Source organism: Dactylosporangium cerinum (genome assembly GCF_042653625.1).
GTDB classification, from domain to species: domain Bacteria; phylum Actinomycetota; class Actinomycetes; order Mycobacteriales; family Micromonosporaceae; genus Dactylosporangium; species Dactylosporangium cerinum.
Map to the genome: position 1 here is coordinate 112,776 of NZ_JBHSIU010000068.1, position 56,210 is coordinate 168,985.

Below are 56,210 nucleotides of genomic sequence, written 5' to 3' on the forward strand. Positions count from 1 at the left end.
CTGCTCGTACAGGTTCAGCGGGTAGGCGGACGTCGCCTGGTTGAACGTGCTACCGATGATCGAACCGGGTATCGCGGTGAACGCGACGAGTTGATTGGTGTTCTGCACGAAAGAGTACGAAGGAATCATCCAGTAACCGCCGCAAACAGCTGCGGTTGCCTTCGCCGGTTGCAGCAGTACTCCCAACAGCACCGCCATCGACAGTATCGAGATCCTCGCCGGCCTCCGGCGAGCGCGAAGCCATTTCATCGGACCACCCGAATCTAGAGAATGAAGACGACGAGATTGCGGCAACCATTGATGCCGACATCCGAGAACGTGAGCGGGACTCTCAGCCAACGCGTGCCGTTCTCGGCGAAGACGGCCGGGCCGTGGCCCGGGACCGGCGTGACCTTGCCCTGGAAGTCCGGTGGCCAGCCAAGGGAGACTCCGGTGGGACTCTTCGGGTAGTCGAACTCGGCGTCGAGGGGGCCGAACACGACGTCATACTCGCCGGGGCCGCTCAGGTTGAGCGGTCTGGACTCGTAGATCCAGCCACCGCCGTTCTCCGCAGTGCCGTCCTTGAGCTCGGTGAGCCCTTTCGCCTTTCCCGTCTGCAATTCCTGCCGCCGCTTCCCGACGTCGACAGAGGTGCACATGCCCGCACTCGGTGACGGGCGGGCCTCGGCGCCAGCATGTTGCGCGGTGGTTCTGTCCACCTTGGCACAACCCGCGACAGCCGCCAGAACTGTGCACAGAAGAACTGTGAGCGATGCTCTTCGCATTGATTCCTCCCCGTGTGGAAGAAGGCTATCAGCGCGACCAGCACATGAGACTTTATGTCCCATCGCCGACGGAGCGTCAACCTTGTGATATTGGCGGCTTAGAATACGGCGCCGACCTGCTTGACGTGGCGCAGGGCCGGGGCGGTCTCAACGCGTTCGACGCCCGGGAGCGGGCCGATGCGGTGGGTGAGGTAGTCGTAGAGGCCGGCCATGTCGGGGCAGATGATGGTGGCGACGAGGTTGGTCGCGCCGGTCGTCGCCGCCGCGAACACGACCTCCGGGTGGGTGCACAGGGCCCGGCCGACGGTCTCCAGATGTGCTGGGGCGACGGACATCCACAGGATGATGCGGGCGTTGAAGCCGAACAGGACCGGGTTCACCTCGACGTCGAAGAAGATCGCGCCGGTGCGCAGCAGGTGCTCGAGGCGGCGGCGGACGGTCGACTCGGACCAGCCGGTAGCGGTGGCGAGCTCGGGCAGCCCGGTGCGGCCGTCGCGGGCGAGAGCGGCGATGAGCGGCTGGTCGGAGTCGAGCAGCACGGCCAGCCCCTCGGCGGCCGGCGGCCGCACCGCGGCGGCCTGCTCCGGGGTGAGCGCGTTCGGGCCGGCGGCGTCCACGGCGCCACCGGCGAAGTAGTGGATCAGGCAGTGCGCCCGCACCGACACGAGCCGTGGGGTGTTCGGCAGCTTCTGCAGCAGCAGCGCGTCGCGGTCGGCGGTGCCGGGGTTCTGCACGATGCAGGTGACCTCGGCGCCGCCGGACGCGATGGTCACCCATGTCGTGTCGGGGCGACGGGCGAACGCCTCGGCGATGGCTGACGCGCCGCCGGGGGTGCTCTGCACCCGGATCATCCACTTGTCGTAGCCGAGGCGGACGCCGTTGGGCAGGCCCACGACCCGGACGCCCGCCTCGGTGCGCAGCCGGCGGAACCGGCGGGCGACCGTCTGGTCGGAGACGCCGAGGAGCTCGGCGATCCGGCTGAACCCGGCCCGGCCGTCGACCCGCAGCGCGTCCACGATCTGCCGGTCCAGCATGTCGATTTCCACCAGCGAAGCCTAGCCCAATGTCGGAATCCACCGGCTCGCCGTGGATGGCTTCGCCAGGCGGTCAGCGGTGCCCCATGCTCGTCGGCATGCGCAAATGGTCCCCGCTGATCGCCGTGTCGATCGGCACGTTCATGCTCCTCGTCGACGTCACGATCGTGACGGTGGCGCTGCCGGCGATCGCCGGCGACCTGCACGCCTCGCTCGACGGGCTGCAGTGGGTCCTCGACGGCTACGCCCTGGCGCTCGCGGCGCTGCTGCTCGGCGCGGGTGCCCTCGCCGACCGGCACGGCCGGCGCCGGATGTACCTGGCCGGGACCGTGGTGTTCGCCGCGGCGTCGTTGCTGTGCGCGGTCGCGAACGACGCCGGGGTGCTGGTCGCGGCACGCTTCCTGCAGGGTTTCGGCGGGGCCGCGATGTTCGCCACGACGGTGGCACTGCTGAACGTCACGTACAGCGGCAAGGACCGCGGCGTCGCGTTCGGCGTGTGGGGTGCGGTCAACGGCGCCGCCGCGGCGGCCGGGCCGATCGTCGGCGGGCTGCTCACCGAGCACCTCGGCTGGCGCTGGATCTTCCTGGTGAACCTGCCGGTCAGTCTCCTCGCGGTGTGGTTCACGGTCCGTGGGGTCACCGAGTCGAAGGGGCACGACACGAAGACCCGCTTCGACCTCCCCGGCACCGTCGCGTTCACGATCAGCGCGGCCGCGGTCACCTACGCTCTCATCCGCGGCGGTGAGGCCGGCTGGACCGCGGCGTCGACCCTGGCCGCGTTCGGGATCTCCGCGGCGGCGCTGCTGGTGTTCGTGCTCGTCGAACGGGCCACCGACCACCCGATGCTGGACCTGCGACTGTTCCGGAGCACGTCGTTCAGCACCCTGATGGTGGCGGCGGTGCTCGCGCAGGCGGCGGCGTTCGCGTACCTGCCGTTCGTCACCGTCTGGCTGCAGCAGTTCCTCGGCAAGGGCCCGGTCGACGCGGGCCTGCTCGGCGCGCTGCCGATGAGCGTCGCGGCGTTCGTCGTCGCCGCGTTCGGCGGGCGGCTGCTGCAGCGGGTCGCCCCACGGTGGACGATCGGGCTGGGGCTGCTGCTCGTCGGCGCCGGCGACCTGCTGCAGGCCCGGCTCACCGCGACCAGCCCCGGCACGGCGCTCATCCCGGGCCTGATCGTGGCCGGTGTCGGGGTGGCCATGGTGCTGCCGGTCCTCGCCTCGGCGGCCCTCGCCTCGGCGCCGCCGGAGCGCAGCGGCATGGCCAGCGGCGCGGTCAACACGTTCCGCCAGCTCGGGTTCGCGCTCGGCGTCGCCGTGTTCGGGGCGGTGTTCAGCCACCGTCTCGCCGCGCACCGGGACCCGCGCGCCGGGGTCGCCGACGCGCTGGACCAGACGTTGCTCGTGGCCGGAGTTGTCGCATTGGCGGCAGGTGTACTGGTGCTGCTGTTCGTCCGCCGTCCGGCCGGACAGAATCCGGCCTCAGCCGGGGATCGGGCGCAGGTCGGGCTCGACCCAGCCGTTTCTGGCGGCCACTGAGGCGAGCGTGCCGCTGCGGTAGAAGTGGGTCAGCAGCCGCTTGTCGAGCAGGTCCGGGTAGCGGGCGAGGAGGGCGTCGAAGTCGTCCTCCTCGCCCGCGTGGCAGGCGACGAGCTCGACCCAGGCCCGGCTGATCGTGGCGTGGTACTTCTGCGGTGCGCCGGCATACCGGGCGGTGCGGCGGATGCCGTCGCTGATCACCTCGACGGCCTCGGCGGTGCCGTAGCGCCGCACGGCCAGCCAGGTGACGTGGACGTGCTCGCGGTGCCCGAACCGGCCGGTGTCGCCGACCACCTCGGCGAAGAGCGTCTCGAAGGTCATCGCGTCAGCGCCCGCAGGACCGCGAGGGCGCCCTCGACGGCGGAGGCGGGCAGCCCGGCGAGGGTCTCCGCCTCGAGGTCGGCGATGGCGCGGGTGATGACGGCGGCGGTGGCCACACCGTCATCGGTGAGCGTGATGAGGACGGCCCGCCGGTCGCCGGGGCGGGCGCCGCGGGTGATGAGGCCGCGGCGTTCGAGCCGGTCGAGGACGCCGGTGAGGGTGGTGGGCCGGCTGCCGACGGCGGCGCCGAGCTCGGAGACGGTGCGCCCGGTGCCGTCGGCGAGGTTGCCGAGGGCGTTGAGCTCCGACGGGGTCAGGTCCAGGTCGACCAGCCGGGCCGAGAGGACCTGCAGGGTGGCGTGCGTGGCACGCTGCAGCTCAAGTATCACGATTTCGGATTATACGGATCCGTAGTATCACGGCAAGGCGGTAATCCAGGCGTCGTCGACGTGGGCGGCGTACGGGCCGCCCGGCGGGTCCACCACCCACACGTGGATCATCTCCGGCAGCGTCGTGGCGAACGTGAGCCCCGGGCACGAGCCGAACGGCGACACCACGCCGAACCCGAGCGGCAGCAGGCTGACGCACACGTCGTGGGCGTGCCACCGGGTGTCGGCGCCGCCGATCGCGGGCCCCCGGTCGCCGGCGACCGGCACCTGGAACACCACACCGAGCAGGCGGGTGCGGTCGCCGCGGACGGCGTAGACGAGCTGCTCCGGCGCCTCCGGGTCGAGGATCCGGTCGTCGTTCTGGTGCCCCTTGTGCTCGAAGTGCACCTGCAGGCCGGTCCGCGGGCCGGTGGCACGGTACCCGTCGGCCTCCGCCGCCGCCAGGGTCGCGTAGCGGGCGGTGGACGCGCGGACCTGCGCGGCGAGGTCCCGGGCCGCGGCCCGCTGGACCGCGGTCGAGTCCGGCCCGGCCGGGCGCTGCACGGTGCCGGCCTGGATGCGGTCGACACCGTCGTGATCGTGCCCGGCGATCGACACGACCCACATCGCGGTGCCGAACACGACCACGAGCGCCACCGTCCCGACCCGGGCGAGGGCCCGCCGGCACGACACGGACAGCAGCGCCAGTTCCAGGGCCGCGACGGTCAGGCCGACCTGGTCGGGAGTCACCGCCCGTACACCGGCCGCGGCGACGAACAGCAGCAGCTGCGCCGTCACGAGGAACCCGGCCTGGACCCGCCACGACCGGCCGGCGACGCACCGCACGGCCAGCCATCCGAACAGACCCGCCGACAGCACCGACCCGAACCACACCGGCAGTCCCAGGTGGACCACGGCGAGGGTGCCGAGCAGGCCCGAGCACCACCGGACCTCGGCGGCCGCGGCCCGCCAGGCGCGGAGCTGCACGAGCAGCAGCGGCGCCGCGAGGAGGCACAGCAGGCCGACGCGGTGCTCGGGGGCGATGCCGAGCCAGAAGTCACGCACGCGCGGTCACCCGGCTCGCGCACAGGACCAGCACCGTCACCGGCAACGCCAGGGTGGTGAGCAGGCCGGTGAGGTTGACGGTGAAGTCCAGCTGCGGCAGCAGCCCGAGCAGCAGCTGCAGCTCCCAGCCGGCGACGGCGAGGACCTCGACGACGATGACGGTGACGAGCGCCCACCGGTGCCGCCGCAGCAGCGCGCCGAGCGTCATGAGCAGCGCGGCGTGCACGACCGGCACGACCGCGTAGAGGGGGTTGAACCCCATCAGCGTGAGCACGCCGAGGGTGCCGGTGAGCCCGAACGCACCCTGCAGCACGAGCAGTCCCCGCACCACGGCCATGCCGACCAGCGTCGCCCCGCCCGATGAGCGGTCGATGAGCGCAGGTTAAGAAGACGATGAGAGCGGCAGGTCCGCGACGAACGACGCGCCGCCGGTGGCGTTGTTGGCCGCGACGATCGTGCCGCCATGTTCGTCCACGATGGACAGTGCAATGGCCAGGCCGAGCCCGGCGCCGGGGCCGGTGCGGGCCTCGTCGCCGCGGTGGAACCGCTCGAAGATCCGCCGTTCGGCGCCGGGAGGGATGCCGGTGCCGTCGTCGGTGACGTTGAGCTGGGCGCGGTCGCCGCGCTGCGTCACGGTCACCCACACGTTGCCGCCGGCCGCGGAGTACTTCACGGCGTTGTCGAGCAGGATCCACACCAGCTGGGTGAGCGCGTCGACCGACCCGTGCACCGGCGGCGCGGGCGTGATCGCCCGGTGGAACGTCCGGTCGGGGTGCTGCGCCTCCGCCTGCCGGCACACGTCGGCGACGAGCGCACCCAGGTCGACCGGGGCCAGCTCGAGCCGCGACGCGTCGGACCGGGCGAGGGTCAGCAGGTGCTCGACGAGCCGGCTCATCCGGGCGCTCTCCCCGGCGATGTCCCGCACTGCGGCGGCCACGTCCTCGGGCGCCGCGTCCGGATGCCGTTGCAGGAACCCGGCGTTGTTGCGGATCGTGGTCAGCGGCGTGCGCAGCTCGTGCGACGCGTCGGCGACGAACCGCCGCTGCGCGGCGTAGCTGCCCTGCAGGCGTTCCATCATCGCGTTGAATGCGGCGGTGAGCCTGCCCACGTCGTCGCGGACCGGCACCGGCGGCAGCCGCCGGCTGAAGTCCTGCTCCCGCCCGATCTGCTCCACGTGCCCGGTCAGCTGCCGCAGCGGTCGCAGCGCCCGGCCGGTGACGAGCCAGGTCGCGCCGGCGGCCGCGGCGAGCGCGAGCACCGCGTAGACGCAGACCAGCACGAACAACCCACGCCGGTCGTCGGTGACCTTCCGGGTCGGCTGCGCCGCGATCACGTGCCCGCCGGCGGCCTGCCGCACCGCGACCCGCACCGGCACCCCGATGTCCACAGTGGACTTGGGATCGGTCAGCGCCGCCGCCGGTACCGACGGGAAACCGCCATCGAGAGTGCCGGTGCTGAACAGGACGCGCCCCTGCGGGTCGACGAGCAGCACGAAGATGTCGGCACTGGTCCGCACGTCGACCGCCGCCGGGGCCGGGCTCTGCGCGGCGGCCGGCAGGACGGTCAGGGACGCCGCGACCGCGTCGGCGCGGGCCGCGAGGGCGGTGTCCTGGCCGGCGGCGGCACCGGCGGCCAGCAGCAGATACACGGCGGCGCAGAACAGCCCGAGGACGGCCCCGGCGACGCCGAGCCCGAACAGCGTGATCCGCAGCCTGATCGACATCACGGCCCCTTGAGGACGTAGCCGACGCCGCGGATCGTGTGCAGCAGCCGCGGCTCGCCGAGCTTCGCCCGCAGATAGCCGACGTACACGTCGACGACGTTGCTGGCGGTGGCGAAGTCGATGCCCCACACCGCGTCGAGCAGCTGCGCCCGGCTCAGCACCTGCCGCGGGTGGGTGAGGAAGTGTTCGAGGAGCCGGAACTCCAGGGCGGTCAGGTCGAGCGTGACGTCGCCGCGGCGGCACTCGTGCGCGGCCGGGTCCAGCCACACGTCCTGGAACTCGAGCCGCGCCGGGCGGGTCCGCCGCAGCAGCGCCCGCACCCGGGCCAGGAGCTCGTCGTAGTCGAACGGCTTGACGAGGTAGTCGTCGGCGCCGGCGTCGAGGCCCTCGACCCGGTCGGCGGTGGCGTCGCGGGCGGTGAGCATGAGCACCGGCAGGTCCCGGTCGGCCGCCCGCAGCCGCCGGCACACCCCGACCCCGTCGAGCCCCGGCAGCATCCGGTCGAGCACGACCAGGTCGGGCCGCTCCGCCGCGACGGCGTCCAGCGCCGCGGGACCGGTCGCGGCGACGGTGACCCGGTAGCCGCCGTAGACGAGCGCACGGCGCAGCGAGTCCGCGAGGGGCGGATCGTCGTCGACCACCAGCACGTGCACCACGGCACGCATCGTAAGGCCTGTTTCACGATTCGGGCACCGGCTGGTACTGGCCGCCGGCGCGCAGGTGCCTGAGCCGGGTGTGGTCGAGTGCCACGGTGGCGGGGTGTCGCGGCAGGCCGGCGCAGTGTTCGTGAAGCAGGTTGGGGCGGTCCGGGAAGTAGTTGACGATGGCCACCACGAACCCGAAGGCGAGCAGGGTCCCGAGGGTGACGGTCAGGAACAGGTTGCCGAGGATCCCGTCCCGCACGGAGAACGCGAACAGGGCGGCATAGAAGTAGCCGAGCAGCACCGCGGTCAGATAGGCGGAGCAACCGATGCTGTTGGACCGGGTCCGGTTCCAGTGCTCCAGCGGGGCGCCCTGCTCCTCGAGGAACGTCGCCAGCGCCTGGCGCAGCTCGGGGTCCTGGTGCAGCTCCGACCAGGCGGCCGGGCGTTCGGCACGCTGGAGGCACTCCAGCCACGCGACGACGGCCGGGTGGAGGTGCGGCGGGTCGGCGGCGAGCGCCGTCACCGTCATCATGCCGTCGCTGTCGATGGTGATCAGGCCGTCGACCAGGAGCGCACTGAGCGCGGCCTGGTCCAGGGCGGAGAGCGCCAGCGCCTTCGTGCCGGTCGCGGCGTACCCGGTCGTGCCGGGCCAGCCGGATTGCACGGCGTGCGCGTGATACGGGTCGAACTCGACCCCGGGCAGGTACGCGGCCGCGGCCCTGCGGTCGGCGTCGATGGTGCGGCGCAGCCGGACGGCGAGCACCGTCCACAGCACCACGGCAGCCACCGCCACCACGCCCGCCACCGCAAGGCTCGACATGCCTCGATGATTGCAGAGCGAAGCGAGCGGTCAGGACGGCGGCGTCTGACGGGTGGTCGCCGCGATCAGGCATCCGAACGCGAGCACGGCCGCGCCGGTCCGCACGGCATGGGCGAGCTGCCAGCGGTCGCGGACGCCCGCCCAGTCCGCCGGGGGTGCCTGCACGTTCCAGGCCAGCTGATCGGTGTTGATCGGGACGTTGAACACGAGCGTCGTCGCCACGACGCTCATCAGCAGGACGAGGGCCAGCGCCGGCCAGAGCACGCGCCGCCGGTTGCGGACCGCGGACGCGACGAGGACCGCCGCGGCGATCAGGGCCGGGATGAGGGTGGCGGAGGCGAGGTTGTCCAGCCGGTCCAGCTCGACCTGGCGGACCTGGGTGTACACCGGGCCGTCGGCGCTTCGCAGCGTCGACTCGAGGACGAGGACCGTGACGAGGAAGCCGGTGAAGAGCCCACCGAAGAGCAGGCCCGCAAAGCGCGCGATGGTGCCGGTCGGACTGTTCGTCATGCTGGTTCCCGTCCGCTAGTGGGCGATGCCGACGATCTGCTTGATCGTCCCGGGTTGATCGAGCATGCGGAGCATGTGGTGGGCGACGTCGGCGCGCGAGACGGAGAAGCCGCCGCGGATGTTCTGCCCGAACGCCGTCCGGTACACGCCGGTCATGGGCTTGTCGGTCAGCTTCGGCGGTCGTGAGACGGTCCAGTCCAGGCCGCTGCCGGCGAGGGCGTCCTCCATCAGCGCAAGGTCGGCGTAGTGCGCGCGGAACAGGGTGTTGGCGATCCGGGCGCCCAGGTGCCGCATGAAGAACCCGTCGCCGGGATCGTGTTTCGGCGGGTTCGGGCGGCCGGGTGACGCCACGGTGCCGACCGGTGCGGCGCTGACCACGACGATGCGCCGGACGTGGCCCGCCTGCATCGCCGCCACGATGGCACGGGTGCCGCGCGAGGTGATGCCCGCGTCGGACCTCGGGTTGCGCGGGCCGAGGCCGGACAGGACCGCGTCAGCGCCCTCGACCGCGGCCGCGAGCGCCGCCGGGTCCGGATCGGCGAGGTCGGCGGTGACGGTCCGCACCCCGGCCGGCAGGCTCCTCGGGTTCCGGGCCACGGCGGTGACGTCGTGACCCGCGGCGAGGGCCTGTTCGAGCAGATGCCGGCCGATGCCCCCGGTCGCGGCGAAGATGACGAGTCTCATGCCCTGCTCCTGCCTGTCCACGTTCCGTACGATACGAGTTCCATATTAAATGAGTTCGAGACTCTGACAATATGAGTTACGTAACATGCGAGCAGCCGGATACGATCCGCGCGTGGGTGTTGAGCGGGCGCAGCTGGTGCGGGAGCGATGGCCGACGTTCTCGGCCGAGCTCTACGCGGCGCTGCGACGGGCCGGTGAGAAGCGGCTGCGGCGGTCGTCCAAGCGGCTGCGCGTCGTGCAGATGTGCCCGTGCGGGGACGACTTCTGCCAGAGCTTCCACACCGCGCCGCGGACGGGAAAACCGTACGGCCCCGGGCACCGCAACGTGTGGCTCGGGCCGCCGTGGGCCGGGTACCTCGTCCTCGACGTCGTCGACGGCAGGATCGTGTACGTCGAGGTGCTCTACCGGGCGCCGCTGTCCTGACCGCGGCCGTGCTGAACGCGGCCGTGCTGAACGCCGCCGTCCTGAACGCGCAGGACAGCGGCGGGACGGGTCAGGCCTTGCGGAGCCAGAACGTCAGGCCGAGTGACTCGTCGGTGAAGGCGGTGGCGTCCGGCCAGGTCGGCTCGCCCTCTGCGTAGGCGGTGGCGAGGACGTCGTCGGTGACCAGGTCGCGGTGCTCGGTCAGGGCGAGCGCGGTGTCGTCACGGGTCGTGGTGAACCGCAGCTCGATCCGGTCGACGACGTCGAGGCCGCTGGACTTGCGGGCCTCCTGGATCTGCCGGACGGCGTCGCGGGCCAGGCCGGCCCGCTCCAGCTCCGGGGTGAGCCGCAGGTCCAGGGCGAGGGTCGCGCCCGAGTCGGCGGCGACCGTCCAGCCCTCCCGCGGGGTCTCGGTGATGAAGACCTCGTCCGGGGTCAGTTCGACCGGTTCGCCGGCCACGACGACCGTCGCGGTGCCGGTGTCGCGCAGCGCGTCGCGCAGGGCCAGGGCGTCGGCGGCGGCGATGACCTTGGCGACGTCCTGGACGCCCTTGCCGAACCGCTTGCCGAGGGCCCGGAAGTTGGCCTTCGCGGTCGCGTCGACCAGTGACGACCCGGCGGCGTCGACGGGGACGACCGAGCCGACGTTGAGCTCCGACGCGATCTCCGCCAGCAGGTCGGCGGGCAGCTTGTCGAACCCGGCCGCCGAGGCGAGGGCCCGCGACAGCGGCTGCCGGACGCGGATGCCGGAGTCGGCGCGGGCGGCCCGGCCGAGCTCCACGAGGCGGCGGGCGACGGCCATCTGCGCCGACAGCGCCGGGTCGACCAGCGCGGCGTCGACGGCCGGATAGGTCGCCAGGTGCACCGACGCCGGCGCGTCCGGCGAAACGGGCACGATGATGTCCTGCCAGACCCGTTCGGTGATGAACGGGACGATCGGGGCGAGCAGCAGCGTCACCGTCGACACGACCTCGTGCAGGGTGGCGAGGGCGGCCGGGTCGCCGCGCCAGAAGCGGCGGCGGCTGCGGCGCACGTACCAGTTGGACAGGTCGTCGACGAACGCGGCGAGGAGCTTGCCGGTCTCGTGGGTGTCGAACGCGTCCATCGCGGCGTCGACCTTGCCGACCAGCGTGTGCAGCTCGGACAGCACCCAACGGTCCATGACGGGCCGGTCGGCCGGCAAAGGGTCCGACGGGGACGGGGTCCAGCCGGCGGTGCGGCCGTACAGGGCCTGGAACGCGACCGTGTTCCAGTAGGTCAGGAGGGTCTTGCGGACGACCTCCTGCAGCGTGGTGTGCCCGACCCGGCGCGCCGACCAGGGTGAGCCGACGGCGGCCATGAACCAGCGGACGGCGTCGGCGCCGTGCAGGTCGAGCAGCGGGATCGGTTCGAGGATGTTGCCGAGGTGCTTGGACATCTTGCGGCCGTCCTCGGCGAGGATGTGGCCGAGGCAGACCACGTTCTCATACGAGTTGCGGCCGAAGACGAGGGTGCTGACGGCCATCAGCGTGTAGAACCAGCCGCGGGTCTGGTCGATCGCCTCGGAGATGAACTGCGCCGGGAAGCGCTTCGCGAACAGATCGGCGTTGCGGTACGGGTACCCGAACTGCGCGAACGGCATCGCGCCTGAGTCGTACCAGGCGTCGATGACGTCGGGGACCCGGGTCGCGGTCGCGCCGCAGTGGCAGGCGAAGGTGATCTCGTCGATGAACGGCCGGTGCGGGTCGAGGTCCGTCAGGTCCCGGCCGGCCCGCTCGCCGAGCTCGGCCAGCGAGCCGATGCAGGTGAGGTGATCCTCGGGGCAGCGCCAGATCGGCAGCGGGGTGCCCCAGTAGCGTTGCCGGGACAGCGCCCAGTCGACGTTGTTGACCAGCCAGTCACCGTACCGGCCGTGCTTGACGCTCTCCGGCTGCCAGTTGGTGCGCTCGTTCTCGCGGAGCAGGTCGTCCCGGATCGCGGTGGTCCGCACGTACCACGACGGCTGCGCGTAGTAGATCAGCGCGGTGTGGCAGCGCCAGCAGTGCGGGTAGCTGTGCTCGTAGGGCACGTGCCGGAACAGCAGGCCACGCTGCCGGAGGTCATCGACGAGCGGGGTGTTCGCGGTGCGGAAGAACAACCCGCCGACCAGCGGGATCCCGGCCTCGAACGTGCCGTCGCGGCGCACCGGGTTGATCATCGGCAGGCCGTACGCCCGGCAGCTGGCGAGGTCGTCGGCGCCGAACGCCGGCGACTGGTGGACCAGGCCCGTGCCGCTGTCGGTGGTGACGTAGGAGGCGAGGATGACGATGTGCGCGTCGGGGACCTCGACCAGGTCGAACGGCGGCCGGTAGGTCCAGCGTTCCAGCTCCTTGCCGGTGAACGACTCACCCGTGAGCGTCCACCCCTCCCCCAGCACCGGCGCGACCAGGGGCTCGGCGAGCAGCAGCTGCTCGGTGCCGTCGGTGGCGACCACATAGGTGACGTCGGGGTTCACGGCGACGGCCGTGTTGGACACCAGGGTCCACGGCGTGGTCGTCCACACCAGCAGCGCGACCCGGCCGGCGAGGGGGCCGGAGGTGAGCGGGAACCGGACGAACACCGACGGGTCCACGTCGGTCTCGTAGCCCTGGGCGAGCTCGTGGTCGGACAGCGCGGTCTGGTCCCGCGGGCACCACGGCGCGACCCGGAAGTCCTCGACCAGCAGGCCCTTGTCGAAGATCTGCTTGAGCGACCACCAGACGGACTCGATGTAGGGCGCGTCCATCGTGCGGTACGCGTCGTCCATGTCGACCCAGTAGCCCATGCGGTGGGTGAGCTCGGCGAACGCGTCGGTGTGCCGGGTCACCGACTCGCGGCACTTCGCGTTGAACGCGGCGATGCCGTAGTCCTCGATGTCCTGCTTGCCGGTGAAGCCGAGCTCCTTCTCCACCGCCAGCTCCACCGGCAGGCCGTGGCAGTCCCAGCCGGCCTTGCGCTCGACGTGGAAGCCCTTCATCGTCCGGTACCGCGGGAACACGTCCTTGAACACCCGCGCCTCGATGTGGTGCGCGCCGGGCATGCCGTTCGCGGTCGGCGGCCCCTCGTAGAAGACCCACTCCGGCCGGCCACGGGACTGCTCGAGGCTGCGGGTGAAGACGTCGCCGCTCTCCCAGAAGCGCAGCACGTCATGGTCGAGAGCGGCCAGGTCCACCTGGGCGGGCACGGGGCGGTACATGTCCGGCAATGCTACCCGGCACCTCCGCTCACTTCCGGGCGGGCGTTGCCGATGAGCTACCGGAAGATCACAGGAGGAGGTACGGGTGCCGGCTGCGTTGCGCCTGCCGTCGTCGCGGCGGCTCGTCGGTGCGGTCGCCGGGTGCCTGCTCACCGAGGCCGCCTGGGCGAGCGCGTACGCGGTGGGGGTGCCGGTGCCGAAGGTGCTGGCGTTGCTGCTGGTGCCGGCGGCAATGGGGCTGGCCGCGCTGACGGCGCTGGCCGCGGCCCGCACGCCGGGACTGGGCCCGGGCGGGGCCCGGTTCTGGCGGCAGCTGACCGTGTGCATCCTGCTGACCGGGATCGGCGCGACGATCATGGGCCAGGCGAGGCTCAACCCGGACACGCCGAACGCCCTGCGGATCATCCAGGTGTCGGCGCCGGCGCTCGTGCTGGGCATCGGGCTGGCGATGTACGCACTGCTGCGGCTGCCCGTGCGGGCCCAGTCCCGGGGCGAATGGGTCCGGCTCGGGCTGGACGGGCTGACGGTGCTCATCACCACCGCCCTGTTCCTCTGGCACCTGGCGCTGCGGCCGATGGTCGAGCGGCACACCGACGTGCGGCTCGCGCTGGGCCTGCTGATGCTGGCCACGACCTGCCTGGTCGCCCTGGTCGCGGTGATGAAGGTGGTCCTGCTCGGCAGCGGCCCGATCAGCCCCCGCTCGATGCGGCTGCTCGCCTCGGCGATCCTCGCCGGCGGGCTCGGCTCGGCCGTGTCGCCGCTGATCGCCTCGCCGCGGCTGGTGGGCCTCCAGCCGATGATCACGCTGTTCGAGGCGCTGCTGGTGGCGTGCGCCGCGCACGCGCAGACCCGGCCGGTTCCGGAGCCGGCCGCCGCTGCGCGCACCCGCGCCTACAGCAAGCTGCCGTACTTCGCCGTCGCCGCCACGTCGCTGCTGCTCGCCGCCGTCGCCTACGGTGACCACGCCGGCGTCGGACCCGTCGCCACCGGCGCGATCGCGGTCAGCGCCGTCGTCGGGCTGCGCCAGCTGGTCGCGCTGCGCGACAACGCGCAGCTGCTCACCTCGGTCCGCCGGCACGAGCAGCGGCTGCGCTACCAGGCCAGCCATGACGCGCTCACCACGCTGGTGAACCGGGCGCACTTCACCGAGCTGCTCGACGCGGCCCTCACCACCGCCACCCGGCCGGTCGCGGTGCTGCTCATCGACCTCGACGACTTCAAACTCATCAACGACACGCTCGGCCACGCCGTCGGCGACGAGGTCCTCATCACCGTCGCCGAGCGGCTGCGGCGGGCGGTGCGCCACGACGACGTGGTCGCCCGGCTCGGTGGCGACGAGTTCGCGATGCTGCTGCACGACGTCGACGACGCGCACGCCGTCGACGTGGCCGGGCGCATCCGCGACACCCTCGGCACCCCCATCCACACCGCCGGCCACGACCTGCTCGTGCACGCCTCGGTCGGCGTCGCCACCTCCGCCTCCGGCGACCGGCTCGACACGCTGCTGCGCAACGCCGACCTCGCCATGTACGCGGCGAAGGAACGCGGCAAGGGCGGCCACTTCGTCTACGTGCCCGGCATGACGACCCGGATCGTCGCGCACGCCGAACTCGGCGCCCAGCTGCGCGACGCGATCGAACTGGGCCAGCTGTTCCTGCTGTACCAGCCGATCGTGCGCCTCGACGACGGGCGGACCACCGCCACCGAGGCCCTCGTGCGGTGGCGACACCCGGAGCGCGGGGTGGTGCCGCCGTGCGACTTCATCCCGGCCGCGGAGCAGACCGGCCTGATCGTGGCGCTCGGCCGCTGGGTGCTGCGGGAGGCGTGCCGGCAGCAGGCACGGTGGCTGCGCGACCTCGGCGACGACGCACCGCAGTCGGTCAGCGTCAACGTCGCCGGCCGGCAGCTGACCGACCCGCAGTTCGTCGCCGACGTCGTCGCCGCCCTCGACGACGCCGGCCTCGACGCGCGGCGGCTCACCCTGGAGGTGACCGAGACCGCCGTCCTGGACCGGGCCGAGGCGATCGCGGCCCTCCACGCGCTGCGCGGGCTGCGGGTCAAGCTCGCCCTGGACGACTTCGGCACCGCTGCGTCGTCGCTGGGGCTGCTGCTGACGTGCCCGGTGACATCGCTGAAACTGGACCGCACGTTCGTCGACGGAATCACCACCGTCGCCCGGCAGGAGGCCGTCGCGACCGCCGTCATCCGCATGGCGCAGGCGCTGGAGCTGTCCGCGGTCGCCGAGGGCATCGAGACCGAGGCGCAGGCGCGGATGCTGCGCGGCCTCGGGTACCGCTTCGGGCAGGGCTACCTGTACGCACGACCGTTGGCGCCACACGACGTCGCGGCACTGTCCGCACCGGTACTCATAGGCCGCCGTTCGTCGATATGATCACCGTCGATTTCTGTGCGACGATCCACGCGTCCTGGCGCGCGGCGTGTGGAGGTCGGTCATGGTGGAGCGGATCGTCGTGTCTTTCGAGGGTGACGGCGCCGGAGTCGGCGGCCTCACCTGGGGCCAGCAGCAGGTCTGGCGGGCGATGGTCGAGGTCGACACCTCCATGAGCATGGGCGGGGTCGTGCCCGTCACCGACGGCCGCACCCTGCCGGACTTCGTCGGCGAGCTGCGGTTCCTGATGAGCCGGTACGCGGCGCTGCGCTCCCGCCTGGTGTTCGACGAGCCGTGGCACGCCACCTCGCTCGACGTGTGCCACCTGGTGCGGCAGGAGATCGTCGCCCGCGGCGAGACGGTCCTGGAGGTCCACGACGCCGGCCCCGGAGAGGACCCGGCCGCCGTCGCCGACGCCGTCCACGCGGAGTGGAAGGCCCGCAAGTTCGACTACACCACCGAGTGGCCGATCCGCGAGGCCGTCGTCCGGCAGGACGGCACGATCACCCATGTCGTCGTGATCATCTGCCACGTCGCCACCGACGGCAGTGGCCTCGGCACGATGCTCCGCGAGATGGGCGAACGGGACCCCGTGACGAAGGCGCCGCTCCAGCCCTACACGGCGATGCAGCCGCTCGAACTCGTCGCCGCGCAGCGCACCACCCAGCGGCAGACCGACACCGCGATGCGCTACTGGGAGGCGCAACTGCGCTCGATCCGGCCGCGCCGCTTCCCGCCGGGTTTTGGTTCTGGTTCTGGTTCTGGTTCGCGGTGGTGGCGGGTCACGTGGCGCTCCACGGCGCTCATGCTGGCCGCGGAGCGGGTCGCGACCGCGCTCGGCATCGACACCGCGCCGGTGCTGCTCGCGGCGTACGGTTCCGCGTTCAACACCGTGACCGGGCAGACGGCACCGTTCGCCACGCAGGTCATCGTCGGCAACCGGTTCCGGCCCGGCCTCGCCGACATCGTCAGTCCCATGGCGCAGAACGGCATCGTCGTCTTCGACGTGAGCGGTGACGGTGTCACCGCTCAGGAGGCCATCGGCCGGGCCCGCCGGGCGTCGATGAACGCATCGAAGCACGCCTACTACGAGCCGGAAGTCCGGCTCGCCCTGATCGACCGGATCGGCCGCGAGCACAGCGAGCCGTTCGACCTCTCCGTGTTCTACAACGACCGGCGGGTCGGCGTGATCCAGACCCAGGACACCCTGGAGACGGTGCCGAGCATGGACGAGATCCGCTCAGCGATGCCGCTGACCGGGATGGTCTCCGAGACGCCGGTGGTCTTCTTCAACGAGAAGCTGATGGTGAACATCGACGACGCCGTCGGCACCGCGCAGATCACCGTCGACTTCGACGCGCACCACATGCCGCTGGCAGACCTGCGCCGGCTGCTCACGGCGATGGAGACCTTCACGGTCGACGCGGCCGCGTCGCTGGATCAGGCGGTCGCCTCGATGTAGATGCTCTCGTCGTTGCGCAGGACCTGGTCGAGGTCGGCCACGTCCTGCCGGGCGCCGTCGCGGTACGCGCGCACCGCGATCCCCTCCGGGTCGAATCCGGCCGCGGTCAGGACATGCTGCAACTCTTCGAGGTCGTAGATCCAGCGGTGCCCGTACACGTAGAACAGCTGATTGAACATGAACGCGCCGCGCGGCGGCATCTTCGGTGCCACCCCCGTCAACGCACGGTCGACCCGGCGGCGGTGCTTGCCGAAGAAGCCGTCGCCGTTCACATAGCTCTGCGCGTAGATCTTCAGGTCGGGCGTGGTGATCCGGACGAACCCGCCCGGCTTGAGCACCCGCTTGACCTCCTTCAGCCACCCGATGCCGATCTTCATCGACACGTGCTCGATGAGATGCTCCGCGTAGACCCAGTCCACGGCGTCGTCGACGACCGGCAGCGGCTGCGAGATGTCCATCTCGGCGAAGTACGCCGACCCGTCGACCCGGTAGATGTTGCCCCGTTCGGAGGTGAGCTCCGGGCTGCTGACGGACACCAGGTCGGTGCCGAGCGCCTGCGGGTGGTCGGTCTTGAACGCCGCGAACTCGATGCCGGTGATGCCCAGCTGGTCGAGCTGCTCACGGGTGATGAGATCCGTGCTGACCAGGAGTTCGAGCTTCTCGCATTTGCCGAGGTCAGCGGTGAACGAATCGACCACCGCCTCGATCCCCTGCGGGTCTTCCCAGTCCCAGGCTAAGCCCGCTGCATCGGTGGACATCGTTGGGGATTCCTTCCACGCAAAAGTTGATTGATCTAAACATGTCGTGCAGTGGCCCACAAGCAGCGGAGCGTGACAGCCGGTCGGGCAGTATTGGTGCATGAACATCACCTGGTGGGGACACGCCACGGTGGCGGTCGCCGACCGCGGCACCACGATCCTGACCGACCCGGTGCTGCGAAACCGCCTGGCACACCTGCACCGCCGCCGCGGCCCCCGCCCGGCCCTGGCCGCGGCGCCGGACGCGGTCGTCATCTCCCACCTGCACGGCGACCACTGTGACCTGCCGTCGCTGCGGTCCCTGCCACCCTCGACCCGGCTGGTGGTGCCGCGCGGCGCCGGCGCGTTCCTGCGCTCCCGGCTCGGCCCCGGCCGCGACATCGTCGAGGTCACCGCCGGCGAGTCCGTCGACGTCGGCGAACTCCACGTCCGCGCGGTGCCCGCCAACCACTCCGGCGAACGCACCCCGAAGTCCCGCATCCGCGCCGTGGCACTCGGCTACGTGATCGAAGGCACCCGCTCCGCGTGGTTCGGCGGCGACACCGGGCTCTTCGACGAGATGAGCGCCCTCGGCCCGCTGGACCTGGCGCTGGTGCCGGTGTGGGGCTGGGGCTGGACCCTCGGCGCCGGGCACCTCGACCCGGCCGGCGCCGCCGAGGCGATGCGCATCATCAACCCCGCCCAGGCCGTGCCGATCCACTGGGGCACCCTGTGGCCCGTGGGCTGCAAACGGGTCCGTCCGGACCGCTTCCACCGCCCCGGCGACGAGTTCGCGGAGCTGAGCGCCGCCGCCGCCCCGAAGACCGACGTGCGGGTCCTCGCACCCGGCGAGTCGCTCACGGTGGCTGCGTGACGACCTTCGCCAGCCTGCTCGCGGCGCTCGGCGGCCTCTTCGCGGTCGTCGCCATCGGCTCCAGCGTGCCGATCCTGCCGACCGGCGCCGCGGTCAGCGCGACCGCGGTCGTGGCCGCACACCGTAGCCCGTTCGCCCTGCTCGCCGTCGTGCTGGCCGGCGCCGTCGGGGCATACTGCGGCGACGCCGTCACCTACGCCATCTGCCGGGCCGGCGGTGAGGCACTCACCCGCCGCCTGCGGATCCTGCGCCAGCCGGTGCGGCTCGAATTCGCCGAGTCGGTGAAGCGACGGCTGACGGCGAGCCCGGTGAGCGCGCTGCTCGTGTCCCGCCTGGTCCCCGGCGGCCGCATCCCGGTGCTGCTGACCGCCGCGATCGTCGGCCTGTCGTGGCGCCGATTCGCGGCGGCGAACGTGGCCGCGTGCCTGCTGTGGTCCTCGACGTACGCGGCGATCGGACTGCTCGGCCGGTCGGTCTTCCCGCAGCCGTGGCAGGGCGTGGTGGCGGCGCTCGTCATCGCCCTGGGCGCCACGCAACTGGCAAGCTGGCTCCGCCACCGCCGCGACCGCCGCGCGCCGGCTCCAACACCGGCAGAGCCCGACAGCCATTCACGTCCAGCAGGGTAGACTACGGACAGCGACGACACCGGAGATCGATTAGGACGGTGGGAGTAGCGTGATGAAGACGGCCGCTCAGCACCGCCCGGCGCGATCCGTCCGAGCCGTGACGTGAGCTGTCCCTGAGCTGTTCTGAGCTGTTTCTGAGCTGTTTCTGAGCGGGGCCGCGGCGGGTGCTGGCGGTCGGCAGGTTGCAGCGGGCGGTCGGGGCCCGTGGAGCTCGGAGAGCGTTCGCGTGGAGCTCGGAGAGCGTTCGCGTGACGTCCCGAGCCGGGCCGGGCCGGGCCGGGCCAGCGAAGCGGCTGCGCGGAACCACCGAGCCCCGAGGACCGACACCAGCGAGGCTCAACGCCGATTGCCCTGACCAGGATCCTCGACCGGCAGCTGTCACAGGCTCTTGGGGGCAGCTGTCACAGGCTCTCGGGGGGCAGTTGTCACAGGCTCTTGGGGGAGGAAGCGACCTCAGCAGACTGCAGCTCCCCGCGGGGCTCGGGCAGCGTCCGTGTGGCGTCCGGGTCGGCGGAATCCTGGTCGGCGGCGCGTAGGCCGAGGTCGTCCAGCCACTGGACCAGCTGCCGGTGCACCGCGGCAGGGCCGACCGGTGCGCGGTTCAGGCACGACCAGGCCGCCGGGTACACCAGGACCGCCTCGGTCTGCCAGCCGCCGATGCCACCGTGCGAGCCGACCAGTTCCTCGAACGCGGCGACCTCCTCGGTGCCCTGGTCGACGCGGCTGACCAGGACCAGGTCGCCGACGTTTGCCATCGCCTGGTGGGCGAGCAGGTCCCGGACGGCGTGCGGGCCGTAGGGCAGCAGCGGGTCCTCGCCGTCGACGTGGCCGTCGCGGAGGCGGTGCCGGCCGGCCGGGCCGAACACGACCGGGCCGTCGACGCCGGACAGGCCGACGACGAGGCCGATCCCCGGGTGTTCGGCGAGGCCCTGGATGAGGGAGGGCCGGGCGGCGCCGATCTCCTCGACGGTGGCGCGGCCGGGGTGTTCGGTGAGGTACAGCATTGCGAGGTTGCCCGAGGCGACGGTGACCACGGGTGCGGGCGGGGCGGGCGGGGTCGAGCGGTCCGGGCGGCCCGCCACGGCCAGCAGCAGGTTGTGGGCGCGGGCGCGCTCGTCGTCGTTCGGGTCTGGGATCGCGGCGGCGACCTGCCCGGCCATCGAGGCGACGACCTCCTCGAGGGTCTGGCCGTAGCGCTGGGAGAACGTGGCGCCCTGGCTCTGGCCGTGGTCGGACAGCACGACGATCTCGTAGCGGCGGTGGGCGACCTGCGCGAGGCGGTGCAGGGCGCCGAGGACCCGGTCGAGGCCTTCGAGGGTCTGCATGGCCTCCGGGCGCAGCGGACCGGCGTGGTGGGCGACCTCGTCGTAGTCGACGAAGTCGCAGAAGATGGCCGGGGCGCCGCGGGTCATCTGCTCCGCGATGAGCGATACGTTGAGGTCGCGCAGCAGCACGTTGGTGACGGCTCGCAGGGCCACGTACGCACCGGTGCGGGGCACCCGCGGGTACACGTTGCGAAACCGCTGCCGGCGCGCCTGCTGGATCTCCTTGAGCATCTCGCCGACCGACAGCACGATGGCCCGCGCGAAGCCGTAGGGGCTGGCGACGAACGCCAGGTAGCCGCGGGCGGTGCGGCCCGGCAGGCCGGCGTTGCTGAAGGTGAGCAGGCTGGTCGGGGCGTCGCCGGAGAAGACGTTGCTGATGCTGGCGCCGCCGTCGGCGAGCAGCCCGCGCCCGGTGGAGATCCGGGCCTCGACCTCGGCGGCGTCCCTGGGGCGGTTGGTGACGACGAGCCTGCCGGTGGTCTTCTCGTACCAGCGGAACGCCGGCACCTCGGACTCGCTGCCGTGCAGGATCCCGGCCTGGCTCGCCGGGGTCGTCGCCGGCATGCCGGTGTGCCACGGGATCAGCGAGTGGGTGCCGGTGCGCAGCCACTTGCCGAGGTTGGGCAGGTTGCCGGCCTTGACCGCCCACGACAGCAGCGGCGCGGACAGCCCGTCGAGCTGCACGAAGAGCACGCCGGGATCGGTGGCGGGCCGGTCGTGGTTGCGCCGCACCATCTGCCGCAGGGTCTGGCCGAGGAACACGTCGTCGCTGCCGGCGTCGGCGAGCCAGTTGACCAGCGCGGTGAGGACGGCCGCGGTCCAGCTGGCCACCCAGGCGTCCAGCACGCTGCCGACCGAGACACCCTCGGCGACCCGCAGGGCGGTGAACATGACGCCGGTCTGCAGCAGGACCCCGACGAGCAGCACTCCGAGCCCGCCGACGACGACGGCGACGCCGAACAGGACGAGCCGCATGAGGGTGCCGATGAGGGCGAGCAGGACGGCCAGCTCCACCAGTGCGGCCGGTCCCCCGGTCGCGGTGACGCCGGGCAGCAGCCAGAACGTGGCCGCGAGGACCACGACGGAGGTGATGCCGCTGCGCAGCAGCGACTTGCCCCAGGCGATGGTGAGCCGCCAGTCCCGCAGCATGCGCACGGCGAAGCGGACCCGCTGCCCGATCACGGAGGACGTCAGGACACGCATCAGCCAGCTCACCCGACCAAGGTTACGTCTCGCCGATCACGCGCATTTCCGAACGAAACACCCTGGAAACGGTACGCTCATCCGAGAGGGTGACTGAGGTCCGGACCGGACCAACCAGGGCCCGAACGCACTGCCGCCCCCGCACCGATGACGGAGCGGGGGCGACACAGGGCGGGCAGAACTACTTCTTCTTGCCCTTCTTGCCCTTCTTGTCCTTCTTCGACTTCTTCGCCATGACGCTCTCCTCTCCCCAGTGAACACGCGCCGTCCGGGGTCTTGATCGACCTCAAATCCTTGCGCTGTCAACACCGTAGCGGCAGTTGGCGGAAATCGACAGGGTCTTCGGTCACCTTTTCTTGGCCTCCTGTTTACCTTTTCGCGACGAGGCGTTCGCTCGGTAGGCTGTCGATATGGCCGAAAAGCTTGAGGTAGAACGGAAGTACGAGCTGCCCGAGGACTTCGCGATGCCCTCGATGATCGGAATCGCTGATGTGGTCAGGGTTACAGCTCCCGATGACCAACGTCTGGATGCGACCTACTACGACACGGTGGGACTGCGCCTCACCTCCGGCAGGGTGACATTGCGCCGTCGCAGCGGCGGCAACGACGCGGGCTGGCACCTCAAACGGCCGTCCGGCGGGGAGCGCAGCGAGCTGCAGGTGCCCGCGAAGGCCAAGCAGCGCACCGCGCCGCCCGAGATCACCACCCAGGTCCGGGCCCTCACCCGCGGCGAGCCGCTGCACCCGATCGCGCGCGTGCGCACCCACCGCATCGAGCGGGGCCTGCAGAACGCCGCCGGCGCGACGATCGCGCTCGTCGCCGACGACACCGTCGACACCGAGTCGCTGATCGGCGCCGGCGTCGTGCAGCACTGGCGGGAGCTGGAGGTCGAGCTGGTCGACGGCTCCCCCGCCGATCTCGCCCGCATCGACAAGGCGTTGCGTGCCGCGGGCGCCCGGCCGTCGGCGTCGCCGTCGAAGCTGTCCCTCGCGCTCGGCCCCGACCATCCGCGCCCGGCCACCGCCGCCACACCACGCTCCGCGGGCCGGCGCGCCCTCGCCGACTACGTGGCAGCAGCTCGCGACGCCGTCGTCGGCCACGACCCCGAGGTGCGCGGCGGCGACGCCGAGGCGGTGCACAGGATGCGGGTCGCGACCCGGCGGCTGCGCTCCACGCTGCGCACGTTCGCGCCACTGCTGGACGCGTCCGAGGGCGACCTGGACCGGCTGCACGACGAGGTCAAGTGGCTCACCGGACTGCTCGGCGAGGTGCGCGACGGCGACGTCATGGCCCAGCGCCTCGCGGACCTGCTCGCCGCCGAGCCGGTGGAGCTCGTGATCGGCCCGGTGCCGGCCCGCATCGCGCAGCGGCTCGCCGCGAGCACCGAGGACGCCCGGCGGCGGCTCATCGCGGAGCTGGACGGCCAGCGGTACATCACCCTGCTCAACGACCTCGACGCGCTGGTCGCGACGGTCGGCGGGGCCGGCCGGGTCGGCAAGCGCGAGGTGCGCCACCTCGCCCGCCGCGCGGTCCGCCGCGCCGACCGCCGCCTCACCGCCGCAGCGGGCGCGGGCGCGCAGACCGACGAACGGTTGCACGAGGCGCGCAAGGCCTACAAGCGCGCGCGGTACGCCGCCGAGCTGGCCACCCCGATCGCCGGGCCGCCCGCGGCGAAGCTCGCCGACCGGATCACCGACCTGCAGGACGTGCTGGGGGCACACCAGGACGCGATCGTCACCGCCGAACTGCTGCGGACCTACGGACTGCGGGCGTTCGCCGAGGGGGAGAACGCGTTCACCTACGGGCTGCTGCACGCCCGCCAGGCCGAGCACGGGCGGGCCGCCCTGGCAGCGCTGCCGCGGGCCCGGCGCCGCGCCGGCCGCGCGAAGGTCCGCCGCTGGCTGTCCTGAGGCGCGACAGACACAGCGCCGCGCCGGCCCCGCGCAAAGGTCCGCCGCCGGCTCACCTCAGGGGCCATATGCTCGGGTACATGATCGGGAAGCTGGACGTGGTCGTCCTCGACGCCGCCGACTACCGGGGCCTGGCCGCGTTCTACTGCGAGCTGACCGGCTGGGAGCAGACCTACGCCGACGACGACTGGGTCTCGGTGCGCGCCAACGACGGCTGGAAGGTCGGCTTCCAGCTGGCCCCCGACCACCGCCCGCCGCACTGGCCCGGCCAGGACCACCCGCAGCAGGCGCACCTGGACCTCCGCGTCCCCGAGCTGGAGCCGGCCCTGGAGCGGGTCCTGGCCCTGGGCGGCACCCTGCTGCGCCGCAACGAGCGCTGGCTCACCGTCGCCGACCCGGCCGGGCACCCCTTCGACCTGAACTGGCAGCCGGGCGGCGCCGGGTTCGAGCTGCTCGCCCCGGTCCTGGACTGCCCGGACCCGCTGACGCTGAGCTTCTTCTACACCGGTCTGCTGGGCAAGCCGCTGACCCACAACGACGACGACGGGTTCACCATGATCGGGGAGGTGGGCGCGCAACCGATGCTGTTCCAGCAGGTCGCCGACTACAACCCGCCCCGCTGGCCCGACCCGGCCCACCCGCAGCAGCTCCACCTCGACGTCCTGGTCGACGACCTCGACGCGGCCGAGGCGGCGGCCGTGGCGCTGGGCGCCACCAGGGTCCCGAGCACCGGCACGACCTTCCGCGTCTTCCTGGACCCGGTGGGCAAGCCGTTCTGCCTGTGCTCCGAACCGGGCTGAGCCGCCAGGTCGCCGATTGCCACCGCCGCCGCGGGGAACGGAGACGGCCTGCGGCTGCGGCGTCCTATGTGGACCCGCGGGTGGTGGACCTGCACCTGGACGGCGTCATGATCCCGGAACCGTCCGCACGCACCCGGGAGCGGTCCGGGGCGGCGGTCCTGGAGCTGCTTGCCGACGCATCGGGTCGATGACAGTATCTGCGGGTGCGGCTCGATCTTGCAGAACTTCGCAGCGCGTTCCACGGCACCCTGGTGACCCCTTACGACCCCGGTTACGAGGCGGCGCGGGTGCTGTTCAACACCCGGGTGCGGACCCGGCCGGCGCTGATCGCGCAGTGCGCGGACGCCGCCGACGTCGCCGCCGCGATCGGGTTCGCCCGGGAGGCGGGGCTGCCCCTGGCCGTCCGCGGTGGCGGGCATCACGCGGCCGGGCTGTCGCTGGTCGAGGGTGGCGTCGTCGTCGACGTCGGCGGCCTGCGGTCGGTCAGCCTGGACGCCGAGGCGCGCACGGTCACGGTCGGGCCCGGCGTCGGGTGGCGCGACATCGACAAGGTCACCTACGTGGAGCACTCGTTCACCGGCGACGACGGCCTGGAGTACGGTCTGGCCGGCCCCGGCGGTGAGTGCCCGACGGTGAGCAACGCCGGCTACAGCCTCGGCGGTGGCTACGGCCCGCTCGGCCGCACATTCGGGCTGGGCTGCGACCACATCGTCGCCGCGGAGGTCGTCGACGCGACCGGGACCGTGCTGCGGGTCACGCCGGACGAGCACCCGGAGCTGTTCTGGGCGCTGCGCGGCGCCGGTGGCGCCGGGTTCGGGGTGGTGACGTCGCTGACGTACCGGCTGAACCCGCTGCCGAAAACCGTCGTCGGCGGGGTCGTGGCGTGGCCGCTGGCGAAGGCCGGGGAGGTCTTCGCCGCCTACCGCGACCTGTACGAGGGGCGCACCGACGAACGGCTCGCGTTCTGCCTGCTGCTGACCACCGAGCCGTATCCGGACGGCGAGCCGGTCGTCGTCATGTACGGCCTGTACGTCGGTCCGCCCGGCGAGGCGGCGGAGGCGCTCAAACCGATCGAGGCGCTCGGGGAGCCGCTGTTCAGCTCGATCGGGGAGACGTCGTACTTCGACCTCATGCAGGGCATGGGCGAGGAGATCATGTACGGGCTGCAGTCGAAGTGGCTCGGCGGCTGGTTCAGCCCGGCCGGGTTCGACGAGCCCGCGTTCGCCACGATCCTGGACAACTTCCGGCGGCTGCCGTCGGGCTACTCCATGGTCCGGTTCGACCTGCTCGGCGGCGGTGCGATCGGCCGGGTCGCGCCCGACGCGACGGCGTTCGTGCACCGGGCGCCGCTGCACTACATCTCCGTCATCGCGCAGTGGCAGGGCGACGAGGAGACCGACGCCAACGTGACGTGGATCGACGACTTCGTCGAGCAGCTCGCCCCGCACCTGACCGGCGAGGTGTACCAGAACTACGCCAGCCGCGACCTGACGGACTGGGCCGGGGCGTACTACGGCGCGAACTACCCCCGCCTGCAGCAGGTGAAGCTGCGCTACGACCCTGACGACGTGTTCTCGACCCCGCAGTCGATCCGGCTGCCGTAGCGGGCGGCGAGCCGGGCGGCGGTCGCCGCCAGCCGGGCCCGCAGCTCCGGCGGGGCGAGGACCTCCAGGTCGGCGCCGAAGCGGAGCAGCTCGCCGTGCGCGTGGTCGACCGACTCGGTCGGCAGCGTCAGCTCGACCCAGCCGTCGGCGTCCGGCGGCCCCACGGAGCTGAGCGCCGCCCGCGTGACCGCCGGTGCGCACAGGTCCGGCAGCCGTCGCAGGCCCTCCGCGGACAGCCGGACCGTGGCGGTGCCGGTGTGCCGCCGTTCGGCGAAGTCGTCGAGGTACCGCCGCCAGTGCGCGGCGAGGTCGAACCCGTCCGGCCGGTCGAACCGCTCCCCGGTGGCGACGACGCTGAGCAGGTTCGCGACCTTGTAGGTGCGCACCTGCCCGTCGGCGCGGGCCACCACATACCAGCGGCCGCCCTTGAGCACCAGGCCGAACGGTTCCAGGACGCGGGTGACCTCCTGGGGTGCCTCCCAGCGGCGGTACCCGACCCGCAGCCGCCGCTGCCGCCACAGGGCGTCGGCGACCGGAGCGAGCAGCGGGTGATCGTGCTGCTCGTCGTACCAGTTGGGCAGGTCGATGTGCAGCCGGTGCTGGACGTGGTCGGCGCGGGCCCGCAGGTCGTCGGTGAGGGCGGCGCGCAGTTTCGTCGCCGCGCCGGCGGCGGCCGGGCCGAGGCCGAGGTCCGCGGCGGCGGCCGGGAGCATGCTCAGCGCGAGCGCCGCGGCCTCGTCGCCGGTGAGGCCGGTCAGCTGGGTGCGGTAGCCGGGCAGCAGCCGGTAGCCGCCGTCGTGGCCGGGCTCCCCGTGCAGCGGGACGCCTGCACCGTGCAGGGCCTCGATGTCGCGGTACACCGTGCGCACCGACACCTCGAGCTCCGCGGCGAGGGCCTCGGCGGTCATCCGGCCGCGTGCCTGCAGCAGCAGGATCAGGGAGACCAGCCGACCGGCGCGCACCTGATCATTTTCCACTGACAGCAGGTGTCAGGGAACCCTGATTAGCGTCCTGGTCATGAACAACTCCTTCGACTTCCTCGTCGGCACGTGGACCTCGACGCAACGACGGCTGCGCAAGGTCCTGGCCGGGTCCGACGACTGGTACGAGTTCACCGGCACCTCCCGCTGCTGGAACCTGATGGGCGGGGCCGGCAACGTCGACGAGATCGACTTCCCGAGCCAGGGCTTCAGCGGTGTGACGCTGCGCCTGTACGACCCGGGGACGCAGTTGTGGTCGCTGTACTGGGCGAGCAGCCGCAGCGGGCTGACGCTGCCGCCGATGGTCGGCCGGTTCGGCGCTGACGGGCGCGGCGTGTTCAGCGGCGACGACGTGCACGACGGCGCACCCATCACCTGCAACTACATCTGGTCGCGGATCACACCGGAGTCGGCCCGGTGGGAGCAGGAGTTCTCCGCCGACGGCGGGCGGACGTGGGAGACGAACTGGGTCATGGACTTCACGCGGGCGGGTTGAGCGCGGCGGTGACGGCGGCGGACTCGATGCCACGGGCGCACGCCTCGACCTGCGCCGGGGTGAGCCGGTGGGTGTCCGCCCAGACGGCCAGCCCGACCGCGTCGTCCACGGCGTCGACCTGCAGGTAGAAGGTGCCGTCGTAGGTCGGCAGGGTCCGGTCCCAGCGCAGCGTGGTGCGGGGCAGCGCGGCGCGGATCTGCTCGGCGGTGGGCGGCACCGCGGGCAGCGCCGCCGCCGGACCCCGCCGGTCGTTGACGAAGCACGAGATGTCGATCGGCTCGCCGCGGTCGGCGGCGAGGCGGTCCAGCATCGCCCGGTGGTCGGCGGGGTCGAAGTAGCCGTGCAGGTAGGCGCTCGTCGCGGCCCGCCACACCCGTTTCGCGACGGCGTCCAAGTCGCCACCGCCGCCATCGTCGTCGCCGCCGGAGACGTCGATGACGCAGATGCCGGGCTGGGTCAGGTGGCATACCGCATCGGCGAAGCCGGGGCGGAACCGGTTGCTCACCAGGACCTGCGCGACGCTCGGGGTGCGGCCGGTGACCCGGGACAGGGCGACGCCGTAGGCGGCGAGCAGCACGTGCCCGGTCTCCACGCCGGCCCGCGCGGCGACGACCTGCAGGGCGAGGTGCAGCGCCGGCGAGTGGCAGACGAGTTCCCAGAAGCGCGGGGTGCGCGGGTCGTCGGAGGTGCCGAACCGGGCCGCCGGCAGGTCCCGCAGCGCCGCCTCCCAGTGCCGCAGCGACTTCGCGCTGTGCCGGCGTTCGGCGGGCAGCGCCTGGCGGTGGGCGAGCTCCAGGGGATGGACGCCGCCGGCCGGTGCGTCGTCGGCCAGGTGCGGGAGATCCCGCACGAGGGCCTCGATGCCGAAGCCGTCGACGGCGAGGTGGGAGTACTGCACGACGAGGTGGCTCGGCGTGTCGTCGACGGTGACCACGCCCCACCGGACCGGAAACTCGGTCTCCAGGTCGAACGGGGTGAACTCGTAGCGGCTGCGCATCGCCTCGGCTGCCGCCGCGGCACCGTCCGATGTGGACGCGACGACGTCGAGCTCGACGGCGCCCGACGCGGACAGGATCTGTCGCGGTGGTTCCCCGGCGAGGCTGAAGCGGGTGCGCAGCGCCTGGTGCCGGCTCACCAGCCGGCCGAGCGTGGCGGCGAGCTCGGCGACGGACGCGTCCGGGCCGAGGGCCACGGTGCCGCCGATGTTCAAGGTCCGGCCGGTGCGCCGCATCGTCTGCCAGATCTCCCACTGGCCCCAGGTGAGCGGCGCGGTGCCGACGCCGTCGCCGTGGAACGGCACGGCCAGGCGGGACGTGGCAACGTGCATCGGCTACTCCTGCAGCGCGGCGGCGACCACCAGTTCCTCGATTCCACGCAGAATCGCCACCAGATCGTCCGGTGCCACCCGCTGGGTGTCAACGCGCAGGCTGATGTCGACCGTGTCCGGCACCGGATTGATCAGGAAGAACACCGTGGCGTACGGGTCGTCGGAGTTCGTGCCCCACCGCAGCCGGCTTTCCGGCAACGCGTCGGTGATGTCGTTCGCGCTCGCATGCGGCAGGACCTCCGCCGTCGCCATGGTCCGGCGCCGGTCGTTGAAGTAGGACTGCAGGTCGAGGGCGGCACCGCGCTCCTCGCCCACCCGGGCGATCATGTCCCACAGGTCGCGAGGGTCGTAGTAGGCGTGCATGCCGGCGGTCAGCTGGGTCTTCCAGACGCGGGCGACGACCTCGTCGAAACTTACATCCGCGGTGTCCACCACGCACAGGGCGCTCTGCGCCAGACCGGCGACCGATTCCTTGAAGCCGGGCCGGAAGCGGTTGCTCACCAGCATCCGCACCACGGTGGTGGGGTCGCCGGAGATCCGCGCCAGCATGAGCACGTACGCGGCGAGCAGGATCGTGCTGCTGTGCGCCTTGGTCCGCTCGGCGATCCGGCCGAGGGCGAGGTAGGCGGCGGGTGAGGAGTAGCTCGCCTCCCAGTACCGCGGCGACGGCGGGTCCGGCACCGGCGGGAAGCGCTCCGGCGAGATCTCGCGCAGCTGCTTCTCCCAGTGCCGCAGCGACGTGTTGTGCTGCCGCCGCCCCGCACCCCCGCGCTGCCGGCGGGCCAGCTCGGCGGGCTGGATGCCGGCGACCGGGGCGAGGTGCTCGCCGGTGGCCCGGTCCAGGTTGGCCATGTCGGCGATGAGCGCCTCGATGCCGTAGGCGTCGATCGCCATGTGGGAGTACAGCACGACGAACCATGCCGGGGTCCCGTCGCGGCACACGACCGCGGCGCGCACCGGCCAGTCCTCGGCGTTGTCGAACGGCGCGTCCTGCAGCGCGGCGTCGAGGGCCGCGGCGACCTCGGCCGGGTCGTCCTCGCCCGCCTCGACGATCTCGATGAGGAGCTCGCCCTCGCCGGACAGAACCTGCCGGGGCAGGCCGTCCTCGCCGAGCCGGTAGCGGGTCCGCAGTGATTGGTGCCGGCCGATGAGAAACGCGAGCTCCATGACGATCTGGTCGATCGTCTGACCGTCGAGCAGTGGCATCGTGCCGCCGGCCCAGTCGACCCGGCCACCGCCGAGTTCCATGGATCGCCAAGCAGCCCATTGACCCCAGGTCAATTCCTCGACACCCGATCCATCACCCTTGAAGTGGACCGGGATGCGCTGCGCCGTTGCAGTCTCCGCCATGACCTCTCGCCTCGTAATCGTCGGTGCATACGCAAGCCGAAGGGACTGCGGGGCGGCCGGCCGGCGCCGCCTGCGCCGTGCCGGCCGGCCGCCACGACAGGTTAGAGCCGGGCGTTACGGAGCTGAGCGTTGCTACCACGCAGCTGAGCAGCCTTCATTTCGCACCTCCCTTGCCTGGTCACTGGAAAGTGCTCGAAAGGGACCACTCGCGTGTTGTCCGGTTCCAGACCTGTTCGGACCCGGACGATCGCGCGGGCCCACCCTGCAAGCACTGCACCGGAGCCTATCGGCTGTCTTCTACCTGACGAAAGGGGTGAATATTGATCTCATCCAATCAATGCCTGAAGGTCCGAATTTTAACGATCGTTATGTCCGATTTCCACGGAAGCGTCGGTGAAATGCGAAAGGCATTGAAAGTTTACGAAGTGGGAACACCAGCGGTTGACACACTGCAAACCCCGGGCGATGCTTCTGTCGGTCATAGACTTCGGTCGTTCAAAATGACCGCAGGGGGCTTCTGCAGATTCGTCGTGAAGTCGACGGATGAGGTGTGCCCTGCCATTCCATATCGCACTGTGATGTGCCAAACGATATGAGGAGGTGAGCATCATGCGCGTTGTCTCCAGCCGGGTTGTGTCCAGCCGGGTCGTGTCGGGCGGCTGATTCCAGCCCCGTGAACACACCATCGAATGAGTAGGGAGCCCGTGCCGGCACGGCGCGGGGCGGCACCCGACGGGCATGGGTGTCATCCGCACCCGGCCGGGCTCCCCACCACCGGAAACCAGCACGGCAGCCGAGCGCCGCAAGCCGGCACCGAACGCCATACGGGGGCACCGAAGGACATCATCGAGCAGCATCCTGGAGGCGCACCTTGTCCGGCGACGAGACGTATCCGGCCACCGTCGGGCAGTTGTCCGTCTGGCGCGACATCGAGCGGTTCCCGCCCGACCGGCTGTGGGAGGCCAACCTCTCCTTCACCTGGGACCTGCCGGAGGGCACCTGGAGCGAGGAGCAGATCTGGTCCGCGCTCGGCAAGGTCGCCCTGCGGCACGCCTCGATGCGCACCACGTACGTCATCGACGACGAGGGCTTCCCCCGCCAGCGCATCGCCGCGGCCACCGCCGAGGAGGTCCTCGCCCAGGTCAGGCAGGGCACCGCCGAGGTCGCCGACCGCGAGGCGAAGGACGCCGCCGAGATCCGCCGCGGCATCGACGCCCTCACCGAACTGCCCTGGCGGGCGTGGATCCTGCTCGACGCCGGCGTCCCCCGGCAGGTGCTCGTCGTGGTCAACCACATGGCCGCCGACGGCGTCGCCTCGGTCGTGCTCCGCGAGGACTTCGAGACCATCCTCGGCGGCACCGACCTGCCGCCCGCGCCGGGCCCCCTCGAGCTCGCCCTCAACCAGCAGGGCGAGGGCAGCGGCCGGCTGCGCAACGCCGAGCGGTACTGGCGGCGCACCCTCGCCGCGGCGCCCCGCCGGCACGAACCCGAGGACGTCAGCACGCTCGGCGCGGTGCTGAGCAGCGGCATCCCGATGCCCCTGGCGCACGAGGCGATGGGCAAGTACGACGTCACCCTGGCCAGCCTGATCCTCGCCGCCTACTACCGCGGCATCCAGGCGGCCACCGGCGAGCGCGAGGTGCTGCTGTTCCCGATGTCGGCCAACCGGTTCGACGAGCAGCACGCCCGGGTCGTGACCAGCCTGAACCAGTGGGCGCCGCTGCTGCTGGACCTGGAGGCGGACGAACCGTTCCCGGCGATCCTGCCGAAGGTGCACTGGAAGGCGTTCAACGCGTTGAAGAACGGCGTCTGCTCACCCGACGCGATCTGGCAGATCCGCGACGAGCACAGCCGCCTCGACCCGCCCGTCGACCGCGGGTTCTACTACAACCCGATGCTCGCGCCGCCCGGGTTCCCGTCCGAGGACCGCCTCGAGGCACCCAAGGTCGACTGGTTCGAGCACGGGCGCACCACCGGCCCCGGCTTCTACCTGATCGTGCGCGGTCTGACCTCGCTCAACCTGATGTTCCGGGTCAACCGGGCCGGCTTCGACCGCGAGGCGCTGAGCACCGTCATGACCACGATGCAGGCCTGCCTGGCGGAGACCCTCGGCGGGCAGCCCCTGTAGGCACTGCAGGGCGCGACCCGTCCGGGTCGCGCCCTGCAGTTCGTGCGGCGGCCGGTCAGTCGCGCAGCGAGCGTCCGGTCTTGGTGAGGAAGACGTCGTCCAGCGTCGGGCGGTGCAGCTCGATCGTCGCCAGCTTGATCCCGGCCCCCTCGAGGGTGCGCATGATCTGCGGGATCGCCGAGTCCCCGGCGTCGACGTTGAGTCGCAGCTCGTTGTCCTCGCGGACCTCGACGCCGTTGGCGAACGACTCCTTGCCCAGCAGCTCACCGGCCCGCTCGGCCTCCTCGGCGACCACGACGGTGACGACGTCGCCGGAGATCTCCCGCTTCAGGTCGGCGGGGGTACCCTCGGCGACGATCTCGCCGTGGTCGATGATCGCGATCCGGTCGCAGAGCGCGTCGGCCTCGTCGAGGTAGTGCGTGGTGATGAAGACCGTCATACCCTCGGCGCGCAGCCGGCGGATCTCGTCCCACATGTGGGCGCGGCTCTGCGGGTCCAGGCCGGAGGTCGGCTCGTCCAGGAACAGCACCTGCGGCTGGTGGATGACGCCCATCGCGATGTCGACGCGGCGGCGCTGGCCACCGGAGTACGTCTTGCACTTGCGGTCGGCGTACTCGGTGAGGTCGAACGCCGCCAGGGCCGCCTCGGCGCGCTGCTCCGCCTCGGCCTTGCCGATGCCGTACATGCGCGCCTGCAGCACGATCTCCTCGCGGCCGGTCACGTCGTCGGTGGTGCCGCCGCCCTGCGCCACGAAGCCGATGACCCGCCGCACCGCCTCGGGCTCGGTGCGAAGGTTCGCCCCGGCGATCGTCGCCTCGCCGTCGTCGGCGGACAGCAGGGTCGCGAGCATCCGCAGCGTGGTGGTCTTGCCGGCGCCGTTCGGGCCGAGGAAGCCGAAGATCTCGCCCTGCGCGACGTCCAGGTCGATGCCCTTGACCGCCTCGACGCTGGTCGCCTTCTTGCCACGGCCGGACTTGTAGACCTTCTTCAGGCCCTTGATCTTGATCATGACAGTGCTCCTATACCGACCGGACTACCGGACCGAACGCGAGAATGTGCGGGCCGACCAGATCACGGCGACCACCATGAGGGCCGCGGCGATGACGATGCTCTGCCAGATCGCCGGGTTGCCGGTGTCCCCGATGAACAGCGCACGCAGGCCCTTGGCGGCCCAGTTGAACGGGTTGAAGTCGGCGACCGTGCGCAGCCACAGCGGCGCGAGGGCGAGCGGCAGCAGGGTGCCGGACAGCAGCATCAGCGGCTGGGCGATGTTGTTGACGACCTGCCCGAGCACGCTGGGGTTGGCGACGCGGATCGCGATGCCGTAGGAGATCGACGCCGACGACAGCGCGCACAGGGCCAGGATCGCGTAGCCGAGCAGCAGGCTGCCGATGTTGACGAACACGCCGAACGGCAGCGACAGGACGGTGATGATGATGCACTGCACGACGACGGTGACGACGTCGCGCAGCGACCGGCCCAGCAGCAGCGCGACCCGGCTGACCGTGGTCACCCGGGACCGTTCGATGACGCCGTTGGCGAGGTCGCCGAGCAGGCCGAAGCCGACGTAGAGACCGCCGGCGAGCGCCAGTGCGATGAGCATGCCGGGCACGTAGATCTTGTACGCGTCGCTCATCGTATTCGCGCCGACCGAGGCGAGCGCCGGCTTGAGCAGCGGCGCGAAGAGGATCAGGTAGACCGCCGGCTGGGCCACGCCGAGGACCACCCACAGCGGCGAGCGGAGCATCAGCAGCATGTGCCGCTGGAAGATCAACCAGGTGTCACGCAGGAGTTTCACGCGCTTGCTCGCTTTCAGACGTCGTGCGTTGGGGGAGAATCGAGGAGCTGCCGGACCGGCGTGACAGCTGGATCAATGCCGTCGCGGCGGCCTCCGCGCCGCCGCCCGCGAGCAGTCGCTTGCCGGTCCCCCGCGCCGCCTCGGCGTAGCGGGGGTCGTCGAGGAGGACGAGCAGCGCGGCGCGCAGCGCCTCGGGCCGGCTGTGGTCGATCGAGACCCGCAGCCCGGCGCCGGCCCGCGCCACCGCCGAGGCCATGAGCGCCTGATCGCCCTTGATCGGGGCGACGAGCAGCGGCACGCCGTGCACCAGGGACTCGTTGACGGTGTTGGCGCCGCCGTGGCTGACCACCGCGTGCAGGTGCGGCAGCAGGTCGAGCACGGGCACGGGCCGGCGCACGAGCACGTGGCCCGGCTCGCCGGTGATGGTGCCCTGCGGCGCGACCACGACCGCCTGCAGCTGGTCGCCGAGCGGTTCGAGGGCGGCCAGGACCCGCGGGTAGAAATGCGCGGCCTGGTCCATGTTCAGCGTGCCCATGGTGACCAGGACGTGCTTGCGGGCCGGGTCGAGCCAGTCGAACGGGAAGTCCGGATCCGGGGCGCGCGGGGCGATCGACGGGCCGACGGTGAACGTGTTCGGCGGCAGCTGCGCCGGGTCGTCCAGGAGGTCCTCGCCGAGGAAGCTGATCACCAGGTCCGGTGAGAACCGCAGGTCCCACGGTGGTTCCCCGGGATGCCCCGCGGTGGTCCACGCGGTGCGCATCTGCTGCTGGATCCACTCCTCCACGCGGGGCAGGCCACGGGCGAACGGCCTGGTCAGCTCCATCGCGCTGGACGCGACGGTGGCCCACGGCAGCCCGAAGCGGTGCGCCACGATCGGGCCCGCGATCGCGTGCTGGTCGACGACGAGCAGGTCCGGCCGGAACGCCTCGACCGCCGCCTCGACCCCTTTGCGGGTGTACTTCGTGTGCGGCAGGATGTAGCCCTCCCACCGCGAGCGGGTCGCGTCGAGGCCGCGTTCGGCCTGGCCACGGTGGGCGCGCAGCGGGATCGGGTGGATCGCCGCGTCCGGGCCCGCGAGGGGGCGCAGAAACGACTCCGACCCGGCCCACAGGACCTCGTGGCCGCGCGCCAGGAGCACCTTGGCCACGGACACCATCGGGTTGACGTGGCCCGTCAACGGCAGGGACAAGAACAGGAACCGGCTCATGCCGTCGCCTCCGCTGCGCTCCGGCGCCTGCCTGAGCTGGCCCTGAGCTGCTGATTCGCGGCTCCTCCGCTCCGCTGCGGCCCGCTCATGCACGGGCTCCGGCAAGCTCGGCCAGGTCTGCGACCGTGAGCTCGATGAGCTCGGGCAGCTCCAGTCCGGCCACGTACGTGGCGAGGTCGACGCCCGGCCCGTACCGCTGCCGCATCGCCTCGCTGAGCGCGACCAGCTCGAGGCTGTCCACGAACAGGTCGGTGTCGACCCGGGTGGCGGGCGTGACCGCCGCCGCCCAGGCCTCGTCCTCGCCGGTGACCTGGCGCAGCAGCTCCACGATCTCCTGGTGGGGCGGCGCGGCCATGACGATCAGTCCCCTGCCGCCGGCTTCGTGGCGCGCACGGCGCCGTAGGTCACCGCACCGGTCTGGAAACCCTTGAGCATCAGCGGGCCGGCGTAGAAGAAGCCGAGCACGTCGACGCCCCGGTCGCGGGCCAGGTCACGCATCATCGACCGGCCGTTGTCGAGCTCCTTGACCTGGGCGAACCCGGGCTCCCAGGAGTTGGCGACGTTGGCGCTCCAGTCGACGAAGGCGATCCCGGTGAACCCGGCCGCGGCGGCGAGCCGCTCGTGCTCCTCCAGGGAGGAGAAGCTGGGCATGACCTGGTGGCGCAGGATCTGGTCGACGGTGCGGGTCTCCTCGGCAGTGAGCTCGCCGTCGCGGACGGACCAGGTGGCGATCGCGACCAGGCCGCCGGGTCTGAGCACCCGCAGGACCTCGGCGAAGAACGCCTCCCGGTCCGCGATGTGCATGAGGCTCTCGACGGCCCAGACCACGTCGAACGACCCGTCCGGGTAGTCGTTGGCCATGAAGTCGCACTGGCGGAAGTTGGTGCGCTCGCCGAGGCCGAGCTCCGCGGCCTTCTCGTTGGCCCGGGCGGCCTGCGCGGCGCTGAGGGTGACGCCCTCGACGGTGCAGCCGAGGGGGCCGGCGAGGTGCATCGCCGGTCCGCCGATGCCGCAGCCGACGTCGAGGACCCGGGCACCGGCCGGGATACCGGCGAAGTCGACCAGCTCGCGCACAAGGCGGTCGGTCGCGGCGTGCCGGTCGTCGTCGTTGCCGGGGCGCTCGCCGATGTCCCAGAAGCCGTGGTGCACGTGCTGGCCCCACAGGTCCTCGTACAGGTCCAGGGTCGTGTCGTAATACCGTTCGACGGCGGCGTTCAGCCCCGGCCCGGCCGGTGCGGACGGGTATGCGGAACCGGCATTTGCTTTCACAGTCGCAAATCTCCGAATGGGATCACCAGCTTTGGGCGCGTTCCCGGATTAGGGACGCACGGAGCCCGGCCATTGTATGGGCGACGCGCCGACGCTTGTCAATGCACGTTACATGGCCGGCAACCGCCCCCGGCCTGCACTGTCGCTGATCGCGCAGGCGGACGCTCATCACGCCGCCATACATGGGGAAACGGTATATCAACCCGGGCGGACGTTCACGGGTGTCAATCGTGACGGTTGCGCACCGTACCGTATGAGCTTGGGCGTGAGGAGAGTGTTCTCAGGTTAGATACCGGTTCTATCCGGTGCGCCGGTTAGCGTCACATATTGCCCCATTTGGCTGTCACAACAAGTTCCGGAACCGTCCTGACCTCGGGGTTTTGTAAAACGATCCCACGACCGAAGACGGCGTAGAACGTATCGATGCAAACGATTTTTAGCGGGCGTAGGCGTGGCAGAACGGACATACGGCTGCACGGTCGGGTTGTGCACTCTTGTAAAACCGCTTTGATTGCGTAAGGTCTATGGCTAGTCGAGCCGACTAATTCCTGCGCATTGTGTCCGGGCGTGATTCACACCGGCGGCAGCAGGCTCGCTCGACGTTCGCAGTGTGTCATTCGGGGGTTGCACACGCTGATCGCCGGCCAACGTGGGCCGTCCGGTCAGCGGGGCAGCCGTGTGCGCAGAAAGGGGTTCCGGGTGACCGACGACGCCCAACCGACCCCGGGCATCGACCCCTCGTGGGTCGACGAGGTGCTGCTGGCCGGCCCCGCGGACCAGGTCGCCCTGGTCTTCGAGGCCCCCGTCACTCGTGCTGAGCTGCGCAGATTGATATCCGCCAAACAGTCCGTCCTCGCCGCCGCCGGGCTCGGCCGCGGCGGGTCCGTCGCGCTCTGCCTTGCCCCGTCGCTCGCGTTCGTCACCAACCTGCTCGCCGCCTGGCGGCTCGGCGCCCGCGCGGCGCTGCTCGACCACCGCCTCACCGCCTACGAGGTCGACAACGCCCTGCAACGGCTGGCGCCGCAGGTCGTGGTCACCGCCAAGCACGTCACGGGCGGGCCGCTGCGCGGTTTCGTCGAGATCGAGGAGCGCATCGCCACCTACCCGGGGCGGCCCGCCGACACCGCGCACGCGCTCATCCAGCTCAGCTCCGGCTCGACCGGCCCGTCGAAGGTCATCGCCCGCACCGCGGCGAACCTCGTCGAGGAGGTCGAGCGCTACGTGAAGATCGGCGCCGGGGTGCCGCAGGGCGGCGAGCGGATCGTCTCGCTCGCGTCGATGGTGCACGTGCTCGGTCTGGTCGGCGGCCTGCTCTACGGCCTGCACGCCGGCGCTCAGTTCGTGGTGCCGGCGCGGATGACCGCCGACGGCATCCTCTCCACGGTCGCCGCCGGGCCGGAGCCCACCACCCTGCTCGGCGTCCCCTTCCACATCGAGCTGCTCTCGTCGGTGCAGACCCCGATGAAACTTCCACAGCTGACCGGCATGACCACCGGCGGGGAACTGGTCCGCGCCGAGGTCTACGGAGGCTTCGTCGACCGCTACGGCATCCGGCTCGGCAACATGTACGGGATGACCGAGGTCGGCGTCATCGCCACCGACCTGTTCGGCGAACACCGCCCTTCCCTCACCCCCGCACCCGGTCTCACCGTCCGCGAGGAAGCCGGCGAACTGCTCGTGTCGCTGCCCGCGTCGCCGTACCTCGGCCTCGTCGACCCGGCCCGCTGGGCCGACGGCTGGCTGCACACCAAGGACGCCGGCAGCGTCGAGGAGTCCACCGGCCGCATGCGCATCCACGGCCGGCGCGACTCGCAGGTCTCCGTCGGCGGCCTCAAGGTCGACCTGACCGAGGTCGAGCACACGCTTGCCGCGCTGCCCGGTGTCGCCAGCGCCGTCGTGACGTTCGACAAGGCCATCGAGGCGTACGTGATGCTGCGCGACGGCGCCACCTCGGCGCAGGTCCAGGAGCGGCTGGCCGAGCGCCTCGCCGGCTTCAAGCGGCCACGCGTGCTGAAGGTCGTGGAACAGCTGCCGCGCACCGCCACCGGCAAGCTCGTCCGGGACCGCGCCGCGCTGCTCGCCGCTGCCGCCACCGATGCCGCGCCCGCGATCCCAGCGGCGATCTCAGCCGCGATCCCCGGGCAGCGTGCGGGACAAGACGTGACCGATGGCGCGACCGACCTGGTCGCGCCGGCACCCGTGAAGGAAGGGAACCGTTGATGAACGACACCACGAATCAGGAAATTCGCCAGTTCCTGATCGACTCGTTGACCGAGATGAACTACAGCGTCGAGGACATCGACGACGACACCGCGCTCGGCCCGGCCGGCGCCGACCTCGAGTCGCTGTCGCTCGCCGAGCTCGCCGTGCGCGTCGAGGACCGCTTCGGCGTCCGCTTCGACGACGACGAGGCGGAGAAGCTGGCCGGGATGACCGTCGGCGAGTTCATCGCCGCCGTCGCCGAGCGCCGGTCCGCCGCTGCCACGGCGGGCAGCTGAGCGTGGCCACTGCACCAACCCGCGACGACGTCCTGGCCATGCTCGCCACCTACGGCGACCGCTCGCCGGCTGACATCGCCGAGGGGATCGACTCCCTGGAGCTTGCCTGGCTCGTCCACCAGCTCGAACAGCACTACGGCGGGCCGCTCGACCTCGACGACGACGCTCTCGCCCGGATGTCGACGGTGAGCGGCACGCTCGAAGTCCTCCAGGAACTGAAGGTCGAGACGGGTTCGCGATGACCACCACCATGACCGCTCGGCGCGGTCCGGGTGAGGTGGTGCTGACCGGAGCGGCCGTGCTGAGCGCGTTCGGCCGGGGCATGACCGCCCTGGCCGACGGCCTCGACGCGGGGACGCCGGCGTTCCAGCCGGTCGACCGGTTCGACGTGACGGGACGGCGGGTCGGGGTGGCCGCGGCCGTGCCCGGCTCCCCCGCCCTCACCGACGAGCTCGTGCGCGTGGTGGACGAGGCCTGTGACGAGGCCAAGCTCAGCACCGCCGAACGGGCCGGCGCGCCACTCTTCCTCGCCCTGCACGGCGACCCCGCCCTGGCCCGCGTGGCCGAGGCCGACCGCCGCCGGCACAGCAGCACCGCGTTCACCGTGGCGATCGCCACCGCGACCGGACTCGCCGATCTCCCGATCGGCACGGGCATCCGGGCGTACACCACGGCGTGCGTCGCGGCGAGCACCGCAGTCGCCGACGCGGCGGCGGCGATCGCCCGCGGCGAACTCGACCGGGTCGTCGTGGCCGGTGGGTACCTGGTGGACGCTGATCAGTTCTCCTTGTTCGACGCGGGCCGTGCACTGTCCACTGACGGACAGGTCCGGCCGTTCAGCGAGGGACGGCGCGGGCTGCTGCTCGGCGACGGCGTCGGCGCGGTCGTCGTGGAGTCCGCCGCGGCGGCCCGCGAGCGTGGCGTCCCGGCGCTGGCCCGGCTCGCCGGCTGGGGTCGCGCCGGCGACGCGCACCACCCGTGCCAGCCGCACCCGGAGGGGCACGGGCTCGCCCGCGCCATCACCGCCGCCCTGCAGCGCGCGGGCATCGGCCCGGCGGACCTCGGCTACGTCAACGCGCACGGCTCCGGCACCGCGCAGAGCGACGTCGCGGAGTCCGCGGCGCTGCACACCGCCCTCGGCGAGCACGCCGGCACCGTGCCGGTCTCCTCGACGAAGTCGTTGCACGGCCAGGCACTCGAAGCGTCCGGTGTACTGGAACTGATCGTCACCCTGCACGCGCTGCGCACCGGGCGGCTGCCGGTCAACGCCGGGTTCCTGGCCGCGGACGAGCACTGCGCGCTGAACCTGGTCCTCGACGGTCGCACCGCGGCGACGCCCACCTACGCCCTGTCGTTGAACGCGGCCTTCGGCGGCGCCAACACCGCCCTGCTGGTGGGATCAGCATGAGCGGATTACTGGTCGGTCCTGAAGAGCAGGAGCAGGGTCTCGGCACGGCGGAACTGTTCGTCGAGGACATCCCGCCGCTGACCGCGCTCGCCGCGCGGGCCGGTCTCGACGTCGTCGCCGCCGCCGACTGGCCGGAGCCGGGTGACGAGGAGCTGCCGAAGCTGGCCGGTTTCGTGCACTCGACGTTCAACCCGCTCGTCGCCGCCGCCGCCGGACGCTGCCTCCAGCGCCGCCCGGAGAGCGCTCCACCGCCGGTCACCGCGATCGTGCTCGTCACGTCCCTCGGCGACGTGGCCAGCGCGGCGCACGTCGCCGAGGCCGTCGACACCGGCGGCCGGGTCGGGCCGCTGTTCTTCTTCCAGTCGGTGCCCAACGCCGTCGCCGGTCACGTCGCCTCCCGCTGGCGGCTGACCGGCCCGGTCGTGTGCGTCGACAGCACCGACGCCGGGCTCACCGTGGCCCGGCTCCTGCTCGCCGACGGCGACGCCGGCGAGGTCCTCGTCGTCCTCCTCGAACAGGCCGCCGCGCCCGAGGCCATCACCGGAACCAGCCACGACACCGCCGCAGTGGTGCTCCTCGCTGAAAGAACCGTCGAAAGAGGTGCGTCATGAGCAGATCCATCGCTGTCACGGGGATCGGGCTCGTCACCCCCGTCGGCACCACGGGCGCCGAGGTGTTCGACGCGATGTGCGACGGGCGCTCCGGCCTGACCCGGCCCGCCGCCGACCATCCCCTCTTCGGATCGACCGACGTGGCCGCGTTCTCCCCGCCGATCGACCCGACGTCGGTGCTGCCGGCGCCGGAGACGCGGGTCGTCGACCGGTACATCATCATGGCGATGGCCGCCGCCGAACGGGCCCTCGCCGACGCCGGCATCGAGGTCGGCCGCGACGTCGACCCCTACCGCATCGCCATCATCCTGTCCGGCACCGGCGGTCTCGCGACCCTCGACGCGCAGGCGGTGCTGCGCTCGCAGAAGGGCCGCCTCGGCGTCAGCCCCTACCTGCTGCCCGGCATGCTGCCGAACATGGGCGCGGCCCGGGTCGCGATGCGCCACGGGATCCAGGGGTACAGCTCCTCCATCGGCACCGCCTGCGCGGCCGGCGCCCAGTCGATCGGCGAGGCCATGCGGCTGCTGCGGGCCGGCGAGGCGGACGTCGTCGTCGCCGGGTGCAGCGAGGCCCCGCTGTTCCCGACCCTCGCCGACACGTTCGGCAACGCCCGGGCGCTGGCCCGGGGCTGGGACGACCCGACCGCGGCGAGCCGCCCCTTCGACCGCCGGCGCAACGGGCTCGTCCTCGGTGAGGGCGCCGGGGTGTTCGTCGTCGAACGCGCCGAGCACGCCGAGGCCCGCCGGGCCCGCCGCTACGCCGACCTCGTCGGCTGGGGCGCCACCAACGACGCCCACCACCCGACCACCCCGCGCCCCGACGGGTCGGCCGCCGCCGCCTGCATGAGCCGGGCCATCGCCGACGCCGGCATCACGCCCGCAGACGTCGGCTACGTCAACGCGCACGGCACCAGCACCAAACTCGGCGACGTGGCCGAGTCCACCGCGATCCGTGCGGTGTTCGGTGCCGGTACCCCACCGGTCAGCTCGACCAAGGGCGTGACCGGCCACATGCTCGGCGCCTCCGGGGTGGTGGAAGCCGCGGTGTCGGTGCACGCCATGCTCCGCGGGCTGCTCCCGCCGACACACAACCTGGACGAGCCAGATCCCGCCTGCGACGTGGACCACCTCATCAAGCCCCGCCCCGCCGAGGTGACCCACGTGCTGTCCAACTCCTTCGGCTTCGGCGGCCACAACGTGAGCCTGATCTTCGGCCGGCCGGAGTCCGCCTGGACGCGCTCAGACACAGGCCCAGAGACACGCACGGCGTGACGCCCGCTCGTCGCAGCCACCTGGGAACGACCGATCAGAACCCGAAAGGGAAGCAGGCCATGCAGATCCTCGACACCGACCACATCGAAATGTTCGTCGGCGACGCGCGCCAGGCGGCGCACCAGCTGTGCGCCACGTACGGCTTCCACGTCTACGGGCACGGCGGCCCGGAGACCGGCCTCACGGGTCAGCGCAGCGTGCTGCTCGGGCAGCGCGACATCCGGATCCTGCTCACCTCGGGGCTCAACGGCGACCACCGCGCGAGCCGTTACGTCGCGCAGCACGGCGACGGCGTGTCCGTCATCGCGTTCGGCTGCACCGATGTGGAGGCGGCGTTCGCGGAGGCCGTCGCGGCCGGCGCCACCGCGATCCAGCCGCCGCAGCGCCTGTCGCACGGCGGGTCGACGGTCGTGACCGCGGAGGTGTCCGGGTTCGGTGACGTGACCCACCGCCTGGTGCAGCGCACCGCCGGCGACGGCGAGTTCCTGCCCGGGGCGATCGACATGTCGGGCGCGCCGGCCGCACCGACGGACGCGGACCTGCTGCACACCATCGACCACGCCGCGATCTGCCTGCAGGCCGGCGAGCTCGACCCGACGGTGCAGTACTACGAGCGGGTCTTCGGCTTCAGCATGATCTTCCAGGAGTACATCGAGGTCGGCGAGCAGGGCATGCAGTCCAAGGTGGTGCAGAGCCCGTCGGGTGGCGTGACGTTCACGCTGATCCAGCCGGACCTGAGCCGCCGTGCCGGCCAGATCGACGACTTCCTGTCCTGGCACGAGGGCGCCGGCGTGCAGCACATCGCCTACAGCACCCACGACATCGTGACCGCGGTGCGCACCTACAGCGGCCGGGGCGTCGAGTTCGCGCAGACCCCGGCGAGCTACTACGACATGCTCGAGCCGCGGCTCGGCGCGGTCGACGTCCCCGTCGAACAGCTGCGGCCGCTGGGCATCCTCGTCGACCGGGACCACTGGGGCCAGATGTACCAGATCTTCGCGAAGTCGACGCACATCCGCCGGACGTACTTCCTGGAGCTCATCGACCGGCACGGCGCCCGGACCTTCGGCACGAGCAACATCCCGGCGCTGTACGCCGCGAAGGAGCGCGAGCTCGCCGCGGTGCGCGACACCACAGACGGCCTGCGCAGCTGAACCCCGCACGACGACTTCGAAGGGACATGGACGTTGACCATTTCAGTGACCCAGGCGTTCTCGCTGTCCGACGACGAGCTGGCGCTGCTGCCGTCGGACGACGACGTGGAGCACTACGCCCGGCACGGCTGGTACCTGTCGCAGAAGCTGTTCACCGACGACGAGGTCGACCAGCTCGTCGAGGCCAGCGAGCGCTTCTACGCCGGTGAGCGCTCCCGCACGCTGCCGTTACGCCCGCCCCGGCTGGCGTACTGGGAGCCGTCGCACGGCGACGTGCAGCGCCACCACGACTACGTGCACTACGAGAGCGACCCGATCGCAAGGATCCTGCGCAAACCGATCATCGGCGCGGTCGCGGCGCGGCTGGCGAAGGCCGACGAGATCCGGGTCTTCCAGTCGACGCTGATCTACAAGCCGCCGATCGTCGGCGAGCCCAGCAACGTGGTCCCGTGGCACTTCGACCGGCACTACTGGTCGTCGTGCACGTCGGAGAACATGCTGACCGCGTTCATCCCCTTCCACGACTGCGGTGAGGAGATGGGCACCATCACGATGGTCGACGGGTCGCACCGGTGGGAGGAGATCCTCGCCGACGACACCACGACGAAGCACTTCGCCGAGCGGGACCGGGCGGACCTGGAGGTCATGCTCGCCGAGAACGCCGCGTACAACAACGTCGACGTCGTGAAGGTCCCGATGATCATCCCCAAGGGACACATGAGCTTCCACCACTGCCGCACGTATCACGGCAGCGGCGCGAACCGCAGTGCCAACCCCCGCCGCGCGGTCTCCTTCCACCTGCAGGACGGTGCGAACGAGTACCGCCGGTTCGAGCTCAGCACGGGCGACGTCGTGACCTACAACCACGACGTGCTGGTGCGGCGCACCGAAGACGGCCGTCCCGACTACTCCGATCCCGAGTACTGCCCCGTGTTGTGGCGTACGCCCTAACTCTTCAGGAGGCTCACATGTCCCGTTACGACTGGGGTCAGCGACACCCGGGCATCGACCGGCTGGAGGCGCTGATCGCCGATGCCCGCAACGACGTCGTGTCCCACCCGATCTACGCCCGCCTGGACAGCCTGCCGGCGATCCAGACCTTCCTGGAGCACCACGTCTTCGCGGTGTGGGACTTCATGTCGCTGCTGAAGTCGTTGCAGCGCAACCTGACCTGCGTCGAGGTGCCGTGGATCCCGACCGGGCCGACCGGCAGCCGGCGGCTCATCAACGACATCGTGCTGGTCGAGGAGAGCGACGAACTGCGCGGCGGCTTCATCAGCCACTTCGAGCTGTACCTGCTCGGCATGCGGGAGGCCGGCGCCGACACGACCGTCATCGACACGTTCATCGGGCTGCTGCGCGACAAGACCCCGGTGCCGGCCGCGATGGCCGCCGCGGGCGTGCCCGAGGCGTCCGCCGAGTTCGTCGGGCTCACCTGGCACCTCATCGACACCGCGCCGATCCACTGCCAGGCGGCGGCGTTCGCGTTCGGCCGGGAGGACCTGATCCCGGACATGTTCACCCAGGTCGTGAAGGTCAACGAGCAGGGCGGGCAGCTCGACACGTTCGTCGACTACCTGGAGCGGCACATCGAGGTCGACGGCGAGTTCCACACGCCGATGGCCATGCAGATGGTCACCGACCTGTGCGGCGACGACGAGAACAAGTGGAACGAGTGCGTGGAAACCATCAACCTCGCGCTCGTCGCCCGCGCCAAGCTGTGGAGCGGCATCCTCGCCAAGATCGACGAGAAGGTCCTCGCAGTTTCCTAGCTCCGTCGGCTTCGCCAGCGGTTCCGTGGGGGGTTCCCACCCCACACCCCCCATGCTCCGCTGCGCTACGCACTCAAGCACTATCGAAGGGGCACGATGTGACTGACGCCGCCGGGCTGTACCGCATGGTCCGCCTGATCCGCCGGTTCGAGGAACGCGCGATCGAACTGGTCAAGGACGGCACGATCGTCGGCGGGATCCACCCGTACCTCGGGCAGGAGGCGATCGCGGCCGGGACCTGCGCCGCGCTGCGCCCCGGCGACGTCATCACCAGCACCCACCGCGGCCACGGGCACGTCCTGGCCAAGGGCGCCGACCCGGCCCGCATGCTCGCCGAGCTCGCGGGCCGGGCGACCGGCCTGAACGCCGGCCGTGGGGGCTCGATGCACGCCGCGGACTTCGGCCTCGGCATCTACGGCGCCAACGCGATCGTCGGCGCCTCGGTGCCGATCGCCGCCGGCGCCGCGTGGGCGTCCCGGCGGGTCGGCAAGGACTCCGTCGCCGTCACCTACTTCGGCGACGGCGCGGTCAGCCAGGGCGTGGTCCTGGAGGCGATGAACCTGGCGTCGCTGTGGAACGTGCCGGTGGTGCTCGTCTGCGAGAACAACGGCTTCGCCACCACCACCCGGGTCGAGCAGGCGGTGGCCGGCTCGATCACCGGCCGCGCCGAGGCGTTCGGCATCCCGGCGTCCACAGTGGACGGCAGCGACCCGGAGGTGGTGCTCGCCGCGACGCAGGAGGCCGTTGCCCGGGCCCGCTCCGGCGGCGGCCCGTCGTTCATCGAGTGCCTCGCCTACCGCTTCGACGCCCACCACACGTGGGAGCACAGCGCCCGGCCCCGGTACCGCACCGACGACGAGGTCGCGCTCGGCATGCAACGCGACCCGGTCGCCCTGCAGGGGTCCCGGATCCCCGCGGAGGACCGGGAGCGCATCGACGCGGAGATCGAGGCGCTGCTCGACGAGGCGGTCCGCTTCGCCGTCGACAGCCCGCTGCCCGACCCGGCCGGCGCGCTGGATCATCTGTACGCGGACGGCCTGCGGGCCAGGGCGGGGGTCTCCTGATGCCGATCCTGTCGTATCTCAAGGCGCTGAACCGGGCGCTGAGCACGGAGATGGACGCCGACCCGAGCGTCGTGGTGTTCGGCGAGGACGTCGGCGTCGCGGTCAGCAACGTCACCACCGGCCTGCTCAAGAAGTTCGGCCCCGAACGGGTCGTCGACATGCCGATCTCGGAGCAGGCGTTCACCAGCTTCGCGACCGGCGCCGCGATGGCCGGGCAGCGCCCCGTGATCGAGTTCCAGATCCCGGCGCTGCTGTTCCTGGCGTTCGAGCAGATCGCCAACCAGGCCCACAAGTTCTCCCTGATGACCGGCGGGCAGGTCAACGTCCCGGTCACCTACCTGCTGCCGAGCTCCGGCTCCCGCGGCGGCTGGGCCGGGCAGCACTCCGACCACCCGTACAGCCTCTTCGCCCACGTCGGCGTGAAGACGGTCGTGCCCGCGACCCCCGCCGACGCCTACGGGCTGCTGCTGACCGCGATCCGCGACGACGACCCGGTCATCGTGTTCGCCCCGGCCGGCGCGATCGGGGTCCGCGACAACGTCGACTTCGCCGCCCTGGCCCCGGTGCCGCTCGGGTCGGGGCGCATCCACCGGCCCGGCGACGACGTGACGGTCGTCGCGATCGGCCACCTGGTCCACGACGCCCTCGCCGTCGCCGAGGAGCTCGCCGGCACGGTGTCGGTGGAGGTGTTCGACCCGCGGACGCTGCACCCCTTCGACTGGTCCGGGCTGGCCGAGTCCCTGGAACGCACCGGCCGGCTCGTCGTCGTCGACGACTCCAACCGCTCCTGCGGCATCGGCGGGGAGATCCTGGCGACCGCCGCGGAACAGATGCGCCTCGTCGCGCCGCCGAAACGGATCACCCGGCCCGACGGGGCGGTGCTGCCCTTCGCCCGCGAGCTGGACCTGGCGCTGCAGCCGACCCGCGCGCAGATCCGCACCGCGATCGAACAGGTCGCGAAGACCTCATTTTCAGCTTCTACCGAGGAGTAGACCCATGGCGTCCACGAGCATCCGGGCGGCGCTCGCCGCCGACCCCGACGTCGGTGCCGGCAACGTGCTGCACAAGCTCATCGAGCACGGCGCGGCACTGGACGGGCCGGGCATCGCCTTCGACGTCGACGTCGACGGCTTCCCCGCCTGGCAGGGCCTCACCCTCGGCGACCTGCGGGAGCGGGCCGCGGCCCGGGCGGCGTGGCTGAGCGCCTACGGCATCACCCGCCGCGACCCGGTCGCGATCTACGTGACCAGCTCCGCGGACTGCTTCCTCAACTGGATGGGCCTGGTCTGGCTCGGCGCGATCCCGGCGCTGATGAACCCGAACATCCCCGGCGACATCGCCGCGGCGTACATCGGCAAACTCCGGGCGACGGCGCTCATCACCGACGCTGCGCACATCGCCCGCCTGGACGGGCACGACGTCGGCATTCCCGTGCTGGACGCGGCCGACACCGGCACCGGCGACCCGGCACAGGCACCGGCGCCGTTCCGGCACCACGCCGACGACCCGATCGCGATCACCCATTCCTCCGGCACCACCCGCATGCCGACCGCCGTCGTGCACTCGCACGCCAGCCTGTTCCACGCCACCCGCAAGATCCGGCTGAGCGGCCCGAGGGCCCAGGGCACCGAGCGGATCCTCAGTGCCCTGCCAGCCCCGCACGCGGCCGGCATCATGACCATCAACCACGCCCTGAGCAACCGCTCCGAGCTGCTGTTCCTGTCGCAGCAGAGCGACGGCGGCGCGGTGCTCGACGCGATCGAGAAGTGGAAGCCGACCGGCGTGTTCGGCTTCGCCGTCACCTGGTCCGAGCTGGCCCGCTTCGACCTGTCGCAGCACGAGATGGACTCGGTCGCGCTGTGGTTCAACACCGGCGACTGCGCGCACGAGCCGCACATCCGCAACCTGGTCAACGTGGGCAGCCGCAACACGGTCACCCGGGCGGGGGTCTCCCGGGTGAAGGGCTCGATGTTCGTGGACGGGCTCGGCTCGACCGAGATGGGGCACTCCGCGTTCCACATCACCCACCGGCCCGACACCGAACGCTACGGCCGCTGCGTCGGCGTCCCGCACGTCTTCGCCGACGTGGCGCTGCTGGACACCGAGACCGGCGAGGAGGTCCCCGTCGGCGCGGTCGGCCACTTCGGGCTCAAGTCGCCGACGCTCGCGCCGGGGTACTGGAACGACCACGTCAACACGTACAAGAACCGCCTCAACGGCTACTACCTCACCGGCGACCTGATGTTCCGCGACGAGGAGGGCTACTACTACCACGTCGACCGGGCCGTGGACTCCGTCGACCTCGGCGGCGGCAACTGGCTCTACACCGCCATGTCGGAGGAGCAGATCCTGCGGGCCGTGCCCGACGTGCGGGACTGCACCATCGTGTCGGTCCAGACCGACGCCGGCGTCGTCTCCGACGTGCTGCTGTCGCTGCACGAGAGCGCCGACCCGACCGTCGACCACACGGCCGCCGTCACCGCGGCGTTGACCCCGGCGGCCGCGGCGACGCTGCGCAAGGTCGTCGTCTTCCCCGACGAGAACATCGTCACCGGCCCCACCGGCAAGGTCCGCAAGTTCCTGATGCGGCAACGGCACCTCGCCGAGATGGCGAATGCCTGACACGATCCTGCCGGCCCTTGAGCTCGTCGCCACTGCCCGGATTCCGGTGCGGTTCGACGGCGAGGGGGCCGGGATCGGCCCGCTGTCGTGGGGACAGCGATCCATCTGGCAGGACATGGTCCGCCAGCGTTCCTGGCTGCCCATCGGCGGTTGGGCGGCGGTCCCGGACGGGACCACCGTCCGGGACGTCGTGGCCGATCTGCGGTGGGCGATGCGGCGGTACCCCACGTTCCGCACCCGGCTGTGCTTCGACACCGACGGCGTGCCGCTGCAGTCCGTCGCCGGCTCGGGCACGATCTGGCTCGACGTGTTCGACGTGCCGGCCGGCGCCGACCCCGCGTCGTTCACGGCCGCGGTCGACGCCCACTACCGGTCCGAGCCCTACGACTTCGCGTCGGAGTGGCCGGTGCGGATGGGGATCGTCCGGGTCGGCGGGGTGCCCGCCTACCTGTCGACGGTCACCTGCCACCTCGTCACCGACGGCTTCGGCGGGCTGCTGATGCTCCGCGAGGTCGCCGCCCGCCGCGCCGCCGAACCCGGGCCGACCACGGGGATGCAGCCCCTGGACCAGGTCCGCTGGCAGCAGTCCCCGGAGGGGCAGAAGCAGCGCGAGAAGGCGCTGCGGCACTGGGACAGGATGCTGCGGCAGCTGCCTCCCGTCGCACCTCTCGTGCCCGGGACCGGTCCGCGGTACCACCGGGGCGAGTTCACGTCGGCTGCGCTCTACACCGCCACCCACGCCACGTCGGTCGTCTTCGACATCGACACCTCGCAGGTGCTGATGACCTGCCTGGCGCTCGCCCTCGCCGGCGAAGGACGGCCCGCGATCATCCGGCCCATGGTGGACAACCGGTTCCGGCGCGGGCTCGGCGACGTCGTGGCGATGGTGGCCCAGCACGGGATCTGCGTGGCGGACGTGGCCGGCCTGTCGTTCGAGGACGCGATGCGCAAGACCGGGATCGCGGCGATGCTGGCCTACAAGTGGGCGTATCACGACCCCGCGACCGTGTCGTCGTTGTCGGCCACGCTCGACGTCGACCTCGAGGCCGGGATCTGGCTCAACGACCGGCGGACCGTCAGCCGGCAGATGTTCCCCGGGCCCCGCCCGGACGCGGATCAGGTCCGCGCCGCCGGGCCCGGCGAGTTCCGCTGGACCGTCGCGCAGGACGACCCGTACGACCCGCTGAACGTCGACGTCGACGACGAACCGGGCCGGTTCCGGCTGACCTGGTTCACGGACACGTGGCGGACCCCTCCTGCCCGGGTGGAGGCCCTGGCACGGGAGATCGAGGCGCTGGCCGTACACCATGCGCTTGAGGCTCTTGAAAGGCAGGCGCCGTGACCGCGCTCGTCGCCATCGGCACCTACGTGCCCCCGGACCGCGTCCCGATCGAGTCGCTCGCCGACGAGTTCGAGCTGACCCCGATGCAGCTGCGCGTGTTCCGGCGCTATCACAAGCTCGGCTCCGCCGCGCACGCCCCGTCGCTGTCACTCACCGAACTGCTCGGCCTGGCGGTCGCCGACCTGCGGCTCAGCGTCTCGCAGACAGCGCGGATCCGGTATGTGCTCTACGCGCGGACATTTCCCGGCGTCGTGCCGTATCCGCTGAACCCGCTGCACGAGGTGTGCCGATCGTTCGGGTTGCAGCACGCTTCCGCGTTCGCGGTCGGGCACCACGCGTGCGCGTCCGGGCTGCTCGCCGTCGATCTCGCCGGCCGGCTCCTTGCCTCCGCGCCGCCCGACGCCCTCGCCCTGGTGCTCACCGGGGAGAAGGCGTTCACCGGCGAGGCCCGCTTCGTGCCAGAGACGTCGATGTTCGGCGAGGGGGCCGCCGCGTGCCTCGTCGCCGCTTCGGGCCCGCGGGACCGCCAGCTGTCCTATGTGGCTTCGCTGCGCGGCGAGTTCGACGGGGAGCTGGAGGAGGTCGCCGGGGAGTTCCAGCGCATCTACCACGACGCGCTCGGCGCGGCCGTCACGTCCGCCGTCTCCTCGGCTGGGCTTTCGCTGTCGGACATCGCCCTGATCCTGCCGCACAACGTCAACGTGGTGGCGTGGCAGCGGGTGTGCAAGCGGATCGGCTATCCCCTCGACCGGGTCCTGCTCGACCACGTCGCCGACTACGGCCACGTCTTCTGCGCCGACGCGTTCCTCAACCACCGCACCGCCGTCGCGCGCGGGCTGCTGCAACCCGGGGACCACTATGTCATCGCCGCCGCGGGCGCCGGCCGCGGCGCGACGTTCTCCGCCATGGTCTTCTCGCATTAGGTTCTCTTGAAAGGGTTTCTGACGATGAGCGACACCACGACGATCGACCCGGACCTGCGCCAGCAGGTCGTCGACACGATCTGCGAGCTGCTGCCGCGCGTGCTGAAGCGGGAGGTGTCCGGCGCCTCGGAGACCACCACGCTCATGGACGACCTGGGGATGAGCTCCACCACCGGCCTGGAACTGGTCCTCGAACTGGAGGACAAGCTGGAGCGGGAGATCAGCGTCGAGGACATGGGCCGCGACAACTTCGAGACGGTCGGCAGCCTCGCCGACTACGTCGCCGGAAACCTGCTCCCGGAGGAGTGACGGTGTTCGCCCTTGGTCTCCGGCGCGCGGTGTCGCGCCGGTACCCCTCCCCGGCGCTGCTTGCCGCCGACGCCGGGCACGCCGCCCGGCTGTCGACGTATCTCACGGATCTCGTCGCGCCGCACGGGTTGGCGCTCGCCCCGGACGCGCTCACCCCGGTCCGGGGCCAGTCCTACGGTGAGATGGCGGTTCCGTTGCTGCCCGTGGATCCGGTCGACCTGCTGGTGCTCGCCTACGACGTGCCGGACATCTCGCCGGGGCGGGCGGTCAGCACCTATCTGACGCACGTCTGCCCGGGGTCGCCGATGTCGTTCGCGGTGTCGGACCAGGGCCGGGCGGCGGCGTTCATGGCGCTGTCCCTGATGCAGACCTACGCGGCGACACACCCGCGGGCGGTCCTCATCGCCGTCGAGCAGGCCGACCTGCCCTACGACCCGGGCGTGCCGGTGACGCTGCCGGCCGCCCACGCCGGCATCGCCCTGCACCTGGCCGCGGACGCGCCGCCGTCGTCGGTCACCGTCACCCCGGACTCCGACGCCGTCCTCGACAGCCTCGACGGCCTCGACGCCGCGACGGTCGTGCTCGGTGGCGGGCTGGCCGGGCTCGCCGACGACGTGAAGGCCGACCGGGTGGTCCTGGCGGATCCGGCGCAGCCGATGACCGGCGTGTGGGAGGCGCTCGCGGGCCTCGACCTGGCCACGGCCGGGCGGATCGCGGTCGCCGACCACGACCCGGCGCTGCGCTACCTCTGCGTGGCCGTCTTCGGCTGACGTCTCACTCCGCTACGACCCGGCGCTGCGCTACCTCTGCGTGGCCGTCTTCGGCCGATGCCTCACTCCGCTACGACCCGGAGCTGCGCTACCTGTGCGTGGCCACCTCGGCTGACGCCTCACTCCGAAGTTGCCGGACTGCTTTGCCAACCGTACCAAGGCCCGCCTAATTGATCTCCGACGGCGTAGCCGGTCGCCGTCGCTCCGTAGTTTACCGCAGCTGGCACGTGCCGGGTGACGGTGAACGGGCGTGGCCGTCCTCGGCTGAGGCGCGGACCTTGCCCGCGCTACACGCGTGCTGGATGACGGTGAACGGGGCGTCGCCCGCCAGGGCCACCGCGGCGCGGAACCCCTCCGGCGCGTCGAGGTCCACGATCCGGAACGGGCCGTCGTGGTCGACCACCACCGGCGCGGGACCCGCGACCGGGGTGGCCAGGCCGCGGGTCAGCCGGGCACCGGCCGCCTTCACCAGGGACTCCTTGCGCGCCCACAGCTCCGCGAAACGCTCGTGCCCGCCGCCGGCGGCGATCTCGGCGGCCTCGGCGGGTGGGTAGAAGCGGCGGGCCATCGCCGCGCAGTCGAGGGTCGGCACGACCCGTTGCAGGTCCACGCCGACGGGGCGGCGGGGCGAGACGGCCACCATGATGAGGTCGCCGGAGTGCGACAGGTTCACCTCGACGCCGGTGTGCGCCCCGGCGAGAGATGGTTTGCCGTTCGGGTTGTACGCCCAGCTCAGCGACTGCGGCGGCGCGTCGAGGGCGGCGCCGGTGATGCGGCGGGTGACCGCGTGCGCCACCACGAACCGCCGCCGGTCGATCGGGTGGACGATCGACGCGTGCCGGCGCCGCTCCTCGTCGTCCAGCAGCGTGAACATGGCCGGCAGCGCGGTCTCCGGCACCCGCGCGTCGGCGAGCCAGACCTGCACGACGTCGGTGCTCATGCGGCCGCGATGAGACGCGCGAAGCGGCGGACGCCCTCCTCGATCTGGGCCGGCTCCAGGGCGCTGCACGACAGCCGGATCTGGTGGCTGCCGCCGCCACCGAGGTAGAAGAACCGCATCGGGGTCCACAGCACCCCGAACTCCTGGGCGGAGACCTCGAGGAGCTCCTCCGACGCGTCGACCGGCACGTCGACGACGACGAAGAACCCGCCGCTGGGACTGTTCCAGCGCACCGGCGTGCCGCTGAACTGCTGCTCCAGCGCGGCCAGGAGGGTCTGCAGGTTCTGCCGGTAGAAGCGGATCTTCGCCTGGTTGGCGCCGCGCAGGCTGAACCCGCTGTCCAGCAGCATTCCGCCGACCACCGCCTGCGACAGCGCGGAGGTGTTGACGGTGATCATGCTCTTCACCGTCGACAGCTCCTCGGCCAGCACCGTGCGGCGGCCGGCCGCGTCGACGACGGGCTGGTCGGCGACGAGGAACCCGACCCGCACGCCCGGGAAGTAGGACTTGGCGAACGAACCGAGGTAGATGACACGCTGGTCCGTGTCGAGGGACTTCAGCGTCGGCCGTGGCTCGTCGTCGAGGCCGAACAGGCCGTACGGGTCGTCCTCCAGGATCAGCAGGTCCGCCTCGGCCGCGACGTCGAGCAGCTCGCGACGGGTCTCCACCGGCAGCGAGACCCCGGACGGGTTGGCGAAGTTGGGCACCAGGTAGAGCGCCTTCGGGGTGCGGCCGCCGGCCCGGACCGCGGCAGCCACCGAGGCGACCGTCGACGGGCGCAGCCCCTCCGGCGACTCCGGCACCGGCACCACGTCGATGCCGAGGATCCGCGCGGCGCCGGTGAACCCGACGTAGCACGGCTCGGCGGCGAGCACGACGTCGCCGGGGCCGGCGCACAGGCCGCGCAGCGCGATGACCATCGCCTCCTGGCAGCCCGTGGTCACCATGACCGCCTCGTCGGGCACGCGGATGTCCTCGTCGACGTCCAGCATCCTGGCGATGAGCCCGCCGACGTGACCGTTCGTCCGCCCGTACATCGTCAGCAGCGCCCGGCTCTGCGCGGCGCTGAGGCCCCGCTCGCGCAGGTGCGTCAGGTAGGCCTGGATGTGTTTGTCGATGTCGGTGACGGAGTGGAACTCGTCGAACGGGCGCCCCGCGGCGAGCGAGATCGCGTCGGGGAACCGGCCGGCGACCTCGTTGAGGAAGTTCATCGAGGCGGACACCGGGTCGGACACCGACACGTGCAACGCTTCCCTGCGCAGCTCCACCATCACCGCTCGCCTCCCACTCGAAAAGACAGCACCGTCCGGTCCAGGTCGGCCAGCCGGGGCCGGCCGGTCAGCGCCATGGCGTGCGCCAGCTCCCCGGTCGTCGTCTCCAGAAGCCCGGCCACCCCGTCGGCGCCGCCGGCGGCGAGCGCCCACAGCGGCGGCCGGCCGAGCAGCACCATGCGGGCGCCGAGCGCGAGGGCGACGAGCGCGTCCGTGCCGCGCCGGACCCCACCGTCGAACAGCACCGGCATCGCCCCGCCGACCGCGTCGACGACCTCGGGCAGCGCGTCGAGGGCGGCGACGGCGCCGTCGAGCTGGCGGCCGCCGTGGTTGGACACCACGATGCCGTCGACGCCGTGCTCCACCGCCAGGATCGCGTCCTCGGCGGTCAGGATGCCCTTGAGCACGATCGGCAGGCTCGTCTGCGCCCGCAGCCAGGCCAGGTCCGCCCAGGTCACGGTCTGGTCGAAGGACTGGGCGGCGTGCTCGGCGATCGCGGAGCGGCCCGTGCCGCCGCGGTGGGTCGAGGCCATGACCGCCTCGTCGATGTTGACGGCGGTGACGTCGGCGCCGATCGCGAAGCCGTTGCGCATGTCGCGCCAGCGCCGTCCGATCCGGGGCGCGTCGACGGTGAGCAGCAGTGCCTGATACCCGGCGTCGGCGGCCCGCCGGATCAGGTCGGCCAGCACGTCGCGGCGGCTGAGCCAGTACAGGTGCAGCCAGAGCCCACCGGGGGACGCCTTCGCGATGTCCTCGAGGGTGCGGCTGGCGAAGACGCTGACCACGAACAGGGCACCCGCGGCGCCCGCGCCCTGCGCGGTGGCGACCTCACCCTCGGCGTCGACGAGGCGGTGATACGCGGTGGGTGCCACGCCGATCGGGGTCGCGAAGTCCGCGCCGAACAACGACACGGCGGTGTCGACTGTGGACACGTCGGTCAGCACCCGGGGCCGCAGCCGCACCCGGTCGAACGCGGCGACGTTGGCGGCCAGGGTGCGCTCGGACTCCGCACCGCCCTCGATGAAGTCCCACACGTCGGGATCGACGACGTCGCGGGCGAGGTGCTGATAGTCGGAGGCGGTCAACACCGGCCCCGTCCGAGGTCGTGTCACCGGCGCTCCATAGGCGGTAGCCTATCGGTGCCACGCAAGGATCGACATGAGCCGAAAGTCTTACATGGCCATCGATAGCATGCTGATCGCCGAGCTGTCCGACCCGTTCTGCCTCACCGCCGGGGAGGCCGACACCCTCCTCGACGGTCACCCCTGGCACCGGTTCGCGATCCTCGGCGACAGCGTCGCCGAAGGCCTCACCGACCCGGTCGAGGGCTACCACCCGCTCGCGTTCCCGGATCGGGTGCGGGTGGAGCTGGCCCGGCACCGGCCCGGCCTCGCGCACCGCAACCTCGGCGTGCGCAACCTGCGTGCGGCCGAGGTCCTGGCGACCCAGCTGGGTCCGGCGCTGGCGTTCCGCCCCGACCTGGCCCTGGTGATCTGCGGCGCCAACGACGCGATGCGCCCCGGCTACGAGGCCCGCGCCGACGCCGTCGACGCGACCCTGACCGCGCTGATCCGCCCGTTGCAGGAGGCCGGCGCCCGGGTCGTCACCGTGTCGCTGTTCGTCATGCCGGACTACCCGGCGATGCCGGCCTGGCTCGGCCCCGCATTCTCCCGCAGAATGAGCAT

At 71.7% G+C, this 56,210-nt stretch carries 54 protein-coding genes (2 of these 54 cut by a window edge); 28 read left to right on the top strand and 26 right to left on the bottom strand.

Going from position 1 to position 56,210, the window contains the following annotated elements; translation table 11 throughout:
* The 3 genes from ACFPIJ_RS45670 to ACFPIJ_RS45680 form a co-directional block, all read right to left on the bottom strand.
* On the bottom strand, positions 1–198 hold the 5' portion of the coding sequence (locus ACFPIJ_RS45670) for a hypothetical protein (protein ID WP_380125637.1). It extends 111 nt beyond the left edge of the window; 198 of the gene's 309 nt are visible here — the first part of the coding sequence; its start codon is at positions 196–198; the stop codon falls past the left edge of the window.
* 65 nt (positions 199–263) lie between these two features.
* Positions 264–638: a hypothetical protein gene (locus ACFPIJ_RS45675; protein WP_380125639.1), complete on the bottom strand. Its 375-nt coding sequence runs from the start codon at positions 636–638 to the stop codon at positions 264–266.
* Between the two features lie 224 nt (positions 639–862).
* The gene (locus ACFPIJ_RS45680) at positions 863–1,810 is read right to left on the bottom strand and encodes an Lrp/AsnC family transcriptional regulator (RefSeq protein ID WP_380125641.1); all 948 of its coding nucleotides are present in this window, start codon (positions 1,808–1,810) and stop codon (positions 863–865) included.
* Between the two features lie 86 nt (positions 1,811–1,896).
* Here ACFPIJ_RS45680 and ACFPIJ_RS45685 point away from each other — a divergent pair, with 86 nt between their 5' ends.
* Entirely contained in the window at positions 1,897–3,333 is a 1,437-nt protein-coding gene (locus tag ACFPIJ_RS45685) for an MFS transporter (RefSeq protein WP_380125643.1), read from the top strand.
* On the opposite strand, the gene ACFPIJ_RS45690 is transcribed toward ACFPIJ_RS45685, so the two are convergent.
* Genes ACFPIJ_RS45690 through ACFPIJ_RS45730 form a run of 9 tightly spaced genes read right to left on the bottom strand, consistent with a single transcriptional unit; the run spans position 3,277 to position 9,468 of the window.
* Positions 3,277–3,654 (bottom strand): hypothetical protein, encoded by a 378-nt coding sequence (locus ACFPIJ_RS45690; protein WP_380125645.1) that lies wholly within the window; start codon positions 3,652–3,654, stop codon positions 3,277–3,279. The genes ACFPIJ_RS45685 and ACFPIJ_RS45690 overlap by 57 nt on opposite strands.
* Positions 3,651–4,043 (bottom strand): MarR family winged helix-turn-helix transcriptional regulator, encoded by a 393-nt coding sequence (locus tag ACFPIJ_RS45695; RefSeq protein ID WP_380125647.1) that lies wholly within the window; start codon positions 4,041–4,043, stop codon positions 3,651–3,653. The genes ACFPIJ_RS45690 and ACFPIJ_RS45695 overlap by 4 nt, the downstream gene beginning before the upstream one ends.
* Before the next feature lie 27 nt (positions 4,044–4,070).
* Positions 4,071–5,087, bottom strand: a complete 1,017-nt coding sequence (locus ACFPIJ_RS45700; protein ID WP_380125649.1) for a hypothetical protein — start codon at positions 5,085–5,087, stop codon at positions 4,071–4,073.
* The gene (locus ACFPIJ_RS45705; protein WP_380125651.1) at positions 5,080–5,424 is read right to left on the bottom strand and encodes a hypothetical protein; all 345 of its coding nucleotides are present in this window, start codon (positions 5,422–5,424) and stop codon (positions 5,080–5,082) included. The genes ACFPIJ_RS45700 and ACFPIJ_RS45705 overlap by 8 nt, the downstream gene beginning before the upstream one ends.
* A gap of 45 nt (positions 5,425–5,469) precedes the next feature.
* Positions 5,470–6,810 carry a sensor histidine kinase gene (locus ACFPIJ_RS45710; protein WP_380125653.1) on the bottom strand — a complete coding sequence of 447 codons (1,341 nt, stop codon included), beginning with the start codon at positions 6,808–6,810 and terminating at the stop codon, positions 5,470–5,472.
* Complete coding sequence (locus ACFPIJ_RS45715; RefSeq protein ID WP_380125655.1) at positions 6,810–7,466, bottom strand: response regulator transcription factor; 657 nt, start codon at positions 7,464–7,466, stop codon at positions 6,810–6,812. Before ACFPIJ_RS45715 ends, ACFPIJ_RS45710 begins: the two co-directional genes overlap by 1 nt.
* 22 nt (positions 7,467–7,488) lie before the next feature.
* Positions 7,489–8,274 (bottom strand): hypothetical protein, encoded by a 786-nt coding sequence (locus ACFPIJ_RS45720; RefSeq protein ID WP_380125657.1) that lies wholly within the window; start codon positions 8,272–8,274, stop codon positions 7,489–7,491.
* A 30-nt stretch (positions 8,275–8,304) separates the two neighbouring features.
* Positions 8,305–8,784: an anthrone oxygenase family protein gene (locus ACFPIJ_RS45725; RefSeq protein ID WP_380125659.1), complete on the bottom strand. Its 480-nt coding sequence runs from the start codon at positions 8,782–8,784 to the stop codon at positions 8,305–8,307.
* 15 nt (positions 8,785–8,799) lie between these two features.
* Entirely contained in the window at positions 8,800–9,468 is a 669-nt protein-coding gene (locus tag ACFPIJ_RS45730; RefSeq protein ID WP_380125661.1) for an NAD(P)-dependent oxidoreductase, read from the bottom strand.
* Between the two features lie 112 nt (positions 9,469–9,580).
* Here ACFPIJ_RS45730 and ACFPIJ_RS45735 point away from each other — a divergent pair, with 112 nt between their 5' ends.
* Positions 9,581–9,892 (top strand): hypothetical protein, encoded by a 312-nt coding sequence (locus ACFPIJ_RS45735; RefSeq protein WP_380125663.1) that lies wholly within the window; start codon positions 9,581–9,583, stop codon positions 9,890–9,892.
* A 70-nt stretch (positions 9,893–9,962) separates the two neighbouring features.
* Here ACFPIJ_RS45735 and ileS read toward each other — a convergent pair whose 3' ends face one another.
* Entirely contained in the window at positions 9,963–13,085 is a 3,123-nt protein-coding gene (ileS, locus tag ACFPIJ_RS45740) for an isoleucine--tRNA ligase (RefSeq protein WP_380125665.1), read from the bottom strand.
* An 85-nt stretch (positions 13,086–13,170) separates the two neighbouring features.
* On the opposite strand from ileS, the gene ACFPIJ_RS45745 reads away from it, so the two are divergent.
* Positions 13,171–15,477: a putative bifunctional diguanylate cyclase/phosphodiesterase gene (locus ACFPIJ_RS45745; protein ID WP_380125667.1), complete on the top strand. Its 2,307-nt coding sequence runs from the start codon at positions 13,171–13,173 to the stop codon at positions 15,475–15,477.
* A 61-nt stretch (positions 15,478–15,538) separates the two neighbouring features.
* Entirely contained in the window at positions 15,539–16,936 is a 1,398-nt protein-coding gene (locus ACFPIJ_RS45750; RefSeq protein ID WP_380125669.1) for a condensation domain-containing protein, read from the top strand.
* Here ACFPIJ_RS45750 and ACFPIJ_RS45755 read toward each other — a convergent pair.
* Positions 16,915–17,694: a class I SAM-dependent methyltransferase gene (locus tag ACFPIJ_RS45755; protein WP_380125671.1), complete on the bottom strand. Its 780-nt coding sequence runs from the start codon at positions 17,692–17,694 to the stop codon at positions 16,915–16,917. The genes ACFPIJ_RS45750 and ACFPIJ_RS45755 overlap by 22 nt on opposite strands.
* A gap of 100 nt (positions 17,695–17,794) precedes the next feature.
* Between ACFPIJ_RS45755 and ACFPIJ_RS45760 the strand changes: the two genes are divergently transcribed.
* Both ACFPIJ_RS45760 and ACFPIJ_RS45765 read left to right on the top strand, forming a co-directional pair.
* On the top strand, positions 17,795–18,547 hold the full coding sequence (locus ACFPIJ_RS45760; RefSeq protein WP_380125673.1) for an MBL fold metallo-hydrolase: 753 nt from the start codon (positions 17,795–17,797) through the stop codon (positions 18,545–18,547).
* Positions 18,544–19,173 carry a DedA family protein gene (locus ACFPIJ_RS45765; protein WP_380125675.1) on the top strand — a complete coding sequence of 210 codons (630 nt, stop codon included), beginning with the start codon at positions 18,544–18,546 and terminating at the stop codon, positions 19,171–19,173. The genes ACFPIJ_RS45760 and ACFPIJ_RS45765 overlap by 4 nt, the downstream gene beginning before the upstream one ends.
* Positions 19,174–19,598: 425 nt before the next feature.
* Here the strand turns inward: ACFPIJ_RS45765 and ACFPIJ_RS45770 are convergent, their stop codons facing one another.
* A complete protein-coding gene (locus ACFPIJ_RS45770; protein WP_380125677.1) occupies positions 19,599–21,713 on the bottom strand; it encodes an alkaline phosphatase family protein in 2,115 nt (704 codons plus the stop codon).
* 398 nt (positions 21,714–22,111) lie between these two features.
* Here ACFPIJ_RS45770 and ACFPIJ_RS45775 point away from each other — a divergent pair, with 398 nt between their 5' ends.
* From ACFPIJ_RS45775 to ACFPIJ_RS45785, 3 genes are all read left to right on the top strand, one after another.
* Entirely contained in the window at positions 22,112–23,611 is a 1,500-nt protein-coding gene (locus ACFPIJ_RS45775) for a CYTH and CHAD domain-containing protein (protein ID WP_380125679.1), read from the top strand.
* Positions 23,612–23,691: 80 nt separating this feature from the next.
* Positions 23,692–24,411 (top strand): VOC family protein, encoded by a 720-nt coding sequence (locus ACFPIJ_RS45780; RefSeq protein ID WP_380125681.1) that lies wholly within the window; start codon positions 23,692–23,694, stop codon positions 24,409–24,411.
* Between the two features lie 203 nt (positions 24,412–24,614).
* Positions 24,615–26,015, top strand: coding sequence for an FAD-binding oxidoreductase (locus tag ACFPIJ_RS45785; protein WP_380125683.1), 1,401 nt, complete (start codon positions 24,615–24,617; stop codon positions 26,013–26,015).
* On the opposite strand, the gene ACFPIJ_RS45790 is transcribed toward ACFPIJ_RS45785, so the two are convergent.
* Positions 25,964–26,977 (bottom strand): helix-turn-helix transcriptional regulator, encoded by a 1,014-nt coding sequence (locus tag ACFPIJ_RS45790; RefSeq protein WP_380125685.1) that lies wholly within the window; start codon positions 26,975–26,977, stop codon positions 25,964–25,966. The two genes, ACFPIJ_RS45785 and ACFPIJ_RS45790, sit on opposite strands and share 52 nt — an antisense overlap.
* A 55-nt stretch (positions 26,978–27,032) precedes the next feature.
* Here ACFPIJ_RS45790 and ACFPIJ_RS45795 point away from each other — a divergent pair, with 55 nt between their 5' ends.
* On the top strand, positions 27,033–27,491 hold the full coding sequence (locus ACFPIJ_RS45795; RefSeq protein ID WP_380125687.1) for a hypothetical protein: 459 nt from the start codon (positions 27,033–27,035) through the stop codon (positions 27,489–27,491).
* On the opposite strand, the gene ACFPIJ_RS45800 is transcribed toward ACFPIJ_RS45795, so the two are convergent.
* Positions 27,475–28,818 (bottom strand): condensation domain-containing protein, encoded by a 1,344-nt coding sequence (locus ACFPIJ_RS45800; protein WP_380125689.1) that lies wholly within the window; start codon positions 28,816–28,818, stop codon positions 27,475–27,477. The genes ACFPIJ_RS45795 and ACFPIJ_RS45800 overlap by 17 nt on opposite strands.
* A gap of 3 nt (positions 28,819–28,821) precedes the next feature.
* Entirely contained in the window at positions 28,822–30,168 is a 1,347-nt protein-coding gene (locus ACFPIJ_RS45805; RefSeq protein WP_380125691.1) for a condensation domain-containing protein, read from the bottom strand.
* An 871-nt stretch (positions 30,169–31,039) separates the two neighbouring features.
* On the opposite strand from ACFPIJ_RS45805, the gene ACFPIJ_RS45810 reads away from it, so the two are divergent.
* Positions 31,040–32,296 carry a condensation domain-containing protein gene (locus ACFPIJ_RS45810; protein ID WP_380125692.1) on the top strand — a complete coding sequence of 419 codons (1,257 nt, stop codon included), beginning with the start codon at positions 31,040–31,042 and terminating at the stop codon, positions 32,294–32,296.
* A gap of 55 nt (positions 32,297–32,351) precedes the next feature.
* Here ACFPIJ_RS45810 and ACFPIJ_RS45815 read toward each other — a convergent pair whose 3' ends face one another.
* The 5 genes from ACFPIJ_RS45815 to ACFPIJ_RS45835 form a co-directional block, all read right to left on the bottom strand.
* On the bottom strand, positions 32,352–33,305 hold the full coding sequence (locus tag ACFPIJ_RS45815) for an ATP-binding cassette domain-containing protein (protein ID WP_380125694.1): 954 nt from the start codon (positions 33,303–33,305) through the stop codon (positions 32,352–32,354).
* A 24-nt stretch (positions 33,306–33,329) separates the two neighbouring features.
* Positions 33,330–34,094, bottom strand: a complete 765-nt coding sequence (locus ACFPIJ_RS45820) for an ABC transporter permease (protein WP_380125696.1) — start codon at positions 34,092–34,094, stop codon at positions 33,330–33,332.
* Positions 34,078–35,301, bottom strand: a complete 1,224-nt coding sequence (locus ACFPIJ_RS45825) for a glycosyltransferase (protein WP_380125698.1) — start codon at positions 35,299–35,301, stop codon at positions 34,078–34,080. Before ACFPIJ_RS45825 ends, ACFPIJ_RS45820 begins: the two co-directional genes overlap by 17 nt.
* A gap of 85 nt (positions 35,302–35,386) precedes the next feature.
* Positions 35,387–35,656, bottom strand: a complete 270-nt coding sequence (locus tag ACFPIJ_RS45830; RefSeq protein WP_380125700.1) for a phosphopantetheine-binding protein — start codon at positions 35,654–35,656, stop codon at positions 35,387–35,389.
* Positions 35,657–35,661: 5 nt separating this feature from the next.
* Entirely contained in the window at positions 35,662–36,570 is a 909-nt protein-coding gene (locus ACFPIJ_RS45835) for a methyltransferase domain-containing protein (RefSeq protein ID WP_380125702.1), read from the bottom strand.
* 699 nt (positions 36,571–37,269) lie between these two features.
* On the opposite strand from ACFPIJ_RS45835, the gene ACFPIJ_RS45840 reads away from it, so the two are divergent.
* The 16 genes from ACFPIJ_RS45840 (at position 37,270) to ACFPIJ_RS45915 (ending at position 52,314) form a co-directional block, all read left to right on the top strand.
* Complete coding sequence (locus tag ACFPIJ_RS45840) at positions 37,270–38,790, top strand: class I adenylate-forming enzyme family protein (RefSeq protein ID WP_380125704.1); 1,521 nt, start codon at positions 37,270–37,272, stop codon at positions 38,788–38,790.
* Positions 38,790–39,068, top strand: coding sequence for an acyl carrier protein (locus tag ACFPIJ_RS45845; RefSeq protein ID WP_380125706.1), 279 nt, complete (start codon positions 38,790–38,792; stop codon positions 39,066–39,068). The genes ACFPIJ_RS45840 and ACFPIJ_RS45845 overlap by 1 nt, the downstream gene beginning before the upstream one ends.
* Positions 39,069–39,106: 38 nt before the next feature.
* Positions 39,107–39,310 carry a hypothetical protein gene (locus tag ACFPIJ_RS45850; protein ID WP_380125805.1) on the top strand — a complete coding sequence of 68 codons (204 nt, stop codon included), beginning with the start codon at positions 39,107–39,109 and terminating at the stop codon, positions 39,308–39,310.
* A complete protein-coding gene (locus tag ACFPIJ_RS45855) occupies positions 39,307–40,476 on the top strand; it encodes a beta-ketoacyl synthase N-terminal-like domain-containing protein (protein ID WP_380125708.1) in 1,170 nt (389 codons plus the stop codon). The genes ACFPIJ_RS45850 and ACFPIJ_RS45855 overlap by 4 nt, the downstream gene beginning before the upstream one ends.
* Entirely contained in the window at positions 40,473–41,087 is a 615-nt protein-coding gene (locus ACFPIJ_RS45860) for a hypothetical protein (protein ID WP_380125710.1), read from the top strand. Before ACFPIJ_RS45855 ends, ACFPIJ_RS45860 begins: the two co-directional genes overlap by 4 nt.
* Entirely contained in the window at positions 41,084–42,358 is a 1,275-nt protein-coding gene (locus tag ACFPIJ_RS45865; RefSeq protein WP_380125712.1) for a beta-ketoacyl-[acyl-carrier-protein] synthase family protein, read from the top strand. Before ACFPIJ_RS45860 ends, ACFPIJ_RS45865 begins: the two co-directional genes overlap by 4 nt.
* Before the next feature lie 59 nt (positions 42,359–42,417).
* Positions 42,418–43,512, top strand: a complete 1,095-nt coding sequence (gene hppD / locus ACFPIJ_RS45870; RefSeq protein ID WP_380125714.1) for a 4-hydroxyphenylpyruvate dioxygenase — start codon at positions 42,418–42,420, stop codon at positions 43,510–43,512.
* A 39-nt stretch (positions 43,513–43,551) separates the two neighbouring features.
* Complete coding sequence (locus tag ACFPIJ_RS45875; RefSeq protein ID WP_380125807.1) at positions 43,552–44,463, top strand: phytanoyl-CoA dioxygenase family protein; 912 nt, start codon at positions 43,552–43,554, stop codon at positions 44,461–44,463.
* 17 nt (positions 44,464–44,480) lie between these two features.
* On the top strand, positions 44,481–45,284 hold the full coding sequence (locus ACFPIJ_RS45880; protein WP_380125716.1) for a DUF3050 domain-containing protein: 804 nt from the start codon (positions 44,481–44,483) through the stop codon (positions 45,282–45,284).
* Between the two features lie 125 nt (positions 45,285–45,409).
* Positions 45,410–46,348, top strand: coding sequence for a thiamine pyrophosphate-dependent dehydrogenase E1 component subunit alpha (locus ACFPIJ_RS45885; RefSeq protein WP_380125809.1), 939 nt, complete (start codon positions 45,410–45,412; stop codon positions 46,346–46,348).
* Entirely contained in the window at positions 46,348–47,340 is a 993-nt protein-coding gene (locus ACFPIJ_RS45890) for an alpha-ketoacid dehydrogenase subunit beta (RefSeq protein ID WP_380125718.1), read from the top strand. Before ACFPIJ_RS45885 ends, ACFPIJ_RS45890 begins: the two co-directional genes overlap by 1 nt.
* Before the next feature lie 4 nt (positions 47,341–47,344).
* Positions 47,345–48,970: a class I adenylate-forming enzyme family protein gene (locus tag ACFPIJ_RS45895; protein WP_380125720.1), complete on the top strand. Its 1,626-nt coding sequence runs from the start codon at positions 47,345–47,347 to the stop codon at positions 48,968–48,970.
* Entirely contained in the window at positions 48,963–50,312 is a 1,350-nt protein-coding gene (locus tag ACFPIJ_RS45900) for a condensation domain-containing protein (RefSeq protein ID WP_380125722.1), read from the top strand. Before ACFPIJ_RS45895 ends, ACFPIJ_RS45900 begins: the two co-directional genes overlap by 8 nt.
* Positions 50,309–51,235 (top strand): 3-oxoacyl-[acyl-carrier-protein] synthase III C-terminal domain-containing protein, encoded by a 927-nt coding sequence (locus ACFPIJ_RS45905; protein WP_380125724.1) that lies wholly within the window; start codon positions 50,309–50,311, stop codon positions 51,233–51,235. Before ACFPIJ_RS45900 ends, ACFPIJ_RS45905 begins: the two co-directional genes overlap by 4 nt.
* A gap of 24 nt (positions 51,236–51,259) precedes the next feature.
* Positions 51,260–51,544, top strand: a complete 285-nt coding sequence (locus ACFPIJ_RS45910) for an acyl carrier protein (RefSeq protein ID WP_203844362.1) — start codon at positions 51,260–51,262, stop codon at positions 51,542–51,544.
* A gap of 2 nt (positions 51,545–51,546) precedes the next feature.
* The gene (locus ACFPIJ_RS45915; protein WP_380125726.1) at positions 51,547–52,314 is read left to right on the top strand and encodes a 2-hydroxy-acid oxidase; all 768 of its coding nucleotides are present in this window, start codon (positions 51,547–51,549) and stop codon (positions 52,312–52,314) included.
* Between the two features lie 211 nt (positions 52,315–52,525).
* On the opposite strand, the gene ACFPIJ_RS45920 is transcribed toward ACFPIJ_RS45915, so the two are convergent.
* Genes ACFPIJ_RS45920 through ACFPIJ_RS45930 form a run of 3 tightly spaced genes read right to left on the bottom strand, consistent with a single transcriptional unit; the run spans position 52,526 to position 55,637 of the window.
* Positions 52,526–53,254 carry a 4'-phosphopantetheinyl transferase family protein gene (locus ACFPIJ_RS45920; protein WP_380125728.1) on the bottom strand — a complete coding sequence of 243 codons (729 nt, stop codon included), beginning with the start codon at positions 53,252–53,254 and terminating at the stop codon, positions 52,526–52,528.
* Positions 53,251–54,525, bottom strand: coding sequence for an aminotransferase-like domain-containing protein (locus ACFPIJ_RS45925; protein WP_380125811.1), 1,275 nt, complete (start codon positions 54,523–54,525; stop codon positions 53,251–53,253). Before ACFPIJ_RS45925 ends, ACFPIJ_RS45920 begins: the two co-directional genes overlap by 4 nt.
* The gene (locus ACFPIJ_RS45930; protein ID WP_380125730.1) at positions 54,525–55,637 is read right to left on the bottom strand and encodes an alpha-hydroxy acid oxidase; all 1,113 of its coding nucleotides are present in this window, start codon (positions 55,635–55,637) and stop codon (positions 54,525–54,527) included. Before ACFPIJ_RS45930 ends, ACFPIJ_RS45925 begins: the two co-directional genes overlap by 1 nt.
* A gap of 64 nt (positions 55,638–55,701) precedes the next feature.
* On the opposite strand from ACFPIJ_RS45930, the gene ACFPIJ_RS45935 reads away from it, so the two are divergent.
* Positions 55,702–56,210, top strand: the 5' portion of a protein-coding gene (locus ACFPIJ_RS45935) for an SGNH/GDSL hydrolase family protein (RefSeq protein ID WP_380125732.1). Its footprint extends 190 nt past the window's final position; the window shows 509 of its 699 coding nt (coding positions 1–509); it begins with the start codon at positions 55,702–55,704; its stop codon lies beyond the right edge, outside the window.

Bases quoted from the DNA above. Each gene is read 5' to 3' on its own strand.
- ACFPIJ_RS45675 (WP_380125639.1), bottom strand. From the start codon at position 638: ATGTGCACCTCTGTCGACGTCGGGAAGCGGCGGCAGGAATTGCAGACG.
- ACFPIJ_RS45685 (WP_380125643.1), top strand. From the start codon at position 1,897: ATGCGCAAATGGTCCCCGCTGATCGCCGTGTCGATCGGCACGTTCATG.
- ACFPIJ_RS45690 (WP_380125645.1), bottom strand. From the start codon at position 3,654: ATGACCTTCGAGACGCTCTTCGCCGAGGTGGTCGGCGACACCGGCCGG.
- ACFPIJ_RS45705 (WP_380125651.1), bottom strand. From the start codon at position 5,424: ATGGCCGTGGTGCGGGGACTGCTCGTGCTGCAGGGTGCGTTCGGGCTC.
- ACFPIJ_RS45710 (WP_380125653.1), bottom strand. From the start codon at position 6,810: ATGTCGATCAGGCTGCGGATCACGCTGTTCGGGCTCGGCGTCGCCGGG.
- ACFPIJ_RS45720 (WP_380125657.1), bottom strand. From the start codon at position 8,274: ATGTCGAGCCTTGCGGTGGCGGGCGTGGTGGCGGTGGCTGCCGTGGTG.
- ACFPIJ_RS45725 (WP_380125659.1), bottom strand. From the start codon at position 8,784: ATGACGAACAGTCCGACCGGCACCATCGCGCGCTTTGCGGGCCTGCTC.
- ACFPIJ_RS45730 (WP_380125661.1), bottom strand. From the start codon at position 9,468: ATGAGACTCGTCATCTTCGCCGCGACCGGGGGCATCGGCCGGCATCTG.
- ileS (WP_380125665.1), bottom strand. From the start codon at position 13,085: ATGTACCGCCCCGTGCCCGCCCAGGTGGACCTGGCCGCTCTCGACCAT.
- ACFPIJ_RS45750 (WP_380125669.1), top strand. From the start codon at position 15,539: ATGGTGGAGCGGATCGTCGTGTCTTTCGAGGGTGACGGCGCCGGAGTC.
- ACFPIJ_RS45755 (WP_380125671.1), bottom strand. From the start codon at position 17,694: ATGTCCACCGATGCAGCGGGCTTAGCCTGGGACTGGGAAGACCCGCAG.
- ACFPIJ_RS45760 (WP_380125673.1), top strand. From the start codon at position 17,795: ATGAACATCACCTGGTGGGGACACGCCACGGTGGCGGTCGCCGACCGC.
- ACFPIJ_RS45775 (WP_380125679.1), top strand. From the start codon at position 22,112: ATGGCCGAAAAGCTTGAGGTAGAACGGAAGTACGAGCTGCCCGAGGAC.
- ACFPIJ_RS45780 (WP_380125681.1), top strand. From the start codon at position 23,692: ATGATCGGGAAGCTGGACGTGGTCGTCCTCGACGCCGCCGACTACCGG.
- ACFPIJ_RS45795 (WP_380125687.1), top strand. From the start codon at position 27,033: ATGAACAACTCCTTCGACTTCCTCGTCGGCACGTGGACCTCGACGCAA.
- ACFPIJ_RS45800 (WP_380125689.1), bottom strand. From the start codon at position 28,818: ATGCACGTTGCCACGTCCCGCCTGGCCGTGCCGTTCCACGGCGACGGC.
- ACFPIJ_RS45805 (WP_380125691.1), bottom strand. From the start codon at position 30,168: ATGGCGGAGACTGCAACGGCGCAGCGCATCCCGGTCCACTTCAAGGGT.
- ACFPIJ_RS45815 (WP_380125694.1), bottom strand. From the start codon at position 33,305: ATGATCAAGATCAAGGGCCTGAAGAAGGTCTACAAGTCCGGCCGTGGC.
- ACFPIJ_RS45825 (WP_380125698.1), bottom strand. From the start codon at position 35,301: ATGAGCCGGTTCCTGTTCTTGTCCCTGCCGTTGACGGGCCACGTCAAC.
- ACFPIJ_RS45830 (WP_380125700.1), bottom strand. From the start codon at position 35,656: ATGGCCGCGCCGCCCCACCAGGAGATCGTGGAGCTGCTGCGCCAGGTC.
- ACFPIJ_RS45845 (WP_380125706.1), top strand. From the start codon at position 38,790: ATGAACGACACCACGAATCAGGAAATTCGCCAGTTCCTGATCGACTCG.
- ACFPIJ_RS45850 (WP_380125805.1), top strand. From the start codon at position 39,107: ATGCTCGCCACCTACGGCGACCGCTCGCCGGCTGACATCGCCGAGGGG.
- ACFPIJ_RS45855 (WP_380125708.1), top strand. From the start codon at position 39,307: ATGACCACCACCATGACCGCTCGGCGCGGTCCGGGTGAGGTGGTGCTG.
- ACFPIJ_RS45860 (WP_380125710.1), top strand. From the start codon at position 40,473: ATGAGCGGATTACTGGTCGGTCCTGAAGAGCAGGAGCAGGGTCTCGGC.
- ACFPIJ_RS45865 (WP_380125712.1), top strand. From the start codon at position 41,084: ATGAGCAGATCCATCGCTGTCACGGGGATCGGGCTCGTCACCCCCGTC.
- hppD (WP_380125714.1), top strand. From the start codon at position 42,418: ATGCAGATCCTCGACACCGACCACATCGAAATGTTCGTCGGCGACGCG.
- ACFPIJ_RS45880 (WP_380125716.1), top strand. From the start codon at position 44,481: ATGTCCCGTTACGACTGGGGTCAGCGACACCCGGGCATCGACCGGCTG.
- ACFPIJ_RS45885 (WP_380125809.1), top strand. From the start codon at position 45,410: ATGGTCCGCCTGATCCGCCGGTTCGAGGAACGCGCGATCGAACTGGTC.
- ACFPIJ_RS45890 (WP_380125718.1), top strand. From the start codon at position 46,348: ATGCCGATCCTGTCGTATCTCAAGGCGCTGAACCGGGCGCTGAGCACG.
- ACFPIJ_RS45895 (WP_380125720.1), top strand. From the start codon at position 47,345: ATGGCGTCCACGAGCATCCGGGCGGCGCTCGCCGCCGACCCCGACGTC.
- ACFPIJ_RS45900 (WP_380125722.1), top strand. From the start codon at position 48,963: ATGCCTGACACGATCCTGCCGGCCCTTGAGCTCGTCGCCACTGCCCGG.
- ACFPIJ_RS45910 (WP_203844362.1), top strand. From the start codon at position 51,260: ATGAGCGACACCACGACGATCGACCCGGACCTGCGCCAGCAGGTCGTC.
- ACFPIJ_RS45920 (WP_380125728.1), bottom strand. From the start codon at position 53,254: ATGAGCACCGACGTCGTGCAGGTCTGGCTCGCCGACGCGCGGGTGCCG.
- ACFPIJ_RS45925 (WP_380125811.1), bottom strand. From the start codon at position 54,525: ATGGTGGAGCTGCGCAGGGAAGCGTTGCACGTGTCGGTGTCCGACCCG.